Here is a 57,671-nt window from a genome sequence, read left to right on the forward strand (position 1 = left end):
GCATCTGGTCGCTGACATCCAAGGCCAGTTTCTTCAGGTTGCGAGCGTATTCCATGGCCGATTCAGGGTCGTGGATCGAGCACGGGCCGACAATCACCAACAAGCGTGAGTCTTCGCCATTGAGGATGGCGCGCACGGCTTGGCGATGGTTGTGGACTTGTTCGTTGAGGAACGGACTGAGGGGCAACTGATGCTTGAGCTCAAGGGAGCTGGGCAGGCGCAGGGTCAGGGCTTCATTGGCGCTGGAAAGATCGGTGACAGGCAAAGCGGCGGTGGCAGAGTTCATATTCAAGGCTTCCTGGGCAAGCGGCGGGTTATTCCCGCACGCTTGGCCCTACTGGGGTGTTCGACAATTGGCCGTATCGGCTACGTGTGTTGGCTTGCCACCAATAGGTGACCGATCGGAGGCGGCAGGCTGTCCCGAACGGAGCTTGCTAAATCGCCATGCAGTGGAAGTGTCGTAGCGGTAATAGGTGGCGTAGTTCATGTCGTGTGTCCTTTAAGTGTTCTTGCTGAATTTATAAGGGCCTGAAAAACAAAACCCCCGATCGGGGAGCCGACCGGGGGTTAGATTTCTCTGGTAGGCGACCCCTTGAGTAGTGGGCGCCGATTTCAGGTATCAGGCGCGCCAGTGGCTAAACCAATACCCAAAATAAAAGCTGACAGGTGCGCTCGAACCGTTCACGCGGGTAGCCGACACCAGGCGCGGGGCGCTGGCAGCAAGGCAAACCTGAGTGTGGGTGAGTTGCAACATGGTGTGTCTCCAAATGATGGGGGGAGCTTACTCGAGGCACGCAGGAGGATTCAATCAGTAATTTCTATGGCGCGGGGCTACCCACGGCTATTGGTCGAGATATGCTTGTCATACTTTGACAATGATTGCCGGGACGCGACCGTGACTGCCTTAACCCTTGCTGCTGCTCAATCCCTCTCTATCGCGGGCGACGTGCGGGCCAATCTGCAGCGGCACCTGACCTTTATGCGTGTGGCGGCGGAGCACGCCGTGCAGCTGTTGGTGTTTCCGGAGTTGTCGTTGACTGGCTATGAGCCGTGCTTGGCTGCCGAGCTGGCGATAACACCCGAGGACAAGTTGCTCGCACCGTTGCGTGAGATGGCGCGGGAGCTGCGATTGACCGCCGTGGTGGGGATGCCAATCCGCTTGGCACCTGAAGCGGGGGTGATGATCGGCGCATTGGTACTGGGGGCGGACGGCTCCCTGGCGGTGTACACCAAACAGCATCTGCACCCAGGCGAAGAAACCGCGTTTATTGCGGGGCAGGGCGGTGCGGTTTTGGAGTGGGCGGACGACGGGATTGCGTTGGCAGTTTGTGCAGACTTCTCCCACGCCAGTCATCCGCATGCTGCCGCTGAAGCGGGGGCGACGGTTTACGCCGCCGGTGTATTGATCAGCGAAGCAGGCTACGCAACGGACAGCACGTTGTTGCAAGGTTATGCCGCCAAACATGGCTTGCTGGTGTTGATGGCCAATCATGGCGGCCCGTCCGGTGGCTATGTGTGTGCCGGTCGCAGTGCGATCTGGGCCGCTGGTGGTCGTTTGCTTGCTGCTGCGCCGGGCGTCGGTGACGCGCTGGTGCTTGCCCGGCGTGAGGGCGGGGAATGGGCTGGCCAAGTGGTGGTCGTGTAAATGGCATTCCACCTGCGCGCAGCCACAGACCGCGACCTGCCGTTCGCACGAACGCTGACCCATGAGGCCATGGGCCGCTATTACACGCAGTACGGTTTGCTGTGGTCCAACGAGGGGTTTGATACGGCTTGGGCCGGCCGGGAAAACTGGCTGATCTGCCGTGACGACAGTGTCCTGGGTTTTATCAGCCTGAGCCGAGACAGCCGGGCACTGTATATCCGCGAACTGCATTTGCTCGAAGATTGTCGCCGGCAGGGTGCAGGGAGTTGGGTGCTGGAGCAGATGGCTCTCAAGGCATGCGGGCAGGGTTTGTTGCGTTTGACTGTGTTCAAGACCAACCCGGCAAGAGGGCTGTATCAGCGCATGGGGCTGAGTATCGTCGGTGAGGAAGACTGCTTTTGGCGCATGGAGCGCACCTGTCGATCAAGCTAACCCTGCACTGAATCCTAATAAGCGCATACTGGCTTCAGGAGACGATTTCCTGATCGTTGTTTTGGCCATCAGCCTCAGAAAGGATGATCCCTTCTTTCATGCCCAGAAGGACCGCTACCTTGTGGGCTTCTCCACGTCGTCCCTTTTTGCGCCCAGCGAGCACTTGATAGGTGGTTGCCGGATCAACGCCATGTTCTCGGGCGAACGCTTGCACTGACTTTCCTTGGTGTTCTAGCCAGGCCTTGGCTTGTGCAGCAGTACGGATTCCGGGCATAGTTCAAAACCGTTCAAGTTTGTTTAATAAAGAGATGATGTGTCACCTCTTGAGGTGTGCAAAATAGGATCATACATCCAAATGAGTGGAATCGGTTCGCGTTTGAGGCAAGAAAGAGAGCGACTTGGCCTGTCGCAAAAAGTTTTTGGTGAAATAGGAGGCGTTGAAGCCAACGCACAAGGCAAGTATGAAAGTGGCGGGCGGGCGCCCAAAGCCGACTACCTCTCCAGGGTTGCCGAGCGAGGTGTGGATATTCTGTTCGTGTTGACAGGCAGTCCCACGCCGATTCAATTGGACCAATTGAGTCAAGTTGAAGAGAAAGTGTTGGTCGATTACCGCTCAATGCTCAAGGAAGACCAGGATGCAATCCGCCGCCTGACGTCGACCCTGGCTGAGCATTCAGCCTCGCTGAATGGCAAGGCCAAGCCGCAGCACCGGGATTCCTGAGCCTTTCCCCCGCAAACCCGGGCGTTCGCTGTTTGGCGGACGACTGCCGTGTACCCAAACTCTATATATATGACGCGTGTAGCTAGGTCTGCGCCTTGGTTTTTTGCTAAGGTGTTCAGCAACCTATAAGACCATATCGCGAGGTGTCTGCTTGATTAGGGTGCTAGTAGTCGATGACCATGATCTCGTTCGTACAGGCATTACACGAATGCTGGCTGACATCGATGGCCTGCAAGTAGTCGGCCAGGCCGAGTCCGGGGAAGAGTCCCTGATCAAGGCTCGGGAGTTGAAACCCGATGTGGTGTTGATGGACGTCAAGATGCCTGGCATCGGCGGTCTTGGCGCCACGACCAAATTGTTGCGCAGCCATCCGGACATCAAGGTCGTGGTGGTGACGGTGTGTGAGGAAGATCCGTTTCCGACCCGTTTGCTACAGGCGGGGGCGGCGGGTTACCTGACCAAGGGCGCCGGCCTGGCCGAGATGGTGCAAGCCATTCGCCTGGTGTTTGCCGGCCAGCGTTACATCAGCCCGCAGATCGCCCAGCAGTTGGCGATCAAATCCTTCCAGCCGGTCAGCGATTCGCCGTTCGATGCGCTGTCTGAGCGGGAAATCCAGATCGCCTTGATGATCGTCGGTTGCCAGAAGGTGCAGACGATTTCCGACAAGCTGTGCCTGTCGCCCAAGACCGTCAACACCTACCGCTATCGCATTTTCGAGAAGCTCGCCATCAGCAGTGATGTTGAACTGACCCTGCTCGCAGTGCGCCACGGCATGGTGGACGCCAGCGCCTGACATGACCACGCCGTTCGATCCGAGTGCCTTTCTCTCAACCTGCAGTGGTCGCCCCGGCGTGTACCGCATGTTCGACAGCGAGGCGCGCCTGCTTTACGTCGGTAAAGCCAAGAACCTGAAAAACCGTCTGGCGAGCTACTTTCGCAAGAGCGGCCTTGCGCCCAAGACAGCAGCGTTGGTCGCCCGCATCGCCCAGGTCGAAACCACCATCACCGCCAATGAAACCGAAGCGCTGTTGCTTGAGCAGACGCTGATCAAGGAATGGCGGCCGCCCTACAACATCCTGCTGCGTGACGACAAATCCTACCCCTACGTATTTTTGTCCGACGGCAACTTCCCACGCCTGAGCATTCACCGCGGTGCGAAAAAGCAGAAGGGCAAGTATTTCGGGCCGTACCCCAGCGCCGGGGCGATTCGTGAAAGCCTGAGCTTGCTGCAAAAGACCTTTTTTGTGCGCCAGTGCGAAGACAGCTTCTACAAGAACCGCACCCGGCCGTGCCTGCAATACCAGATCAAGCGCTGCAAGGCGCCTTGCGTGGGGTTGGTGGAGCCGGCCGAGTACGCCGAAGATGTACGCCATTCGGTGATGTTCCTTGAAGGACGCAGCAATGCGCTCACCGACGAGCTGTCCGCCGCCATGGAGCAGGCCGCCAGCACCCTGGATTTTGAGCGCGCCGCCGAGTTGCGTGACCAGATCTCCCTGCTGCGTCGCGTGCAGGACCAGCAAAGCATGGAAGGCGGCACTGGTGACGTCGACGTGATCGCTGCCTTCGTCAACCCCGGTGGCGCCTGTGTGCACCTGATCAGCGTGCGCGGTGGGCGTGTGCTGGGCAGCAAGAATTTCTTCCCGCAGACCGGTATCGATGAGGAAGTGGCCGAAGTCATGGCCGCGTTCCTTGGCCAGTACTACGTCAGTAGCCCCGAACGCGACTTGCCGTCCGAGCTGATCGTCAACGTGGTGCACGAAGACTTCCCGACACTGATCGAGGCGATCCACGAACTGCGCGGCCGTGAGCTCGACATCAGCCACCGTGTACGCGGTACCCGCGCGCGCTGGCAGCAGTTGGCGGTGACCAATGCCGAACAGGCCCTGGGCGCGCGCCTGGCCAATCGACAGCACGTCGCCGCACGTTTCGATGCGCTGGCCGAAGTCCTCAACCTGGACGAGCCACCACAGCGCCTGGAGTGCTACGACATCAGCCACTCCAGCGGCGAGGCCACCGTGGCGTCCTGCGTGGTGTTCGGGCCGGAAGGGCCGATCAAGTCCGACTACCGGCGCTACAACATCGAAGGCGTCACCGCCGGTGATGACTACGCCGCCATGCACCAGGCCCTGACGCGGCGCTTCAGCAAATTGAAGGACGGCGAGGGCAAACTGCCGGACATCCTGCTGGTGGACGGTGGCAAGGGCCAGTTGTCCATGGCCCGTGACGTGCTCAACGAGTTGGCGGTGCCTGACCTGATCCTGCTCGGCGTGGCCAAGGGCGCCACACGCAAGGCCGGTTTCGAAACGTTGTACTTGAATGATGCCGCCCATGAGTTCACTTTGAAGGGCGACTCACCCGCGTTGCACCTGATCCAGCAAATCCGCGACGAAGCCCACCGTTTCGCCATTACCGGGCACCGTGCCCGCCGTGGTAAAACCCGGCGAACCTCAACCCTGGAAGGGGTTGCGGGGGTCGGCCCGACGCGACGTCGCGACTTGCTTAAACATTTTGGTGGCTTGCAGGAGCTATCCCGTGCCAGCATTGACGAAATAGCCAAAGCTCCCGGTATCAGTAAAAAGCTCGCTGAGTTGATTTATGCGAATCTGCATAGCGAATAGAATGCCTTTCCACCTCGTAGCCAGTTGTGCCGATGAATATCCCTAATCTGATCACCGTTCTACGCGTCCTGCTTATTCCGATTTTCATTCTGTTGTTCTATTTGCCGTACGAATGGAGCTATGCCGCATCCAGTTCGGTATTCGCCTTTGCGGCCGCCACCGACTGGCTCGACGGCTACCTGGCGCGCCGCCTGGAGCAAAGCACGCCATTCGGTGCCTTCCTCGATCCGGTGGCCGACAAACTGATGGTGGCGGTGGCGCTGGTCTTGCTGGTGCAGGAACATGGCAACCTGTGGCTGACCCTGCCGGCCGCCGTGATCATCGGCCGCGAGATCGTCGTCTCGGCCCTGCGCGAATGGATGGCCGAAATCGGCGCCCGCGCCCACGTCGCGGTGTCCAACATGGGCAAGTGGAAAACCGCCGCGCAGATGCTCGCGCTGGTCATCCTGCTGGCCAACCCATCGGACTTCTCCTTCTGGGTGCTGACTGGCTACGCCCTGCTGCTGATCGCGGCGGGCCTGACGTTGTGGTCCATGCTCCAGTATTTACGCGCCGCCTGGCCTCATCTGCGCACCACTGTTGAAAAGAAATAAAACTTTTTTGAATCAAGAGGTTGACGGGCTTCAAGAATTCTATAGAATGCGCATCACCAAGCGGGAATAGCTCAGTTGGTAGAGCACGACCTTGCCAAGGTCGGGGTCGCGAGTTCGAGTCTCGTTTCCCGCTCCAAGCATTATGAAGAAGCCACTCAAACGAGTGGCTTTTTTTTGCCTGCGATTTACCGAGTGGGCGGTTCGACCTCTTTTTTCTTCACTTCGAATTCCATCGAAGTCCACGGCATAGGGGCTGATTCAGATCCAGAATCCTGTCCGCCAATCGGCCAGCCTCGATTGCCGATGGTCTGCGGAACTCAGCGGTTCTGCGCGCAAGCAACCGTTGAAAGGTTTCGGCGGGGGCAGGCGAATGTGATGGGAAATATTGACCGGGAAATACCGTTCTGACTGGCGCCCATCACTTGGATGGCACGCACTGTGCTCTAGCGCTGTATTCTTCAAGGCTGACTGTGTTTTGCCTCGCGCAACTGCGCCGGCGACGCGCCGAACCAGCGTAGGCAGGCTTTATGAAAGCTGCTGAGCTCGCGAAAGCCGACGGTGAGGGCTATGTATTTGAGGCTGCGCGAAGAGTCGAGCAGTAACGTACGGGCTAATAGGCGGCGACACTCGTCCTGGAGATAAGTGAAGTTTGTGCCTTCCTTTTCCAGCGCGTTCTGAAGGCTTCTTGCACTTTTACCGAGATGAGCGGCCGCCATTTCCAAGGTACATGGCTCTCCACGGGGCATGGCGTCTGATAAGTATCGACGTATCTGCAACTCGGGTGAGCCATTGATCGCCCTCAACTGTGCATCGGCGTAATGGCAATGGATGAGTTCCAGTGCGGGGTCTGCGGTGATCAAGGGCAGATCGAAAATTTCACTGCTGAAGATGAGCATTATGTGAGGGGCGTTGAAGCTCAGATCGGAGCCGAACATCTGCTCGAGTCGTTGAGTGTCTGCAGGCTTTGGATACGGAAAGTGCGCTGCCAAGGGCAGTGGTTTTACGTGGGGCACCAACCAGTGCATCAAGCCTATAAACAGTGCTGCACCGGCATCCAGGAATGATCGAGGGGCCGGAAGATGAGGCATTCCCTCCTCGAAACCGCTCACGCGTATCACGCCCGTGTGTCGTTCTACGGTGATCCTGGAACCGTCGGTGGCAAGAGGGTGATAGCTGGCCACTCTTTCTATAGCTATTCCCAGAGTGGGGCTGGACATGATTGCGTACCCGGCAGCACCCAGGCTGCCGAGATGGCTATAACTATACGCGTCAAGTCCAATTTCCGGGTTTCCGGTGAGTTCGACAGCGAGATCAAGAATGTTATAAACAGCTGCCAACTCAATGCGATGCGCTGTTGAAACATCGAGTTCAACCAGATCATTGAGGCGGCGGAATATGAGGTCTTCCTGAATGCCGTTCTGAGCGAGTGCTTGTACGAAAGGTGCAAAAATAGCTGTTGAAATGCTGCGCATCTTTGACGTCCGCCACTCACGTGAGCCGATAATGAACACGTCAGAGTAAATACTCTATTTATGTCGGTGTGTGCGGACATGATAATGGTATCTGGGAACACTGTCCAAATTGAAACTTTGATGTGAGTATTCTGCTGGGTGATGGATGCACCTTACAGCCAAGCGGCTGTAATAATTGATGCAGGGGAGGTTGTTGCCAATATTTGGATCGGGCAGAGCGCTCAAGTTAGTGGGGTTTCATGAGCTCGGAATTGGACTTTTGTAGTCTGTCGCAAAATAAAGAGGCTGAATTCGTACGCTGGTTCTATAAGCAACTTTCGCGTAAACATTTCAGGCTTGCCTTTCAGCCTGTTATGGCTGTGGGCGCGGCCGGTATTTTGTACCATGAAGGTTTGCTGCGGCATGTCAGTGGTCGGATGAATATCAACCCTTTTCCTATACTTGAGGCGCAACGCTCCATTCGTTTGCTTGATTGTTATGTCGTGATGAGTCTCATAAAAACGCTGCGGGCCCATCCAGAAATCAGCTTGGGGTGCAATATTTCTGCGCAGAGTGCGACGCTGGACGCTCTATGGGAGCCCATTCTTGATGCCCTGCGAGGCGAGCCTGATATTGCACGGCGCTTGATTATCGAAATCACCGAAAGTTCGTCGATCTCTTCTTGCGACACATCGGTTGATTTCGTCCTGCGTATGCGTCGCTTGGGCGGTCGAATAGCAATCGACGATTTTGGCGCAGGTTTCAGTACGCTGTCGTTTGTGCGTGATGCTGAACCGGACATTATAAAAATTGACATGGGGTACTTGCACCGTGCACGGGAAAGTACGCGTGCCAGTGACACGTTTGAACACCTTGTAAAACTATGCAAGACATTGGCGCCTTGCGTGATTGTAGAGGGTGTCGAACGCTCAGCTGATCGCCAAAGACTTCTGGCGGCAAGTGCTGATTGGGCGCAGGGATTTTACTTGGGTAAACCAGCACTTTTTCCCGGAAGTATTAAGGCGCCTTGTTGGGTTGAAAATAAAATATAAGTGTTTTGTCGTGTGCGTAAGATTTTTGATTTTTGAATAGTTGGGGCTTTTGTTGAGGTGCCTGAGAAAGTTGAAAACCTCGGAAGAACAGGACGAGGTCATACGCTAGCCTGGTGCGGCAATGAACGTTTCCAGCAGTGTTGTTTGACCACTGTCTAACCGGCCGGCACGGTAGATGTACTTCTGACCCGTGCAAACCCAATTGTGCGCCTTGGATGAAAACAGTCAGTTTCGGACATATCCGAGTGCCTCGCATTGCTCTAGAGTTTTTTGCTCATTCAGACATCCGGGCGCATATGAATCTCTGGTTTCGGCTTTTATTCCTGCTTTTTCGTAGACCTTGGCGTAGACCTGTCGACGGGTTGGCAACCACCGTAACCCGCCTGCGGGTCTGGCCTCTGGATCTGGACTTCAATCGCCACGTTACCAACGGTCGATACTTCACGTTGGCCGATGTGGCCCGAATGGACTATGTGCTGCGCACCGGTGCATTTCGGGTCGCGTTGCGTGCCAAGGCGTTGCCTATCGTTGGAGACACCTGGGGTAAGTTTCGCCGTGAACTGAAGCTTTTCGAGTCTTTCGAAATCCATACGAGGATGCTTGGCTGGGACGCGAAGTGGAGCTACCTCGAGCATCGATTTATCAGTCGCAAACGCGTGGTTGCCGTTGTCGTGATGCGCGGTCTGTTTCGCGCGGCAGAAGGCACCATTTCACCTTCTGTCTTCTGCCGCGAATTGGGGTTGTCAGAGGATTCGCCAGGCATGCCGCAATGGCTTACGGATTGGTCGAAAGCCTGTGATGACATGAGCCAACAACTGCGAAACGAAGAGGCATTGTGACGTTTGTAAAACGCTTTTCGCCTTTCATGCGCCCGTGTCGGCAGTCACCGGGTGAAGGGCAGGTAACAACTCCATGACTTCACAGAACAGATTGCGCTGTTGCCAGTCGCTGCGGTCGCCAATCACATACAGGCGGCGCTTGGCTCGGGTCACGGCAACGTTGAGCAGGTTGGGTTGTGAGACGGCCCAATTGCGTGCGCCGCCGTTTTCACTGTTACCGCCCAGTACCAGGATGACCACCGCAGCTTCCTTGCCTTGCATGGTGTGAATGGTGCCGTGCACGCGCTTGCCGAGATCGCGGTCCTTGAGTTGATTACGGACATCCTGGAAAGGGGTGATGACTGCAATGCTGCCGGACGGCACGCCGTCGGCCTCGAGCACGCTGAGCAGGCGATCCAGGGCGTGGCCTTCGTTATCGACCCAGTTGCCTGAAGACGGGCCGCTGGCATGCACCCAGCCGGTGAGCAGGCGAGCGGGGGTTTCCTTGGCCGCAGACGGGGCAATGGTGCCGTAGACCATGGCGCCGTCGTAGGCAATACGGTTCGCCAGGTCGAACATCGGACGATCGCAACGACGGTGTACCACCAGTGGCAGGCCGACCCAGCATTTCTGGCCCTGAGGGCCGGCCATTCGGCCCCAGGGTGTGGCGTGGTCGGCCAGGGTCTGTGCGGACTGTCGGTTAGGCAGCCAATGCGCGTCGATGTGATAGCGGGTGCGCATATGTTCGAGCACCGCGTCGGAGACGGTGATGATAGGTTCCAATTGCAGCGGATCGCCGACCAGTACCGCCCGCCGTGCGCGCCACAGGGCGCCGACCGCGGCCTGCGGGGTTGCCTGGCCGGCCTCATCCACCAGCAGCCAGCCAATCTCACTGCAACCCAGGCTGCCGAACGAGCGCGCGAACGACGCGAAGGTACTGCTGAGGACCGGCACCACCATGAACAGCGAAGCCCAAGCCGAGCGTATCACGGCCTGGGATACACCACGGTAACGGCCGCCGGTCAGCAGGCTGGTGATGAAGCTCAGGTTATAGCCCAGGCGTGAGGCTTCAATCTGCAAGAATGTGCGGTGTAGCTTCAGCGCTTCGATGAAGACGTTTGCCCGTGCTTGACGCCATCCTTCGAGAATCCAGGGTTCGCGCAGCTCGATGTGTGTGCCCCTGCCCAGTTGGCCTTGCTCCAGCCAGGTCAGCAGATGCTCGGCTTGACCCGCCTGTGCAACGCTGCGGGCCTTGTCTATCTGCAAGGAGGCGTGGCGTATGGCTTCGCCAATAGCCTGTTCGTCGGCCGCCAACTGCTGATTGAGCTGGCCAAGTTGCAGGCGCAGTCGTTCCAGCTGGCGTTGCACGCTGTCGAAGGCATCCTTCGCCAGCATATGGGTGCCAACGAGCACGCGTTGGTGGGCGGTCCAGGTACGGTGTGCCCCCCACAGGCTGAGCAGGTTGGCGAGCAGCCCGGGTTTTTTTGCCAGGTGCGCTTCGAGCGCCAGGAGGGCACGTTGCAGGTGTTCGCGGGTGGGGGGGAGCTGCTGTGATTCCAGCGCGGCGTGTTCGCCATCGAGGCTACGCCGTTGAGCCAGTCGTGCCTGGCGCTCATGTTCCTGCTGTTTGACGCGCGCCTTGGCACTGATAACGCCTTGGATTCGCTCCAGAATGTCGTCTGCTTGAGCGCGCAATGAGCGCTCTGCGTCTTTGGCGTCCTGGTACTGTTTGACGGCCGCACGCCAGTGGCTGGCCTTGTCGGCGGGTGTGAGCAGCTTCATCTGCTGTGCCTGTTCACTCAACCACTCGCGCATGCCCTTGGGCGGTGGTACGTCCTCTGGGCTGGGGGTGTCGGGTGTGGACCCGCCGTTGCCATAGAAAAAACGGTCGACGAACTGGGAACGTTTGGATTTGCTGCCCAGCGCTGCCGAGATCAAGCCCCAGGCCGGCTTGCCGCTGATCAGCTCGCCCAGTTCGCTGAAGTACTCGGCGTCGGGCAGCCAGGAAGGGTCGACTTTGTCGCGCTGAGGCAGTTCGAGGGTGACGTTCTCGACAGCGCCATTGTTGGACGAGGCCACCACCATTTCGAAGCCGAACAAGCGCGGGTCCAGCACGTAAGCGAAGCGCTCCCGACCGCCATCATTGGCGGATTCCCGGCCATTCTTGACGAAGGCGTCCGATGCCTTGTCCAGCGAGGCCAGGACATCGGCGCGCTGGGTCACCACGGCGGCGATCAAGTCGCGCAACAAGGTGGTCTTTCCGGTGCCTGGCGGACCATTGACGCCCATCACGCCGCTGCCGCTGCTCAGGTTTTGCAGCAAGCTGTTGACCGCCAGTTGCTGGGAGTGCACCAGGCCCAGATGGCGCTCGGCCGGCCAGCAGCCGGCGGCATAACGTGACGGGGCCAAGCGGTCGATCAGCGCCAGGTCCGCGCCAGGCTGATCCAGATGCAGTCGTTGGCTGGCGTCATGCTGGTTCAGATAGCGGGCGAGTGGCTGGCTGTTTTCGCCGCGCGCCAGGGCGTCGGCGACGTCGGCCAGGTCGCTGAGCAGGAAACTGTTGAGCGGATCGTCTTCCTGCTCGGGTTTTTCCGGGTTGATTGGCGCCGAGCGAAAGCGGTGGGTACGTGGTTTATCCCCGAAAAATGCATCGAGGCCCAAGGCTTGGCGCACGCAGGTGGTCAGGCGCTCCAGGTCCGCGGCCAGGACCACGCCGCCGAGCAAACGGCTGGCCTGTTCGCGAAGGGATTGCTGGGCTTCGTCGAAACCGCGGGTCCAATCCTTGCGATGGATAGCGCAGCCGACGAACCAGGCCTCGCTCGATAGCACCAGGCTGTCGGCCAGCATCATGCCTCGGTCGTTGAACTTCAATGCGAACAGCGCCGAAGTGCGCCGTTGTGGCTCCTTGTAGCCCTGGTCAGCACCGAATAGCCGCTCCAGTTGGCGAGCCACATCCAGGTTGTCGTAAAGGTGGGCGTAGAGGGTGTGGCTCCAGGTGCGTTTGGGCGGCAGCCGTTGCCGGTTCAGCGCGTTGGCTGGCATCCACGGCAGGATCTGGGCGCTGGAGGGCACATCCTGGAAATACGGCTGGTAGTCGCTGTCGCGCTTTTTCAGCTTGGGTGCGGCCTGGGGTTGCAGCAACTCGACGGCGTGCCAATAGCGCACGGTGTTTTGCGCAGTCATTTACGTCCTTGAAAGCACTCTGGCTTGGAATCCTGATGCGTAGGATAACAGGCACGGTGCGCCGCGAGTGCTTTGCACTAAACCGGCTGCCCTTCCTCATCCGAAGCACTGCAGCAGCGGTCGCGGCCGTTCTGCTTGGCCGCGTAAAGCATCTTGTCCGCCGCCGTGATCAGGCTGGCCGGCGTGACGTGTTGCCCGGTGGGCTGAACGCTGGCGATCCCGGCGCTGGCCGTGACATGGCCGAGTGGATGGGCGCTGTGCTCGATGCCCATTGCGCGAATGGCCTCGAGGATGTCGCGGGCAACGGTCGCGGCGCCTGGGTTATCGGTGTTCGGCAGCAGCACGGCAAATTCTTCCCCGCCATACCTGACCGCCAGGTCCCCGGGTCGCTTGACCGCTTGCAAGATTGCGGTAGCCACCGCACTCAGGCAATCGTCGCCAGCCGCGTGGCCATAGGTATCGTTGTAGCGCTTGAAGTAATCGACATCGAGCATGATCAACGAGAGCGTCGAGCGCTGCCGGATGGCCTGGCGAATCTCGTCCAGCAGCGCGCTGTCCAGGCGTCGACGGTTGCCCAGCCCGGTCAGGCTGTCGGTCAAGGCCATGTCGCGCATGGACTGATGGGCCAGGCGCAGCTCGCCCTCCATCACCATGCGCCGGCGCAGTTGGTTCAACACCACCCGCCCGAACACGGTGAACGCGCCAATCAGGAAGAACAGCACAAAGCCGGTCTTGAACAGATCCCAACGCCACGGCGCGATGATGGACTCGCGGGAAAGCCCCGCTTCAACCACCAACGGATACGCGGCAAGGGCCCTGTAGCCATACAAGCGCTCAGTGTCGTCGACCACCGCCCTGGCCTCGGCGACACCCTCGTTGGACATCGGCAGGTAACGCTTGAAAATCTCGCTCGCGGTCAGGCTCTTGCCCACCACGGCGGCGATGAACGGGCGTCGCACCAGGATGGTCCCGTCACGCAAGGCCAGCACCAGCGCGCCCTTGTCATCGATTTTGAAATCGCCGTAGTAATCGACGAAATAACTGACCTTGATCGTCCCCAGCAATACCCCCGCGAATGAGCCGTCAGGGTTATTCAACCGACGCGAAACCGGGATGATCAAATCCCCCGTGGACTTGCTGTTTACCACCGCGCCGATGCGCACATTGGGATCGGTGTGGGTACGGTGATATTGGAAGTAATCACGGTCGGCATTGTTCGCAGGCTCGGGCAGGACCTCCTTGTCCGTCGCGATCCAGTCACCCTCCGGGCCGTAGATAAACAAGCCATGCAATTGCGGCATCAGCTTGGCCTGCTGCACCAGCAAGTTGTGGATGCGCGGCACATCGATATTGTGCAACCCGTCGCCTTCCACCCGTTCACTGAGCGCAGCGGTCAACACATCCACCTGGCGGATGGCATCCTCGGCATGCTGCGCAGTGGCCCGCGCGAGGTTGGTGACGGAGTCGCGTGCCGAGGCGAACGCTGCATGGTAGTCCCGCCAGGTGCGCCAGCCTTCCACGGCCAGGAACGCAAGGATCACCGCGAGCATGAAACTCACCGTGAGGTGGAATGCGGCCCCGGCGCTGATGGGCGTGGGGCTTGTGGGGCCAGCCAGCTTGGCATCTGGCTGTTTGCGTCCGAGCATGTGCGTGTCCTTGTGGTGCTGCTCTGCAATAACGCAAGACAACAGCTTCAATGGCTAAGCGGTTCAACAATGAGGTGGGGAATACGGGGGGTAACCGTTTGCGGCGTGGATGATGATACGTACGCGCATGGCTGGCAACGGTAGCTGCAATCGTGCAACGGGGTTCCGCAATGTGAGACTCGCGCCCTGAAAGGTGGCGCCGATTATCCTGGCGTTGCCCAACTCGTGATAGATCTGGATGAAACGGGCAGATGAGATGGTTATGACGCAATGGCGGTGGCATTAGGGGAGGTGTTGTGGTGCGGTTACATGTGGGAGGGAGGGAGTCCCTCGCCACAGTTCAGAGCAACGCCACAAAGTTGTACAGCTACCAGTGCGGCAATGGCGATGATCTATTGATGTAACTATTTCTCCGGCTTATGGACCGGAAGCGTCGGATGTTTTGGCTTGTTTTCGGGGTTTACGTGGCGCCTTCTGTCGTCTCCTCCGTCGTCGCGCTTAGGTTTAGGGCCTGGTTTGATGTGGTTTGACATGGTCTTCTCTATATTCAAATGGATGTATTTTTTTAGGTGGCTGGCGCTCGACGCGGCGATTTTTGTATCGGCAGGCTCTAACGCGCAGTTACAAAGTAGAACCAATTTGTACAACGTCAAGGGAGGCGGGAAAAAGTAGCGACATAAGATTTTCTGGCCGCTTTTTAAACAAAAAATCGGGTAGCCGGGTTGTCTGATGGGCGTTTTTTTAAGCACTTTTAGTATGCATTTGAGTGGGTGTCAGCAGCTGGCACGGGCTAGGCCTTGGGCTACAGAGTGGCGACCAAAGGCGTATTACTGTTACTGATGGAAAGGCTATCATCGTGCCATTAGCTCAAGCGGGGCCCCAATTGATCGGGTGTTCACCTGTACTCCATTGAGCATCACGACAAGGAAGGCTGCGCATGGACGATCTTATTCAACCCGTAACGTCCCCCGAAGAATCCCCGCCTAAAGAACTTAAAGTACTCGCGACTTTGGTTTCTAAACTAAATCTTGCGGATTACCAGAATGCAATTCCGGTTATACGTGAGCTTCGAGTATCAAACGAAACCAGTGATAGATTCGTCGATGTAACGTTAACGCTGACGTCCTCTCCCGAGGTATTCAAACCCAAAATTTGGCATATCGACGAGATCGCGGCAGATACGTTCAGAGTGATACCTGGTCTCGATCTGGTCTTGGATGGTCCCTTGCTGAACAGGTTGACTGAAGCCGAGTTGACCACGTTTATTTTCGTCCTTGAGGCTGATGACAAGGATGCTGGTGCTGCGCGTAAGGAAGTTGCTCGGCTGGAACAGGTTGTTGACCTACTGCCGCGTAACCAATGGGGTGGTCTTAGACACATTCCGGATATGACGGCGGCATTTGTTCAGCCAAACGACGCCGCTGTTGAGCGTCTATTGAAGCAAGCCGCTGAATTGCTTCGACTGAGCGAAAAATCATCCGCGCTTAATGGCTACGAGGGAGGTTCCAAGCGTGCGTGGCAACTTGCCTCAGCGGTCTGGGGTGCAGTCGCAAGGATGAAGCTTGATTACGCTTTGCCTCCAGCCAGCTTCGAGCAAACGGGGCAAAAGGTTCGCAGTCCTAGTCAAATCGCTGACTCTGGTTTAGCCACCTGCTTCGATCTGACACTCTTTTTCTGCGCAGCCCTGGAGCAAATTGGCCTCAACCCCGTCATCGTGTTTACTCGAGGGCATTCTTTTGCAGGGCTCTGGCTCAAGCCGGAAGAATTCACGACTACGGTCATTGACGATGTCAGTGCTGTGCGTAAGCGAGTAAAACTCAAGGAGTTGGTGCTGTTTGAAACCACGCTCATCACTCAGCAGCCGATACCTCCTTTTTCATATGCCGTTGAGCAAGGATTCAAGCAGATCAGTGAAGACGTTGAACACGACTTCGAAATGCTTCTGGATATACGTCGTGCTCGTATGCAACGTATCAAGCCTTTGGCTAGCTCGGAAGTTCAAGTCACACGAGCAGCGACCTCTGAGCCAAATGAAGCGCCTCCTCTGCTGATCGATGAAGGGGATGATATTCCGGACGACCTGCTTGAGGTTGAAGTCGAGGATTTGTCCAAGCTCAATCCTGCTGATCGACTCGGTCGCTGGCAGCGCAAGCTCTTGGACCTCTCACTCAAAAACAACTTGCTCAATTTCAAAATGGGGAAGCGAGCTCTCAAGCTCGAGGCTCCCAACCCAGGGGAACTTGAGGATGTCTTGTCCAGCGGTCAGATGCTCAAGTTGCTCACCAGGCCAGATCTTATGGATGGGGCCGACCCTCGTGAACGTGCGCTATATGAGCAACGTGAACGAGAGGACGTGCGTTTGCGCCATGCTGAAGATGCACTGAGACGTAAAGAAGTATTCGTGGCGTTATCTGCCAAAGAGATGGATACCCGCCTCACTGAACTTTATCGGAGCGCCAGAACTGCCTTACAGGAAGGTGGTTCCAACACGCTATTCTTGGCCATCGGTTTTCTGAGCTGGACTCGTGAGGACAGGGCGGGGCAAAAGTATCGTGCACCATTGGTATTGGTTCCCGTGACACTGGAACGCAAGAGTGCTCGCTCCGGTTTCTCTATGGTGCTGCATGACGACGAACCACGTTTCAATCCAACCCTGATTGAGATGTTGAGACAAGACTATGAACTCGGTCTTGGGTCCTTGGAGCAAGAGCTTCCCCGGGATGATTCAGGGCTGGATATAGCAAGTATTTGGAATAAGGTCGGACACGCCATCAAGGATATACCGGGGTGGGAGCTGAGCGAGGACGTTGTATTGTCGATGTTCTCCTTTGCCAAATATCTCATGTGGAAGGATCTCGCAGAGAACGCTGAACACTTACGGCAAAGCCCGGTTGTTCAGCATTTACTTGATACTCCTCGTGAATCTTTTGTATCAGCAACGCCATTTCCAGACGCTGCATCGCTTGATCGAGATTACAGTCCGACCGACGTATTCTGCCCCCTACCTTCTGATTCATCTCAACTTGCTGCGGTGATGGCGGCGGCTAAAGGGAAGGATTTCGTTCTCATCGGCCCTCCGGGGACGGGCAAGAGCCAGACGATTTCCAACATGATTGCTCAGTCGATTGCGCAGGGTCGACGCGTATTATTCGTTTCAGAAAAAATTGCAGCGTTGGATGTCGTGTATAGGCGACTGCGTGAGATTGGCCTCGGCGAGTTCTGCCTCGAGCTTCACTCCAGCAAGGCCCGGAAAGCGGATGTGCTTGCCCAGCTTCAATCGGCGTGGGAAGCAAAGGGGCAGGTTGACTCGGCTGCTTGGGAGCTGGAAGCACAGCGACTTGCGTCTCTTCGTGACAGTCTAAATATCTATGTTGAACGTTTGCACCGTCGGCATCGCAATGGATACTCCATCTATGATGCGATTGGCGTTGTCACATCCGGCGCGGATGATCCTCTCGCCTCTTTAGCCTGGGTATCACCGGACGTTCACGATCAGAAAGCGATTCTGGATCTTCGCCAACTCGGCGATCGCCTTGAAGTCAACGCGCAGGCGGTGGGGTACGAGAAGCTTTCGGGGCAGGCTTTATCTGCGGTCGGGCAAGCAGAGTGGTCTCCCCATTGGCAGGAGCAATTCATACAGGCGGCCCGTGACCTCCTCCCTGCCATTCTGGAAGCGGAGACAGCGGTTACTCGGTATTTGGAATTGGCCGGGTTACCGGTTACCGCATATACGCCTAGAGTTCTTGAGGGGCTTTCAATCCTATCTCAAGCACTCCCAACAGCCGCGGGACAGGACTGGCGGTTTGTTCTGCGTCCTGATGCGCGATCCATAAGCCAGCGTTTGAGTGAAGGCTGCGAATGGATCGAGCAGCACCGTAGCATCAACAGCGACTTATCACAGATATGGCCTGCTCGCGTTGTTAGCGAAGCCAAACGTGGATTGGAGTTACTTCAACAAAGACGAACTGCTTTGTCGGGTTTTGGTCCGGTATGGCCACGAACTGCTATCGAAGCGATTCAGCAAGCAATCGTTATGCTGGATCAAGTTGATGCGCTCACTCAGCAGTTGTCGGTGAGCTATGACGACCGTATCGAAGCACTTGATATAGAGCTACTGCACAATGAGTGGAAAGAAGCCGTTGGTTCGTTTTGGCCTAAATCCTGGATAGGGAAACGCCGTATTTCTGGGCTTCTCATATCGACGCAATCCGTGCAGGAGGAGGCTGATGTTGAGCGAGATCTATCCACGTGGGTTGAGATTCGCAATGCGCGTAAAGCTATTGATGAGCTAGAACCAGGCGAGGCTTGTTTCGGTATTTGGCTCGGCGCGAAATCCAATCGCTCACATCTTGTGGCAGCGCTCGGGTTGCAGGAGGCGATCAGGCTTCAGCAAGAAGACGCACATTGGAACGATGACGGCTTTGGTGTCGTCGAACAAGGCCACTTGGGTGAAGCGTTAAAGTCAGAGCTCGTGCGTTTGCGTACCATCACTCGGCTCGACAGTGAGCTTACTGAGTTGGCGGATTTTGGCGGGCAGACGGAACAGCTGTGGAACGGTTTACACACTGACTGTGAGCTATTGACGGCGGCTCTGAGGTTTCAATCAGAGCGACGGGATATTGAAGATCGTGGCCGTTTGTCTGATGACCATGCACTTGTGGAAGAAGGGCGGTGCGGCACGGCTTTAAAAGCTGACTTTGTGTTACTCAAGCGACGGGCTGGCATTGAGCGCGACTTGTCAGAGCTGAATGATTTTCGAGAAACCGTTCCGCTTTGGCAGGATCTGAAGACAAAAGTCGAGAACGCTCGTGCGGCCATTGAATTCCAAGGGAAGCTATCCGCTGCAATCGCCAGGCTCGCTATAAGCCCTGAGCAAATCGTTGAATACAAGGCTCCGCTTCATACCTTGTTGGGTGATGGTAATACCTTGCTAGAGCCTGACGGTGCGGTAGCGATCAGTGGCGTGATTCTGCGCGAGAAACTCGAACAACTACATTTGCGGTCTACCTCATTTACTTCTGTGGGGGCGTTCACCGAGCAGGGGATGGACGAGGTATCGGATCTGGCATTGGCTGATCTTAAGTTCAACTGTGATCAGGTTGTCTCATCGGCACCACGCTTGAAAGCATGGTGTTCATGGCGAAAGGTGCGAGACGAGGCTTATAGCGTTGGTCTTGCGAATATTGTCCAGGCGATGGAGAACGGCACGATTGCGTCGGGCAGAGTCCGCAAGGTTTTTGAGGTGAATTACGCGCGTTGGTGGCTGAACGCGACAGTGGACAATGAGGCCGTCATCCGAACATTTGTGAGTGTTGAACACGAGCAACGCATACGTGACTTCCGAGCCTTGGATGACAAGTTTACTGCCTTGACCCGTGACTGGCTGCGAGCTCGATTGTGTTCGGACCTTCCTAGCCAGGAAAGTGTAAGTCGCTCGTCGGAGTGGGGTTTGCTCCGACATGAGATGAGTAAAAAGACCAAGCACATTCCTCTGCGAGATTTGATGGGGCGTGCTCCTGAGGCGTTGACCAAACTTACGCCTTGCCTGTTGATGAGCCCACTTTCCATTGCTCAGTACCTGCCTGCTGCTTCTGCTCCTTTTGACTTGGTGATCTTCGATGAGGCTTCTCAAATCCCTGTCTGGGATGCGATTGGTGCAATGGCTCGCGGCCGACAAGTTGTGATGGTCGGTGATCCTAAGCAGCTTCCACCGACGTCGTTTTTTGATAGGGCCGGTTCGACCGACGAAGACGAAGATGTCGAGGCTGACCTGGAAAGTATTCTTGATGAGTGCATCAGCGCCAATTTGCCCATGCGCAACCTCAATTGGCACTACCGTAGTCGCCACGAGAGCTTGATTGCGTTTTCGAACCAGCGCTATTACCAGTCCAAGCTTGTCACGTTTCCGTCTCCATTCACTGCCGACAAGGCCGTGAAACTTATCCCTGTAGCGGGCGCTTACGATAAGGGGGCTTCAAGGACGAATGTGATCGAGGCTCGGGCGCTTGTTGCTGATCTGGTTGCTCGTCTTAAATCTCCAACGTTCCGTGAAAGCAAGCGGACTGTTGGTGTCGTGACGTTTAACGGTGAGCAGCAGAAGCTCATCATGGATTTGCTTGATGATGCGTGCCGTAAGGATCCTTCACTCGATTCTTATTTTTCAGAATCAGAACTTGAACCTGTATTCGTCAAGAACCTTGAGAGCGTACAAGGTGATGAGCGAGATATTATTTATTTCTCAATCACCTTCGGGAAGGACGCCAGCGGGGCGATTTCGATGAATTTTGGCCCGATGAACCGACCTGGTGGCGAGCGGCGTTTAAACGTGGCTGTAACCCGGGCGCGTCAAGAGTTGGTGGTCTTTTCGACGTTGCGTCCAGAGCACATAGATCTCGCACGCATTAAAGGTGAGGGCGTGCGGGACCTGAAGCACTTCCTGGAGTTTGCCGAGCGCGGTCCTCGTGCGCTTGTAGAGGCGGATTTTGGCAGCGTTGGTGGATTCGACAGTCCATTTGAGGAAGCTGTCGCCGCGGCCCTCGCGAAGAAAGGATGGCGAGTTCATACCCAAATTGGTGTGTCTTCCTTCCGGATTGATCTCGGGATTGTCCATCCGGATACCCCAGGTCGTTTTCTCGCAGGCATTGAGTGCGATGGCGCGACCTATCACCGTAGTGCTACTGCTCGAGATCGCGACAAACTTCGCGAGAGTGTACTTCGTGGCCTTGGCTGGGAGATTGTGCGGATCTGGTCGACTGACTGGTGGGTGGATGCAGTTGGCACCGCAGAGAAAGTTCATCAACGGCTGAATGAGCTCCTTGCGGACTCTCGCGCCAAGCAAGCGGTAATTGATGCCGAGGAAGAGGCTGAGCGAATCAAGGCAGATGCTGTTGTGGCCGAGGCTCTAGAAATTATAGATCAGGCTGGTACAGTCGTTGTCGCGGAGGGCGTTGCAGTCGTTGCTAACGATCCAAATGGTGCTTTGCCAGAGCTGAAATACGCTAAGGCAGCAGTAGTCCGGACTTCTGCAGCAGCAGTCTCTCCTTTGGTCACTACTGATCACTTACTGTACCGAGCAGCTGAGCCCGCCCGGGCAGTTGACGGTGTTGATGCTGATCAGTTCTTTGATACGAGCTATGCCCCAATCCTGATGCAAATGATCACCCATGTGATCAATGAAGAAGGACCTGTTCTGGATGTGGTCATTGCGCGGCGAATAGCACGTGCTCATGGATGGGTTCGGACAGGCTCGCGTATTCGCGACCGTGTCGACCAGCTCGTACGCGCACAGTTTAGATCACATGAAGAGGAGCAGGTCGGTACGTTCTACTGGCCGGCTCACGCTGACGAGCATTCAACGACTGTGTTTCGACGGCCAGCGGATGATGAGTCTATGAGGGGGCTTGCAGAGATCTGTCTTCCAGAGCTTTCGGCGCTAGTTGATGAGATGGTTGGTTGCGGCCATACCGCGGAGGCCTTGATTTACGCCGTCGCCAAGGAGGCGGGCGTCAGCAAGCTGGCACAAGCTGGGCGACTGAGGATCGAAAAGGCTATTCGATTCTCTGCAGAAGAACTCTAGATGGGAGTTTCACGACGCTAGCCTCGAGCAGTTCGTATGATTCACCGAGTTTTCCAGGGGGCTTGCTCTCACAGTTGCCCGACTGGGGGCCTTGTTACGCCGGCGCCTGCGTCTACTGCTCGGCCAACCGTCACACGCCGATGGCGTTGCGCTTGTTTGTGGCGGCGGTCCGGGAGTGGGCGAGTGTGCAGCAGGGTAAACACAGTTGAGCTGGTTTATTCCAAATTAGGTCAAGTCGGCAACCAGACACTCACACACAACCCCCGCTGTTGCACCTCATCGCTAAACGACAACGCCACCCGCGCGCCGGTACGGTCGGCGATGGCCTTGACGATCGACAAGCCGAGCCCGGAACCTGCTTCGTCGGTGCCCAGGCTGCGATAGAACGGGTCGAACACCCGCGTGCGTTCCTCTACGGCAATACCCGGCCCGGTGTCTTTGACTTGCAGCAGCACAGCGTCCGGCAACTGTTCTACCGACAGATCAATGCGCCCGCCCGGTGGGGTGTAGCGGATGGCGTTGTCCACCAGGTTTTTGACCAGGGTCAGCAGGTCCATCCCATTGAACTGCACCTGTACGTCCGTGGGGCTTTCAACGCCGATGTCGATCTGCTTGCGCTCGGCCAGGGGCAGCAGGTCTTCGAGGACCTGGCGATACAGTTCATGCACCGACAACGTGGTTTGCACCCGCGCCGAGGTGGATTGGGCCGCCGCCAGGCTCAGTAACTGGTCGATCAGTTTGCGACCGCGCTCGATGCCACGGGACAGCGGCACAAAACGCTCGCGGCTGGTTGGCGAGAGGTCGGTGGCCGCCAGGCGGTCGGCTTGCAGCGACAAGGCGGTCATCGGCGAGCGCAGTTCGTGGGCGGCGTCGGCGACAAAGCGTCGCTGGCTGTCCATGGACTGCGCGACCCGCGCCAGCAGGCGATTGATCGCGACCACAAACGGCCGCACTTCGGTGGGCAGGTGCTGCTCCTCGATGGGATGCAGTTCCTGTTCGGCGCGCTGGTCGATCTCGGCGGCGAGCACGCCAATCGGACGGAACAGCTTGCGCACCAGGTCGCCGACCACCAGCAGCAGCACCGGAAACAGGATCAGGAACGGCAGCAGGCTGCGCCAGGCGCTCTCGCGGGCGTCCTTGTCGCGGGCGTCGGATTCCTGAGCCACCGCAATCCGCTCGCCGCGTGCGGTGGTGTGCACCAGTACGCGAAAGGCTTCACCCGCGACATCCACGGTAGCCAGCCCATCAGCGAGGGTCGTGGGAAAGGGCAGGGGCAACGCCTCATCGGTGGTGCCCGTCGCATGCTGGCCGTCGCCCAGGTGTTGGATGATCACCCGCGACTCTTCGTCATCGCCCTCGATGCGCGTGGCTTGGGGGTATTGCAGGGTCATCTGCTGGCGGTCGAACAGCATGGCCACCTGGCGCAAGGTGTCGTCCTGCTGTTCGTGGGCTTCGTCAAACGCCGAGACAAACGCAAACACGCTGGCCAGCACCGCCACCAGCAAAATCGCCAGCGACAGCGTCACCGACAGGCGCAGTTGCACCGACTCACTCAAACGCTTTTTGAAACCATCCATCCCATGCCCCTGACGTTCTTGATCACATGACTGCCCAACTTGCGCCGCAAGGCGTGGATCAGGAACTCGATGGCGTTGCTCTCGACTTCGTTGCCCCAGCCATATAGGCGGTCTTCCAGTTCACTGCGGGACAGGATCGCCCCCGGGCGGATCAGCAGCGCTTGCAGCAACGCAAACTCACGGCTCGATAACGCCACGCCGGTGAGCTCGTCGGTGCTGGCTTGCTTGGACACCAGGTCCAGCGAGACCACACCATTGCCCAGCAACGACAACGCGCTGCCGCCCTTACGGCGCAGCACCGCGCGCATGCGCGCGAGCAGTTCGGGGATGTCGAATGGTTTGAGCAAATAGTCATCGGCGCCGCCATCCAGGCCGCGCAGGCGGTCGTCGAGGCTGTCACGGGCGGTGATGATCAGCAGGGGCACGGAGTTGTTGCGCGCGCGGATGCAGCCCAGCACCTCAAGGCCGTCCTTGCCCGGCAGGCCGAGGTCGAGCAGCACCATGTCGTAGGGATGGGTGTCGAGTGCGGCCAGGGCGGTCATGCCGTTCTTGACCCAGTCGGCGGCATAGCTTGCATCGCTGAGCGCACGCTGGATCGCATCGCCAATCATCGGGTCGTCTTCGACCAGCAGTATCCGCATGTCGCGCACATCCTCAGTAAAACCACACGCGGCGAAGTGATCGCCGCGTGTGTATTGAAGCACCCGTGCGGGCATTTGTCCGGTATCAGCCTTTCATCACGTCGAAGGCCTTGAGCAGGTCATCCATCGAGGCCTTGCAGTCCGCCTGGTTCGGGTTGCCGTCGCGCAACGCCGAGAGGGCGCGGTCGATGGCTTTGTCGAGCACATGCCAGTCGTTGGCGGCGCGCGGCTTGATGCCGGCTTCGGCGGAGTCCCAGGTGGTTTCCAGGTCCTTGATGCGAGCTTTGGCGCCCGCCAGGTCGTTCTTGGCGACGAGGGCCGAGACGTCCACCGCAATGTTGCGGAACTCCGATAGATCGCCCAGTTTCGAGGCCTGGCGTTGGCTGGTCGCCGAACCTGCGGCTTCGTTGGGTTTATCGGCCGGTTTGGAGCAGCCGGTAGCGATGCCCAGCATCAGAATGGCGGAGGCGATAGCGACGCGGCGAATCAGGTCTTGAACAGGGCGCATGAGGCTTTCCTTGGTGTGAGTATTCATGGGGTAATGGCTTTGCGGTTGCCGACGCTGAGTTGCGCAACGGCCACCAACAGCACGATGACGCAGAGGAACAGCGCGCTGGTCCAACTGGCGCCCATGCCCAGGCCGCCGTAGGTCTTGGCTTGGGTCAGCAGGTCGCCGAGGGAGGCGCCGAACGGGCGGGTGAGGATGTAGGCGACCCAGAACGTCAGCACTGAGTTGACGCCCAGCCGCCAGGCCACCAGTGCCGCCGCGATCAAGCCGGCGAAAATGAAGGCGCCAAGGGTGAAGCCCAGGCCCAGCGCTTCGGTGGCCAGGTCACCGGCGGCGGTGCCGAGTGCGAAGGTGCAGAGCACAGTGGTCCAGTAGAACCACTCGCGGCGCGGGGTCACGATGTCGCGGATCGACAGGCTGTGTTCGGTGCGATACCAGACCATAAAGTTGAGGCCGAGCAACACCGAGAAAATCGCCGTACTGGCGTACAGGCTGACGTCGAGCTTGTCGGTGAGGATGTCGGTGATCTGCGTGCCGACGATGCTCACCAGCACCACGGTCAACCAGTAGATCCACGGCGTGTAGGCCTTGGTGCGCATCTGCCAGAACAGCGCCACGGCCAGCAGCGCGGCCATACCGATGCTGGTCCAGCCGGCGCCGAAACCGGCATCGACGGCGAGGTAATCCGCGCCGGTTTCGCCCACGGTGGTGGACAAGATCTTGATCACCCAGAAGGACAGCGTCACCTCGGGTACTTTGTTCAGCCAACGGGCTGCTGTGGCATTCATCGGGCTTACCTCTCCTTGACTGCGCGGTGGTTGGCGCAGGGGAGAAGGTACGGCACGAAACTTAGCTGGGACTGAGGGCCGCGGTTTTTTTCAGGACATGGGCCAAGCCCACGGTGGTGAGGTGCACCACGCTGCCGTTGGGCGGTGCCTGCAGGCCGGAGCTGCGCACCAGGATTGACTGGCCGGGCGCGAACTCATTGGCGGGCAGCGTCACGGTCAGCGTGCAGGTATTGCCGCCGAATTCGCGTTCAGTCACCACGCCGCGGCAGCCGCTATCGTGACTGGCGCTCAGTTGCAGTTGTTCCGGGCGCAGCATGATCCGCGAGGTTTCGTGGTCGAGCTTGCTGTCGACTGGCACGCGGCCCAGGCCGCAGTGGGCCCAGCCGGCTTCGATCCTTGCGGGCATGACGACGGCTTCGCCGAGAAACAACGCGGTCTGCTCGTCGACGGGGTATTGGTACAGGTCCATCGGATGGCCCGATTGCACCAGGCGGCCCTGGCGCATCACTGCCAGTTGATCGGCGAACGATAGCGCCTCGCTTTGATCGTGGGTCACCAGGATCGTGGTGATACCCGCGTCGCTCAGCAGCCGCGCGACCATCTTGCGCATCGCCGAGCGCAGCCCGGTGTCCAGGGCCGAGAACGGTTCATCCAGCAACATCAGCCGGGGTTGTTGCGCCAGGGCGCGGGCCAGCGCCACGCGCTGTTGTTGGCCGCCGGACAGTTCGTGGGGCCAGCGCCGCGCCATGTTGGCGTCGAGGGCCACGCTGTCCATCAATTCGGCGATGCGTGTGTGGCGCGCTTGGCCCTGGGTGGCCAGGCCGAAGCCGATGTTGTCGGCTACCGTCATGTGCGGGAACAGCGCGCCGTCCTGCGGTACATAGCCGATCTGGCGCTGATGGGCCGGCACGGCGTGGGTGCCGTCGACCAGCGGTTGGCCGTCGAGGGTGAGGCTGCCGGAGTCGGGAAATTCAAAGCCGGCGATCATGCGCAACAAGGTGGTCTTGCCCGAGCCGGACGGCCCGACAATCACGGTGCGGCTGCCGGTGGGCACCGACAGGCTGACATCCGCCAGGGCACGCTGGGTGCCAAAGGATTTGCAGAGTGCGTTCAGTTCGAGAGCGTTCATCGGCCTGCCGTGCGTTTGGATTGGTGGTAGAGAAGGCCGGTCAACGGCAGTGACAACAGGATCATGATCAGCGCGTAAGGGGCTGCCGCTGCGTAGTCGATTTCACTGGTCATCGCCCAGAAACCGGTGGCCAGGGTGCGGGTGCCGTTGGGCGCCAGCAGCAGGGTGGCGGTCAGCTCGTTGGTGATCGCCAGGAACACCAGCGCCGCACCCGCCGCAGCGGACGGTGCGGCCAGGCGCATGGTGATCAGCCACAACGCGCGGCCCGGCGAACGGCCGAGGCTGCGCGCCATGTTTTCCAGCTCCACCGGCGCCTGGGCGATACCGGCACGCAGGCTCACCAGGGCCCGTGGCAGGAACATCAACAAGTAGGCGAGCAGCACCGTAATGGTGGTCTGGTAGATCGGCCGGGCGAAGTGGATGGTCACCGTGACCAGCGCCAGCGCAACGACGATGCCGGGCAGCGAACTGGTGATGTAGTTGCAGCCTTCCAGGAGGCGTTGCAAGCGCCCCGGTGCGCGAATCGACAGCCAGGCGATCGGCACCGCCGCGCAGGTGGTCAACAGTGCGCCAGCAACGCCCAGTTGCACGGTTTGCAGGAGCGCCGGCAGCAGCTCGTCGAACTGCCAGACCTGCGCGCCACCGGCGACCAGCCACTGGCCCAGGGTGATCAGCGGCACGCCAAGGGCCAACGCGCAGGTCATGCCTTGCAGGGTCAGGGCGAGCAGGGTGGTGCTCGTGCTCAGTTGCACGGTGCGTTGTTCGCGGGCGCTGCCGGAGCCGACCCGCGCATACCGTGCATGGCCGCGCGCGGCGGATTCGGCGGTGAGCATCGCCAGGCAACACAGGGCCAGCACCGCCGCGAGCATATTGGCGGCCGGGCCATTAAAGGTGGATTTGAATTGATCGAAAATCGCCGTGGTGAAGGTATCAAAGCGAATCATCGCGTACAGGCCGTATTCGGCCAGCAGGTGCAGGCCCACCAGCAGCGCACCGCCGCAGATCGCCAGGCGCAGCTGTGGCAAGACCACGCGCCAGAACACCGCCCAGGGCTTGAGGCCCAGGGATTCGGCCACGTCTTCGATGGCCGGGTCCAACCGGCGCAGGGTCGCCGCCACCGGCAGGTACAGAAATGGAAAATAGGCAATCACCGACACCAGCACACCGGCAGGCAAGCCGTGGATCGACGGCACCAGGCTGACCCACGCGTAACTGTGCACAAACGCCGGCACCGCCAGCGGCGCAACCGCCAGCAGCGACCAGACGCGGCGGCCGGGCAGGTTGGTGCGTTCGGTCAACCAGGCCAGGGCCACGCCGAGCGCAATGCACAGGGGCAGGGTGAACATCACCAGCAGCACGGTGTTGACCAGCAACTCGCCGACCCGTGGCCGCCACACCAACGCCTCGATCTGCGCCCAGCCGATCTGCCAGGACACCCCGATCACAAACGCAATCGGCAACAGCGCCAGCAGCGAAACCAGCACCGACAGGCCGGTGACCCACGTACCCCCACGGCCTCTGAACAGGCCGCGGGTGCGTTTGTGTGGCATCGCGTGGGCAATGCCGGGGAGGGACGTTTCAGGCAACAATCAGAGCAGTCCGGCTTGGGTCATCAGTTCAACCGCTTTTTTGCTGTTGAGCTTGGAGGCGTCGACCTTCGGCGCGTCCAGTTGCGCCAGCGGCACCAGCTTGGGGTTGGATTGCGCGTTCTGGCCAACGGCGTATTCGAACGAGTTGCCGTCTTTCAAGATCGCCTGGCCATCTTTGCCAGTGATCCACTTCACGAAGGCCTGGGCCTGTTCCTGGTGTTTGCTGGAGGCCAATACACCGGCGCCGGAAATGCTCACGAATGCGCCCGGGTCTTGGTGCTTGAAGTAGTGCAACTGGGTGTTCTTGCTGTTTTCGCCGGTCTTGGATTGGTCGACGAAGCTGTAGTAGTGATAAATCACGCCGCTGTCGACCTGGCCTGCGTTGACGGCCTTGAGCACCGCGCTGTTGCCACGGTAGATGGCCGCGTTGGCTTTCATCGCCTTGAGCCAATCGAGGGTCGCGGCTTCGCCCTTGAGTTCCAGCACAGCGGCGACGATGGCCTGGAAGTCGGCCCCGGCCGGGGACGCGGCCCAGCGGCCTTTCCAGCTTGGCGACGCGAGGTCCAGCAGGGACTTTGGCAAGTCGCCGGCGTTGAGCTTGCTTGGGTTGTACACAAACACCGTCGAACGCGCGGCAATGCCAATCCACTTGCCGTGGGCCGGACGGTAAGCGGCGTCTACCTGTTCCAGGGTGGTCGGTGCCACCGGCGCGAACAGCCCGGCGTTGTCTACCAGCACCATGGCTGGCGAGTTCTCGGTGAGAAACACATCGGCCGGAGAGGCGGCGCCTTCCTGCACGATCTGGTTGCCCATCTCGGTGTCATCGCCGTTGCGGATAGTCACCGGGATACCGGTCTCCTGGGTAAACCCTTCGACCCAAGCCTTGGTCAGGCTTTCGTGCTGGGCGTTGTACACCACGATGCCCACCGAATCAGCGGCATACACATGCCCCGCGCTGACCAATGCAGTGGCGAGCAGGGCTTTTTTGATAAAGGAAGGAAGACGGCTGGTCATGCGGTGAGCGCTCCGGTTTTTATAACTGCACGGGAAGTCCGCTAGTGGTCGATTGAGCCTAGACCAATAGGAATCATTTGCATGTTTGGGCGCGGCGAATGTAGAGCGGCAGATGAGAAAAAAACGTCAAAGAAACGGTTAACAATTGTGATGAGGACTATCAGACGGTGGAGATCCCCTGTTGGGGCTGGCTTGCCTGAGGACGCGGTGGTTCGGCTGGCATTTTTGGCGACAGGCATACCGCCTTCGCGGGCGAGCCCGCTCCCACAGGGGATACCTGGTGAGCCTGTTTTTTGAGCCAGGCGCAAATTTAAATGTGGGAGCTGGCTTGCCTGCGAAAGGGTGGGTCAGCTGGCATTTTTGGCGGCTGGCATACCGCCTTCGCGGGCAAGCCCGCTCCCACAGGGGATACCTGGTGAGCCTGTTTTTTGAGCCAGGCGCAAATTCAAATGTGGGAGCTGGCTTGCCTGCGAAAGGGTGGGTCAGCTGGCATTTTTGGCGACTGGCACGGCGCTATCGCAATCAAGCTAAGTCCCAGATTTTTTAGTTATATTTCAGGCAGTTAATAGAGCGATCCACCGTAGTCTTGGCAATTTCCAGCAAATGCCACACTGCCAGGATCTTTGCCCGCTCGGGGCTTGTCAGTTGCTCACCACAATCAAGTGCGGTGGCCGACGCGCTGTCGAGCAGGCTGGCGGTATAGAGCAGGGCGTCTTCGAAGCTCAGGTCTTCGTTGACCGAGTGGAAACCTCTGGTGGGCAGGTAGTGATCGATGACGCGGTTGAAGGCGGCGCGGTCTTTGGCGGGGTCGAAGGGGGGATCTGGCACAACCTTATTCATCGTGTATCTCCAACTGGTAGGTGAGGAGCCGATCCCTCGCGACTAAACGAGGGTGGCGGCTGTACGCAGGTTAGTCGACCGGCCAGTTGGATCCGGCGCACCCGAAGGTGCCCTGCGCACAGCCACCATGAACACGGTGACAGCTTGCGCACAACTGGAGGTCAGGCGACTAAACCCGGTCACTGATAAGCAGTGACGGACCGCAGACTAGCCACCGATTCCAGCAGGCACAAGGCGGCAGAGATTGTCTAGGAAACGTCCTGCAATTTAAAGCGACACGGCTTGCTGGCCCTTTACAAACCATGACAAAACGCCAGTAACCCAGCGAAGTCCCCTGATGCATGGAGATCAAAATGTGGGAGCTGGCTTGCCTGCGAAAGCGGCAGGTCAGCCAATGCAATTACTGGCTGACACGCCGTTATCGCAACGACGAAGCAAGCTGGAAAAAACCTGAAGCCTGTCGATGCCTCGCATTGGTATGCCCGTAGAACTTTTTTGTTCGTGTAGCTTATTAGCACTGACGAAGATACTTAATAGGTGATGTTTATCTATAAGTAGAAGGGGCGTTTCAGGGTGGGAAGTGCTTACAGTAAAAGCCTACAGTGTTGTATGTAGGATAGTAGTTGAGTGAAGAGTTTGTTGTTGGTGATTTGTTTTTTTGGTAAATGACTCAAACTCCCATGCTTAAAAACAATAAGGAAAAAGTACGCCAGTGAATACGGAATGGTTGATGAAGATGATCCAGTATTGGCTTTTTTTGCTATCCGATGTTTAGAGAGGTTGTGAGTTAGATGCAGGACTTCTTGGGCGCCATGCTGTTCTCGATACTGCTTTCGATAAGTTTCGGTCCGGTAGCCTTGACTATTCTGGGACAATCCATCACCCACGGCTTTCGTAGTGCGTTACCCGGAGCTCTCGGTGCGGCAGTTGCCGACGCGTTGTTTGCAGCTGTCGCTTTTATTGGTTTGAAGTCGATTGAAGCATTTTGGCTCGCCAATAGTCAGTGGTTGGCGTGGGCTGCGATTGTCTACCTCTTTTATCTAGGTGTGCTCACTTTCAAAAAAACTGCGCGTGCGGCGGTAACCAGGCGAGCCGCAGGGTTTGTCGCGGTTTTTTTATTGACGTTGACGAGTCCACTCACCATCGCGGCAATTTCCTCCTATGTCGTCGCCAGCGGCGGCCAGCTTGATGGGTCTGGTCTGTACTTGAATTTGCTGGGAGTTCTAACAGGGTCGCTTTTAGGGCAAATGCTTTATGTGGTTGCAGGGGCGATGATCAAGAGGACGCTCGCGGGGAGAGCCCATTTTGGCTGGCTGAACCGAGTTAGCGGGGTATGCCTGATTGGGTTTGCAGCTTGGCAGATGGGTCGTGCTTTAGTGCTTTGATGTTTGTCCTGATGCCAGCCAGTCAAGGGCGGTTCGGCTTGTTCTTCGCGCATTCACGCCGCAGCTTTTGTGGGCTTCAGGCACTCGATAGAGCGATCCACCGTAGTCTTGGCAATTTCCAGCAAATGCCACACTGCCAGGATCTTCGCCCGCTCGGGGCTTGCCAGTGGCTCGCCACAATCTAGCCCGGTTAAAGGCGGCGCGGTCTTTGGTGGGGTAGAAGGGAGGATCGGGGACGACCTTGTTTATCGTGTATCTCCAACTGGTAGATAAGGAGCCGACCCCTTCGCGACTAAACGGGGAGTGGCGGCTGTACGCGGGTTGGCCGACCGGCCAGTTGGTCTGGCACACCCGCAGGTGCCCAGCGCACAGTCACGCGGCAGACACTGCCAATCCCCTGTGGGAGCTGTCGAGCCCCAGCGAGGCTGCGAAGGGATCACCGCTATAGTTGCGGTGAACCGCAGCATCAGCATCGCTGAAGCCCGACCTCAGCGCATATGCAAAATAATCGGGCTGCTGCTCGCCGGATCGGTATGCCCGCGCAGCTTGCCCACCGCCTGCGCATCCACCGGGCCGCCGTGATTGCCCCAGGTGCTGCGCATGTAGCTGAGCACTTCGGCGATTTCCTGATCCGACAGTTGCTCGCGCAAGGCCGGCATGCGGTAGGCGTCCGGCACCCCGGCGGCGACGACGCGTTGCGAGCCGTTGAGGGTGATGTTGATCGCCGAGGCGCTTTCCTTGGCGAGTGCCGAGGTGGCGCCGGCCAGGGGCGGCATCCATTCGGGCTGGCCCTTGCCGTCCAGGCCGTGGCAGGACGCGCAGCGGGTCGCATAGGTGTGGGCGCCGGGCGCGTTGCTGGCGGCCGCCGCCTGGTATTGCCACGGCGTGCCGTCACGCTGCGGGTCGCCGGGCAGCGACTTGAGGTAACGGGCGATGGCGGCCAGGTCGGCGTCTTGCATGAACTGCGTGGAGTTGTTGAACGCCTCGGTCATCGAGCCGTAGACCACCGCATGGGCGTTGCGCCCGGTCTTGAGGAATTGCACGATCTGCGGCTCGCTCCAGCGTCCCAACCCGCTGTTGGGGTCCTGGCGCAGGCTGGGGGCGTACCAGCCGTCGAGCAGGGCGCCGGCGAGGAAGGGCGCGCCGGACTCGTCCAGGGCCTTCTCGTTGAACGCCAGCCCACGGGGGGTGTGGCAACTGCCGCAGTGGCCGGGGCCTTGCACGATATACGCGCCACGGTTCCACAGCTCATCCTGCGCCGATTTGGCCGCGTAGGGCGTGCTGGGGGCGAACACGCCGTTCCACAACGCAATGGGCCAGCGCAGGTTCAGCGGCCAGGGAATGTCGCTGGGGATGTTCGGCAGGTTGGCCGGTTGCACACCTGCCATGAAAAACGCGTACAGCGCCCGGATGTCGTCGTCGCTGAGCTTCACATAGGACGGGTAGGGCATCGCCGGGTAGAGCCGGCGCCCGTCCGGCGTCACGCCATGGCGCACCGCGCGGTCGAAGTCGGCCAGGGAGTAGTTGCCGATGCCGTTGTCGCGGTCCGGCGTGATGTTGGTGGCGTGGATCGTGCCCAGCGGCGTGGCCATCTCCAGGCCGCCGGCGAACGGCGCCTTGCCTGGCAGGCTGTGGCAGGCCACGCAGTCACTGAGGCGGGCGACGTACTCGCCGCGACTGACCAATGCGGCATCCACACTTTGTGTTTGCTCAAAGGGCGAAGCGGGCTGGCGGGTGACATACCAGGCCAGCACGGCGGCGGCGACCAGGCAGGGCAGCGCCAGCCAGCCTGCGGTTCTAGCCAATCGTCGGTTGTTCATGGGCGGTTCCTGGCGTTAGCTGAAGGTGTGGCGGCTCAGGGGCAGGCTGCGGATGCGCTGGCCGGTCAACTGCGCCACCGCATTGGCCACGGCCGGCGCGACGGCGGGCAGCGGCGGTTCGCCGATGCCGCCCATCTTTTCGCCACTCTCGACAATCCGCACATGCACCCGCGCCATCCGCGACGGTGGCAGGATCGGGTACAGGTCGTAATTGCGCGCCCGCGGCTTGCCGTCGACGAACACTGCTTCCTCCAGCAGCGTCTGGGACAAGCCCAACGCCACCGCGCCATTCACCTGGGCTTCGACAATCGCCGGGTTGACGATGCTGCCCGGGTCAATCGCTTCCCAGATGTCATGCACCTTGACCTGGCCGTGTTCAATCGACACCTCGGCGATCACCGCCGCATGGGAGCCGAACGGCGAGGCCATGGCCACGCCCCGCGCACGGCGGCTGCCGTCCTCGGCGGTGAACGGCCCGCGTTTCCAACCGCCGGACAACTCGCCCACCGCTTGCAGCAGGGTGGTCAGCCGTGGGTTGTCACGCAGCAGGTGCAGGCGCAACTCGTAAGGATCGTGGCCGCCCTTGTCCGCCAACTCGTCGAGGAACGCTTCGTAGAAAAAGTCATTCAGCGAATTGCCCACCGAACGCCAGTAACCCAGCATCGCCGGGCCTTTGACGTAGATCTGCGCGATGCGTTTATTGGGGATCGCATAGGATTTTCCCGACAATCCTTCCAGGGCCGTGGGGTCGAGTTTGGCCCCCTGTTTACCGGCGATCGCTTCCGTTGGGCCTTCGGTGGCGCTGACCGCCTCGATGGCCACGGGAAAGCCTTTGTCATCCAGCGCGGCACGGAACTTGACCACCGCCACCGGGCGCAGCACGTCGCGCAGGAACTCTTCCTCGCGGCTCCAGATCAGCTTGATCGGGCGGCCGACCGCCTTGGCCAGCGCGATGGCCTGGGGATACGGGCTGGCCGAGTCATACAAGAAATGCCGGCCAAAAAAACCGCCCAGCAACGGCGAGTGCAGGTTGACCTGCGCCGGGTCGAGACCCGCGCGCTTGGCGATGTCGGCGCGGAACATGTCCGGTGCCTGGTTGGGCAGCCAGATATCCAGGGTGCCGTCGGGGTTGAAGCGGGCGAGGGCAGAGGGCGGTTCCAGCTGGGCGTGGTTGACGTACTGGTTGTGGTAGGTGGCTTCGAGGCTGGTTTTGGCGCCTTTCAGGGCGGCGGCGACATCGCCTTCGTTTTCATCGTCACGCCCCGGGCCTTGCTGGGCCGCAAGCACATCGCGCCAGCCATCGCTGGAAAAGTCCGCGGGCATCACCCGAACGGTCGCGTCTGCACCAGCCTCTTGCCAGTCAACCTGGAGCGCCTCCACCGCACGCTTGGCATGCCACCAACGTTCGGCCACCACGGCGACGGCGCCGGGCAGTTGATGCACCGAGTGCACGCCTTTCATTCCTTCGACCTGCGCCTGATTGCGCAGGCTGCCCACCGTCATGCCCAGGCGCGGTGCGTGTTGCACCGCGGCGTGGAGCATGCCGTCGACCTTGAGGTCGATGCTGTATTGCGCCTTGCCGGTGGATTTTTCGTAGGCATCGACGCGACGTACCGGCTTGCCGATCCAACGGAACTGGCTCGGGTCGCGTAGCTTGATGCCTGCCGGGTCGGGCACCGGCATGTCCAGGGCGCGTCCGGCCAACTCGCCGTAGCCCAGGGAGCGCCCGGACGCCGCGTGTACCACGCGACCGGGTTGGGTGCTCAGTTCGGTCAGGGGCACGCCCAACTGCTCGGCGCCGGCCTGCAACAACATGGCCCGGGCCAGCGCGCCCAGGCGGCGCATGGTGGGGTAGCTCATACGCACCGACATGCTGCCGCCGGTGATACGCATGCCGTTTTCCATCACCACGTAGGCCTCGCCCGGCGGTGCGGCCTCGACGATGAAGGTCGCGGGGTCAGCGTCCAGTTCCTCGCCGACAATCTGCGCCATCGCCGTGTGCGTGCCTTGCCCGCCTTCCATGAAGGGGCTGAGCAATCGCACGCTACCGTCCGGGCGAATCTCCAGGAACGCCGGCACCTGGGTGCCGCGTTCCGCCGTGGCGGCCTGCACGCGGGCCGAACCCAGGGGCAAGCCGAAACCGATCACCAGCGCACCCACCGCCGTACTCGCCAGAAAGCGCCGGCGCGACAGGTTCACCGGGCCATCGAATAGTTCGTCGCGGGTATTCATCAGGCGTGCTCCTGCTTGGCCAGGTCGTCGACCGCCGCATGAATCGCGTTGTAGGTGCCGCACCGGCACAGGTTGACCATCGCCGCGTCGATCTGCGCAGTGCTCGGCTTGGGCGTGTGCTTGAGCAGCGCGGTGGCCGCCATCACCTGCCCGGACTGGCAATACCCGCACTGCGCCACCTGATGCTCGACCCAGGCCGCGACCACGCGCTTGCCCACGGCATCGGTTTCAATCGCCTCGATGGTAGTGATGTCACGCCCGACCACCCCGGCCACCGGGGTCACGCAACTGCGCACCACGTTGCCGTCCACCAGCACCGAACAGGCGCCGCACTGGGCCAGGCCGCAGCCGTACTTGGTGCCGGTCAGGCCGAGGTCATCGCGGATTACCCACAGCAACGGGGTATCGGCATCCGCATCGACCTGATAGGTCGTCTGGTTGATTCGTAATTCCATGGCTCACCTGCACGTCTACGGTAGGTGCGGCCTTTATAGGATCGGGAATGCACTGGCCGCTTAGTGTCGAACTCTAGACCACCACGCAAGGGCCATGTGCCCGGCCGTCGTCAAATCCAGAGGATCAGGCAAGCATTCGCGAGGATTGTGCCAGTTAGACGATGTCGTCGATCAGGATATGGTGCTGCCCCCGGCTACAGCGTTCGATGCGCGCCTGAACCTTGTACACCGTGCGTAGCATGGCTTCATTGATCACCTCATGACTCGGCCCGCTGGCCTGGGCCGTGCCGTCGGCGATCACCAGCACCTGGTCGGCGAAGCGCAGCGCCTGGTTGAGGTCGTGCAGGGCGATAAACACGATCACCTGGCGCTGGCGGGCGAGGGCGCGCATAAACCCCAGCACCTGCACTTGGCGGTGCATGTCGAGGGCGCTAGTGGGCTCGTCCATCAGCAGCACTTCGGGTTCGCGCACCAGGGTCTGGGCAATGGAGACCAGTTGCTGTTGGCCGCCGCTGAGTTCACCGAGGTTGCGAAAGGCCAGGTCGCGGATGCCCAGGGCGTCAAGCATCTCATCCACGAGCCGCAGTTCGTCATCGTGCACCGTCCAGCCCGGCGCGAGTTGCTTGCGCGCCAGCAGCACCGATTCGTACACCGTCAACCGGGCGCTGGCATTGAGGCCCTGGGGCATGTAGCTGATGCCCTGCACACCCTTTGTCGAACCTTGCAGGATCACCTCACCCGGCCCGTCGAGCAGCCCGGCGATGCGCTTGAACAGGGTGGATTTACCGGCAGCGTTGGGGCCGACCACGGCGACCACCTGGCCGCCGACAAAGCGTGCGGTACTGACGCCGCTGATGATGGTGCGTGGTCCGTAGCAAGCGCCCAAGTCGTCCAGCTGAATACTTACCATGAGTTTTTCTTCCCGCCGAGGATCAGGGAGATAAAGAACGGCACGCCGATCAACGAGGTGACCACGCCAATCGGGAAAATCGCGCCGGGGATCAGGGTCTTGCTCACCACCGAGCTGGCCGACAGGATCAGTGCGCCGGTCAGCAGCGAGGCGGGCAGGAAGAAGCGCTGGTCTTCGCCGATCAGCATGCGCGCGATGTGCGGACCGACCAGCCCGATAAAGCCGATGGTGCCGACAAACGCCACCGGGAACGCGGCGAGCAGGCTGACCATGATCAGCGTCTGCAAGCGCAGGCTGCGCACGTTGATGCCGAAGCTGGCGGCCTTGTCGTCGCCCAGGCGCAACGCGGTGAGGGCCCAGGCGCGCTTGGCGAAAATCGGCAGGGTGATCAGGATCACCAGGCAGATCACCCCCAACTTGGGCCAGGTGGCCTTGGTCAGGCTGCCCATGGTCCAGAACACCACGGCGGCCACCGCTTGTTCGGTGGCAAAAAACTGCACCAGCGCCAGCAGCGCATTGAACGTGAACACCAGCGCAATGCCCAGCAGCACGATGGTTTCGGCGCTCACGCCACGGCGCAGGCTGAGGAAGTGGATCAGCAGCGCGCAGAGCATGGCCATGATGAAGGCATTGAGCGGCACCATGTACTGCGCCGCGAGCGGGAACAGCGCCACACCAAACGCCAGGCCCATGGCGGCGCCGAAACTGGCGGCGGCGGACAGGCCCAGGGTGAACGGGCTGGCCAGCGGGTTGTTGAGGATGGTCTGCATCTGCGCGCCGGCCAGGGACAGCGCGGCGCCCACGGCCACCGCCATCAGCGCGACGGGCAGGCGGATGTCCCACATCACCACGCGCACTTGCGGCGCGGCGGTGTCCGGGGCAAACAGTGCGCCGAGTACTTCACTGAGGCTGTAGCGCGCCGGCCCCAGGGCCAGGTCGAGCAACACACTGCCCAACAACAGCACGGCCAGGGCGCAGAGGACCAGGCGTTTGCGCAGCACCAGCTGGCGGTAGGCGCTCATGGCTTGAGGCTCACGAAGTAGCCCGGCTCGTAGGGCACCGGCAGGAAGCGCTCGTGCAACTCGCGAAAGGCGGCCTCGGGATCGAGGTCGGCAAACAGCGTCGGGTGAAACCACTTGGCCAACTGCTGGATCGCCACGAACTGGTACGGGCTGTTGTAGAACTGGTGCCAGATCGCGTGGAACGCTTGCTGCTCCTGGGCCTTGATCCCGGCATAGGCCGGGCGGCCGGTGTACCACGCCAGTTTGCGCCGGGCCTCGGCCATGTCGGCTGCGGGGCCGACGCCGACCCAGTGCCCACCCGGCGCGAACGCCTCCCAGTTGGCGCTGGTGACGACCACCTGGGCCGGGTTGGCGACGATCACCTGCTCGGGGTTCAACTGGCCGAAGGTGCTGGGAATAATGCCTTTGGCGATGTTGTTGCCGCCGGCCAGCTCGACGAACAGGCCGAAGTTTTCATTGCCGAAACTCAGGCAGCAATCCTCGGTGTAGCCGCCGATACGCTCGATAAATACCGCAGGGCGCGTGGGCTGCTGCGCGGCTATCACGTCGGTGACACGGCGGATCTGCTTGTTGCGAAACGCGATAAACGCTTCGGCCTGCTGCTCTTTGCCGAACAACTGGCCAAACAGGCGCATGGTCGGCTCGGTGTTGGTCATGGGCTGGTTGCGAAAGTCCACGTACACCACCGGGATGCCCAGGGCGTCGAGTTTCTCGATGTAGCGCGCATCCTCGGTGGCGTGCTGCGCCTCGATGTTGAGGATGATCACGTCGGGGCGCTGGGAGATGGCTTGTTCGATGTCGAAAGTACCGTCTTCAAAGCCGCCGAAGGTGGGGATCTTGGCGATGGCGGGGAATTTGCGCAGGTAGGCGTTGTAGGTGTCCGGGTCGGACTGGATCAGGTCCTTGCGCCAGCCGACGATGCGTTCGATGGGGTTTTGCGTGTCCAGTGCGGCCACCAGGTACAGCTGGCGGCCTTCGCCGAGAATCACCCGCTGCACCGGCAGGTTGACCTTGACCTGGCGGCCGAGCAGATCGGTGACCGTGGTGGGGGTGGCAAACGCCGGCATGCCCAGCAACCCGGTGAACAACAGCGCCGCCAGGACGTGGCCGCATCGCACAATCGAAAGCATCATGTAAGCCCTTGCTGGTATCAGAAATCGACCGTGGCCGACAGGAGGAGGGTGCGTGGCGAGGCCTGGGAGAACGCGCCGTAGGAGGCCACGCCGGACCAGTACTGGCGGTCGAACAGGTTCTGCAGCGTGGCGCGGAATGTGGTCGGTCGCTCGGCGATGCGCGTGCTGTAGCGTGCGCCGACATCGATGCGGGTCCAGGGATCGAGGCGCTGGGTGTTGGCCTGATCGACGTACTGGCTGGCGGTGTAGATCGCGCCGCCGGTCAACGTCAGCCCCTCGACTGTCGGCGTGTCCCATTCGGCCCACAGGTTGGCCTGCACCTCGGGCACGCCGACCGGGGTATTGCCACGGTTGGCGGCGATGCCGCTGCGGGTCAATTGCGCGTCCATCAAGGTCACGCCACCGAGCAGGCGCGTGCCCTGGGCGACTTCGCCAAACACGCTCAATTCCAGGCCACGGTTGCGCTGTTCGCCCTGCACCGAAAAGCGCCCGTCGGCCAGTTCGCCGCTGGGTTTGTCGATCTGGAACAGCGCCAGGGTCGACATGAAGGTGCCGTAGTCGAGCTTGACCCCGACCTCATGCTGCGTGGACACGTAAGGCGCAAAGATCTCACCGGCGTTCGCCGCGTTGGACGGCGCCACATCGCCCTTGCTCAGGCCTTCGAGGTAGTTGTAGTAGAACGCCACGTACTCCCACGGCTTGAGCACTGCGCCGAACAGCGGCGTGGTCTTGCCATCGTCGTAGGCGCTGGTGACTGCGCCCGCGGTGTTGTAGTTGTTCGATTGGATGCGCTGTTGGCGCAGGCCGACGGTGACCTGCACGCGCTGGTCCAATACCGACAAGGTGTCGGCGATGGCCACGCCGGTCAGCTCGGTGGCCGAGACTTTCGGCGCGTCCGGCTTGGGGATCGACGGCTTGGGGCGGTCGGTGGGGTGATAGATATTCGACAGCACCGAGGCGCCGGAAATGATCCCGCGTGACAGCTCGTCGCGATAACGGCTGGCCTGCAGCACGCTGGTGTGGCTGACCGGCCCGGTGTCGAAGCGTACGCGGGCACCGGCGTCCACGGTGTAGCGCTGGACTTCGAAGCGGTAGTAACCGGGTGTGGAATCGGTGTCGCCGGCGGCGTTGATGATCTTCGGCGTCTGGTCGGACATACGCGCCACGGCGGATTTGCCGCCGCCGGCGTGGGCGAACAGAGTGAGGGCATCGCTGAGGTCATATTCGCCGCTGAGCAACGCGGATTTGTCGCGGGTGCGTGACCAGCCCCAGTCCTGGCTGACATTGGTGCGGCCGTTGGCCGCGTTGGGAATGTTCACGCCGGGGGTGATCAGGAACGGTCGGGAAGCGGCGTCGAACTCTTCTTCCTGGGAGATCAGGTCCAGGCTGCCGCGCAGGCGCTCGCCCTGGTAATCCAGGGATAGCGCACCGATGCCGACGTCGCGTGATTGCGCGTCGATCACTGTGTTGCCCTGCTGCAGGCCGCCGTTCAGGCGCAGGCCGAAGCGGCGCTCGTCACCGAAGCGGCAGCTGATGTCGATGCGGTTGCCGATGTGGGCATCCTGTGTGTAGCTGGCGGTGTAGCGGGTCAGGTCTTCGTCGAGGGAGCGCTTGGGCACCACATTGATCACGCCGCCCACCGCACTGTTGGGCGACATGCCGTAGAGCAGGGCGCCGGGGCCCTTGACCACTTCGATGCGCTCGGCGTACTCGGTAAACACGCGATAGTTGGAGGCCACGCCGTAGACGCCGTCGAAGGCCAGTTCGCCGAGGTTGCCTTCGCCCACCGGGAAGCCGCGGATGAAAAACGAATCGACAATGCCGCCGGTCTGCCCGGTGGAGCGCACCGAAGAGTCGCGTTCCAGCAGATCGCCGACGGTGGTGGCCTGCTGGTCCTTGATCAGCGACGCGGTGTAGGTGCTGACGCTGAAGGGCGCGTCCATCACGTCGCGGTTGCCGAGCATGCCCAGGCGCCCGCCGACCGCGACCTGGCCGCCGGAATAGGCTGGCGGCAGGCTGTCGCTGCGTTGTGCCGTGCCGCTGACGGTGGTTTCCGACAGGGTGACCCGGCGTAGTGCCAGGGTGTAGCTGCCGTCTGCGCGCAAGACCATTTCCAGGCCGCTGCCGGCGAGCAGGCGGGTAACGGCCTCCTCGGTCGAATAGGTGCCGGACAGGCCGGGGCTGGTCAGGCCGTCGGTGAGCGCCGGCAGGAACGACAGCGCGATGCCGGCGTCCACGGCGAAGTTCGACAGCGTGGCGCCGAGGGGGCCGGGGGTGATCTGGTAGGCACGCATTGTCACCCCATCCAACTGCGCGGCCATGGCGGCGCTGGTGAGGGCCAGGCTGAGCAGTGCGCTGCGGATCACGAGCATGGATGGGGGGCCTGTGGGTTGGAGTGGGGGTTGATGTGTTTGCCAGTTGAGATTGGGAAAAGTATCAGGGTGGCAGGGGTTTATTTTTGGTGTACGTATCCATTCGGGCGGGTTGAACGGGGTCAAAACTGTGGGAGCGGGCTTGCTCGCGAATGCGCTGGATCAGCCGATGAATGAGTTGGCTGACACGCCCTAAGCCGCCGACAACGTGAGCCAATACCCACTCAAATGCCCACTGACAACCACCGGATATGTCTGCACCAGCATGTTCAACGTGCGCTGTGTATCACTGATGGGAAACGCCCCAGAGATACGCAAATCAGCAATCGCGGGATCACAACGCACAAAACCACGCCGATAACGCGCCAGTTCGGCAACGAAATCCGCCAGGCGCATCCTGTCAGCCATCAACATGCCCTGGGTCCAGGCCCCCACGTTACGGTCGGTAGCCGCCACCCCACCAAAGGTCTGCGCAGAAAAGTTCATGCGCTGCCCGGCGTTGACGATCAGCGGTGTGCTCTGGTTGTTCTCGGCCAGCATCACCTTGACCGCGCCTTCGAGCACCGCCAGGTGGGTGAGCGGGCTCAGTTCGCGCACGGTGAAGCGCGTACCCAGGGCCTGCATGCGGCCCTGGCGGGTGCTGACCAGGAATGGGCGCGAGGTATCCGCGGCCGTCTGCACCAGCATCTCACCTTCGCGCAAGTGCACCAGACGCTGCTGGCTGTCAAAACGCACATCGATGGCCGTATCGGTGTTGAGCGTGATACGCGAGCCATCGGCCAGCACCAGTTCACGGCGTTCGCCGACGTGGGTGCGGTAGTCGGCGGTCCATTGCTGGGATTGCGCAAGTTTCCAACTGCCCCAGCCGACCGGCATCACCGCCAGCAGCAAGGCCAGCTTGCCCAGGACGGCGCGGCGTTCCGGGTGGCTTGGACGATCCAGCGCCGACATCGCCAGGGCCGGCGGCAGCCCGCCGAGCTTGCTTTGCAGCAACTGCGCCCGGGCCCAGGCGCGATCACGTTCGGGGCTGCTGGTTTTCCAGCGTTCCCACTCGGCGCGTTCGCTGGCGCTGAGGTCGTTTTCGCTCAGGCGCATCAGCCATTCGGCGGCCTCTTCGAGGACATCGGCGGCGAGCGGTGGCTGTTTGCGCAGGCTGAGCATGGGCTTATTCCACCAGCATCAGGCACTGCACAAACGCCTGTTTCATGTAGCGTTTGACGGTGATCAGCGACACGCCCAGTTGCTCGGCAATCGCGTCGTACTTGAGGCCGCTGAGCTGCGACAGCAGGAACGCGCGTTTGACCAGTGGCGGCAGCGCGTCGAGCATCGCGTCGATTTCGTGCAGGGTTTCCAGCACCATGAAGTGGGTTTCCGCCGACGGTGCTTGCTGTAGCGGCGCGCTGGCGAGGGCTTCCAGATAAGCCCGTTCCAACGCCTTGCGCTGATACCAATTGACCAGGATGCCCCTGGCCACGCAGGTCAGGTAGGCACGTGGCTGGTCGATCACCGTGACCTGGGAGGCGAGGATCCGGGTGAAGGTGTCCTGGGCCAGGTCGGCCGCATCCATGGCGTTGCCGAGTTTGCGTTTGAGCGTGGCGTACAGCCAGCCGTGATGCCCGCTGTACAGCGCCTCGATTGCGCGCAGGTGGTGGTTGTGATCGGCGTCGAGGATTTCGCTCATGGCGCACATCCGTGCAATTGAGAAGTATTCCCAATGCTAAGGGACAACCCGGCGTGAACGCAACGCGAGAATCGCAAGCAGTGCCAGCCCATACGCCGCGCAGACGAACAGGTAGGTATACGCCAGGCCATACACCTGGCTGAGCAGGCCACCGATGGCGATACCGGCAATCGAGGCGAATTGCGCAGTGCCCTGGGCGATCCCCAGCACGTGGCCCTGGCTTGAGCTGTCGGCGCTCTTTGAAATCAACGCCATCAGCACCGGCGTGGTCGCCCCGAGCAACACGCCCCACACCAGGTAACCGAGGGCGAACACCAGCGGGTTGCGGGTGATGCCGGCGATGCCGGTGAGCGCAATGCACGCGAGTACCACCCAGGCGATGCGCCGCAGGGAATCGCCTGGGTCACGCCCTTCGAAATGCCGCGCCCATGTCGTTGCGCACAGGATGAAACCCAATGCCAGCAGGCCGTAGCACAGGCCGACCCAGGCGTTGCTGACGTTGAATGTGCTGCTCACATACAGCGCGAACGAGGTCTGCGGCAGCATCCGCGCCAGCAGCAGAATGCCCATCACCACCAGCAGCGGCAGCAGCGCCGAACCGCGCCATACCACGGCGCTCGACGCGCTCACGGGTTTCTTCTGCGGCGGCACGTCCGGCAGGCTCAGCGCCGCAACCAGCGTGCACACCGCGCAGAGTGCCGAGGCGCTGAGGTTGATCCAGAAAAACGTCGCGTGATCGAGGATCAAGCCGCCGACCACCGCACCGAGCAGCGAGCCGACGTTGGTGGAAATCTGCAACAGCGCAAACAACCGCGCGCGCCGGGCCGGCGCCTCGATACTTACGCCATACGCCTGGGCCGGGGCGATATACCCGGCGCACGCGCCCTGCACAAAGCGCAACAGCAGGATCGCCCAGATGTCGCTGATCAAGGCCAGCGCCAGTTGGGTCAGGGTCAGGCCGATCAGGGCGCGGATCATCATCAGCTTGTGGCCATGACGATCACCGACGCGCCCCCAGAACGCGCTGGTCAGCAGGATGCCGAGCATCGGCCCGACGTACACGGCGATGCTGGCGAAGCTGAACAACGCATCGGAGTCGGTCAGCCCGCGCAAGTGCACCGGCCAGAACGGGCCGCTCATTTCCATCGCGCCCATCGACACGAGCTGGATGGCGAACAGCTGGGAAATCAGGATGCGGGTCGGTGGCATGGATCAATCTCGGTGTGCAAAAAAATGTGCGGGGTGCTGATACTTTTTCGTCGGTTGGCTGGCATCAGGAGTAATTCTCATCTTCTCTCGATGCAAGGACCCCACCGTCATGCCCGTTGCCAGCCGGTTAACATTCGCCATTCGTACCGCCCTGTTGTTGGCCGCCGCCAGCAGCAACGCCTGGGCCGCCACCGCCGAGCCGAGCGACGACAGCGCGCAGAGCCTGACCCTTGACGCGACGAACGTCAACGCCGTGTACAACGGCCCCAGCGCCTTGCCCGAGGTGCTCGCCGGCGGCCAGGTGGCGCGGGGCGCGCGCCTGGGCATGCTGGGTAACAAGGACGTGATGGACGCCCCGTTCAGCGTCACCAGCTACACCGCCAAGACCCTTGCCGACCTGCAAACCGTGACCGTTGCCGACGCACTGGAGCGCGACCCTTCGGTGCGTTCCACCGGGCAGAACGGCGGCATCGTCGACTCGTTTTTCATCCGTGGTTTCGCGATTGGCGAGGGCAACCTCGGCGAGCTGGCCTATGACGGCGTCTACGGCGTAGCGCCCAACTACCGCGCATTTACCGAGTACGCCGAGCGCATCGAAGTGCTCAAGGGGCCGGGGGCGCTGGTGTACGGCATCTCGCCCAACAGCGGCGTCGGCGGGGTGATCAATATCGTGCCCAAACGTCCGCTGGACGAGGACCTGACGCGCTTTACCGGCAGCTATGCGTCGGACAGCCAGGTTGGCGGCCACCTCGACCTGAGCCGCCGTTTCGGCGCTGAAAACCAGTTTGGCGTGCGCTTCAACGGCAGCCTGCAAGGCGGCGACACGGCCGTGGACAACCAGCATCGCGACGTTGGCATCGGCGCGATTGCCTTGGATTATCGCGGCGAGCGCCTGCGCCTGAACCTCGACTACCTGAGCCAGAAGGAAAGCTGGGAGGGCGCCTCGCGTCCGTTCACCATTCAACCGGGCGTGCAGGTGCCGTCCGCGCCGAATGGCCGCACCAGCCTGCCGCAGAAGTGGGGCTGGTCGGACACCAAGGAGCAATCGTTGCTGCTCGGCGGCGAATATGACCTGAACGACAACCTGACGGTGTTCGCCCACGCCGGTGGCGGGCGTTCGGATGTGAAGCGCCTGTCCGACCAGGTGCCGCGCATCCTCAATGACGCCGGTGACACCAAAAACACGCCGGGCTACTACAAATTCAACGTCGACCGTTCGACGGCCGACATCGGCCTGCGCAGCCTCTTTGCCACCGGCCCGGTGACGCATACCACCACACTGATGGCGAGCCGTTATAGGGATGAGCTGTCGCGGGGCATCATCAACGGCAAGGACATTTACTCCAACATCTATCACCCAGTGGACACGCCCCAGCAGTACATCAACACGCCGAAGGTGCTGCGCATTTCCGAAACCGAGCTGTCCGGCGTGGCGTTGACCGACACCCTGGGCCTGTTCGAAGACCGCCTCCAACTGACCCTGGGCATGCGGCACCAAGCCATCGAATCGCGCAACTACAACAGCACCGGCGGTGTCAGTGCGCGGTATGACGCCAGTGCCAATACGCCGCTGCTCGGCGTGGTGGTCAAGCCCTGGGATGACGTGTCGCTCTACTACAACTATGTCGAAGGCCTGAGCAAAGGCGATGCCGCACCCGGTACGGCGAGCAATGCCGGGGAGACCTTTGCGCCCTACGAGTCCAAGCAACACGAACTGGGCGTGAAGTATGAACACGGCAGCTTCATGACCAGCGTGGCGTTGTTCCAGATTGAAAAGCCCAGCGGCGAAGTCGGTGCCGGCAATGTGTTTTCGGTACAGGCCGAGCAGCGCAACCGTGGTGTCGAGCTGAGCCTGTATGGCGAAGTGGCGCCCGGCACGCGCCTGATGGGCGGTGTGACCTTCCTCGATGGCGAGCTGACCAAATCCGCCACCGCCGCCAACCGTGGCAACAAACCCGTGGGCGTGCCGGACATCCAGGCCAACCTCTGGGCCGAGTGGGACACGCCGGGGCTGGAAGGTTTCACCCTTACCGGCGGCGCGATCTACACCGACCGCCAGTACGTCGACCAGGCCAATACCCAGCAGTTGGATGCGTGGACGCGCATCGACATGGGCGCGCGCTACGCGACCAAGATCGAAGGGCGGCCTACCACCTTCCGCGCCACGGTGCAGAACGTGTTTGATCGGGAATACTGGTCGGGGGTGGCGTCGTACGGCGCGTTCTCGCCGGGTTATCCGCGCACGTTGCAGCTGTCGGCCAGCGTGGATTTTTGAGGCCAGCGTCAAGCACGAATGTCGATATCAGGCACATTCGTGCCGCCCTCAGGCTATTTTCGCGCAAGCCGGCCCGCGTAAGGTGACTCATCATTAAGAGATGATGATCGCCTGACTGATCAGTCAGTACGCCTCAACGTCGATCACCGAGAATAAAAACAACGATGAATAGCCTGAGTTCCAAGGATTTGAACGGTCAATTGGCGCAAGGCTTCAAGCCGCGCCATGTCACCATGTTGTCTATCGCAGGGATTATCGGCGCAGGGCTGTTTGTCGGCTCCGGGCACGCGATTGCAGCGGCGGGCCCGGCCGTGATGCTGGCCTATCTGTTTTCCGGGTTGCTGGTGGTGCTGGTCATGCGCATGCTTGGCGAGATGGCGGTGGCCAACCCGGACACCGGTTCGTTCTCGACCTATGCGGACCAGGCCATCGGGCGCTGGGCCGGTTTCACCATCGGCTGGCTGTACTGGTGGTTCTGGGTGCTGGTGATCCCCATCGAAGCCCTGGCCGCCGGGCATATCCTCAACCAATGGTTCCCGCAGATCGACGCTTGGCTCTTTGCCTTGCTGTCGATCTTTTTGTTGGTGGTCACCAATCTGTTCAGCGTCTCCAAGTACGGCGAATTCGAGTTCTGGTTCGCCATGGCCAAGGTGGTGGCGATCATCGGCTTTATTGGCCTGGGGTTTGCCGTGCTGATGGGCTGGATCCCCGAGCGCGAGGCCAGCGGGCTCGGCCGCTTGATGGAGGAACACGGTGGGTTCGCGCCGAATGGACTGTCGGCGGTGGTCGGCGCGTTCATTACCATCATGTTCAGCTTCATCGGCACCGAAGCGGTGACCATCGCGGCCGCGGAGTCCAGCAACCCGGCGCAGAACATCGCCCGCGCGACCCGTTCGGTGATGTGGCGTATCGGTGTGTTCTATGTGTTATCGATTTTTGTGGTGATCTCCGTGGTGCCCTGGGATGACCCGTTGCTGGCGTCGGTCGGCTCCTACCAGCGCGCGCTGGAACTGATGAACATTCCCCACGCCAAGCTGCTGGTGGATGTGGTGGTACTGATCGCCGTGGCCAGTTGCATGAACTCATCGATCTACATTGCGTCGCGCATGCTGTTTTCCCTGGGCAAGCGCGGCGATGCTCCCGCGCTGATGAAAAAGACCTCGGCGGCCAGCGTGCCTCGGGCCGCGGTGCTGGCCAGTACTGTGCTGGGCGCGGGGGTGACGCTGCTCAGTTATTTCATGCCGGCCGGGCTGTTCCAGTTTTTGCTGGCGAGTTCGGGCGCCATTGCCTTGCTGGTGTACTTGGTGATCGCGATTTCGCAACTGCGCATGCGCAAGATTCTGCAGCGGCGTAACGTGCCGCTGACGTTCAAGATGTGGCTGTTTCCCTGGCTGACATGGCTGGTGATTGCGTTCATTTGCGGCGCGTTGACGGTGATGCTGGTGACGCCGGAGCACCGCTTCGAGGTGTCGTCGACCCTCGGCCTGGCGTTGTTGATTTCATTCATCGGCCTGATCACCGCACGACATCCCGGACCCGCGCAATTGCCCGTAGCCGCAGCCACCCAACCATGACCAACCGGGCGGTCAACAGCATCGTGTTCTTGCTGCTGGACCAGTTCACGCTGATCTCGCTGGCGTCCGCCCTGGAACCGTTGCGCATGGCCAACCAATTGGCGGGCCAGGAGCTGTACCGCTGGCACACCGCGAGCCTCGACGGCCACCCGGTCTGGGCCAGCGACGGCGTGCCCGTCACCCCGGACGGCTCGATTGTCAGCGTGCCGTCCGCCGACAGCGTGATCGTGTGCGGCGGCATTGGTATCCAGGGCACCGTGACCGGCGAACTGCTCAAATGGCTGCGCGGCCAGGCACGCTATTCCAAGCGCCTGGGCGGCATTTGCACCGGCAGTTGGGTGCTGGCGCGGGCGGGCTTGCTCGATGGGCACGAATGCAGCGTGCACTGGGAATGGTTGGCGGCCATGCAGGAAGCGTTTCCACGGGTGAGCGTCAGTTCCAGCCTGTTCACCCTCGACCGTGAGCGTCTCACCAGCTCGGGGGGGACGGCCCCCCTGGACATGATGTTGCACCTGATCGGCCGCGATCACGGGCATGAGTTGTCGGCGGCGATTTCGGACATGTTCGTGTACGAACGCATCCGCAACGAGCAGGACCACCAGCGCGTGCCACTCAAGCACATGCTCGGCACCCAGCAACCGAAGTTGCAGGAAATTGTCGCGCTGATGGAAGCCAACCTCGAAGAGCCGATCAACCTCGATGAACTGGCCGCCTACGTCGCGCTGTCGCGTCGCCAGCTTGAGCGGATGTTCCAGAAGTACCTGCATTGTTCGCCGTCGCGCTATTACCTGCGGCTGCGGCTGATCCGTGCGCGGCAGTTGCTCAAGCAGACGCCCATTTCCATTGTCGAGTTGGCGGTGCTCTGTGGCTTTGTGTCCACCCCGCACTTCTCCAAATGCTACCGCGAGTACTTTGGCGTGCCGCCCAGTGATGAGCGCTCGGTCACCGACGGTGAGCGCTCGCAGGTGTTGAAACCGATGATTCAACTGCGCCCCGCACCGGCACCGATGAATGTGTTGGAGCAGGCGCGAGGGGAGTCGACGTTTGCCAGTGTCAAAAATCTGAAGTGACGCCGATGCTGGCGTAGCGGGCCTATGAAAAGTGCAACAGTCCCCGCGAAACGTCCATTTCGCCCCACGCCCGCGCTCGCAATACTGGCCACCAACTCCAATAAAAACAGGTGTCCCGATGCAACCCTCCAACTCCCTGCTGGAAGACCTCAAGGCGATCCTGCCGAGCATTGCCGCGAATGCCGCCCAGGCCGAAACCGAACGGAAAGTGCCAGCGGCCAATATCGCCTTGCTTAAAAGCCTTGGCCTGCACCGTGCGTTTCAACCCAAGGCCTACGGTGGCCTGGAAATGTCATTGCCGGCGTTCTGCGACTGCATTGCGCTGTTGGCCGGCGCGTGTGCGAGCACGGCGTGGGCGATGAGTCTGCTGTGCACCCATAGTCATCAACTGGCGATGTTTTCCAAGCAGTTGCAGGACGAACTGTGGCGGGAGAACCCCGATGCGACGGCCAGCAGCAGTATTGCACCGTTCGGCCAGGTCGAGGAGGTCGACGGTGGTGTGCTCTTCAGTGGGCAGATGGGCTGGAGCAGCGGCAGTGATCACGCCGAGTGGGCGATCCTGGGCTGTCGCCGACACAACCCTGAGGGTGGCCAGGATTATTGCTTTGCGGTGTTGCCGCGCAGTGATTACCGGATCCTCGACGACTGGTTTGCCGTGGGCATGCGCGGCAGCGGCACCAAGACCTTGAGTGTCGATAAGGTGTTTGTGCCCAACTACCGCATCCAGAAAGCCAAGGACATGATGGAAGGCAAATCCGCCGGGTTTGGCTTGTACCCCGACAGCGAGATTTACTTCACACCCTATCGGCCGTATTTCGCCAGTGGTTTCTCGACGGTGAGCCTTGGCGTTGCCGAGCGGATGCTCGAAGCCTTTCGCGACAAGACGCGCCACCGCGTGCGCGCCTACACCGGCGCCCAGGTCGGCGCGGCCACCCCGGCGCTGATGCGCCTGGCCGAGTCGACCCACCAGGTCGCCGCCGCCCGCGCATTCCTGGAAAAAACCTGGCAGGAACACGCCGAGCATGGCGCCCGCCATGTGTACCCGTCGAAACAAACCCTGGCGTTCTGGCGCACCAACCAGGCGTACGCCGTGAAGATGTGCATCCAGGCCGTGGACCGCTTGTTTGAAGCCGCCGGCGGCGGGGCGTGGATGGAGAGCAACGAGCTGCAACGGTTGTGGCGCGACGCCCATATGACCGGGGCGCATGCCTACACCGACTACGACGTGTGCGCGCAGATTCTCGGGCGCGAGCTGATGGGGCTTGAGCCCGATCCCACGATGGTCTGAGCCGGCTTTCAACCCTAATAATCAGCGCTGCAGCCCGGCTGCGGCGCGAGGAGTCTTGCATGTCTATTGAATTCGATTCACGCGCCTTTCGCCGTGCCCTGGGCAACTTTGCCACGGGTGTCACGGTGGTCACCGCCGCGACTGAGAACGGCCAGCAGGTCGGGGTCACGGCCAACAGTTTCAACTCGGTATCGCTGGACCCGCCGCTGGTGTTGTGGAGTATCGACAAACGTTCCAGCAGCCACGCGGTGTTCGAGCAGGCGAGCCATTTTGCGGTGAACATCCTGGCGGCCAACCAGATCGACCTGTCGAACAATTTTGCGCGGCCCCGGGAAGACCGGTTTGCCGGGGTTGACCATGAACGCGGTGAAGGAGGGGCGCCGGTGTTCGCCGACTGTGCCGCGCACTTTCATTGTGAGAAGTACCAGCAGGTGGACGGCGGGGACCACTGGATCATGATCGGCAAGGTCGTGCGCTTCGACGACTTTGGCCGGGCGCCGCTGCTGTATCACCAGGGCGTGTATTCGATGGTGTTGCCGCATCCGCAACTGGCGAAGGCGGCCTGTTAGTCGACACAAATGCTGACTGACCCACCGCTATCACAGGCAAGCCAGGTCCCACACTTGGATGTGCGCCCAACTCGGCAACCGAGGACGCCGCCAATCCCCTGTGGGAGCGGGCTTGCCCGCGAAGGCGGCGTGTCAGTCAATACAAATGTTGACTGACCCACCGCTATCGCAGGCAAGCCAGCTCCCACAGTTGGACGTGCGCCAAACTCGGCAAACCAGGACACCGCCAATCCCCTGTGGGAGCGGGCTTGCCCGCGAAGGCGGCGTGTCAGCCGACACAAATGCTGGCTGACCCACCACTATCGCAGGCAAGCCAGCTCCCACACTTGGATGTGCACCAACCCCCTGTGGGAGCGGGCTTGCCCGCGAAGGCGGCGTGTCAGTCAATACAAATGCTGATTGACCCACCGCTATCGCAGGCAAGCCAGCTCCCACAGTTGGACGTGCGCCAAACTCGGCAACCGAGGACACCACCAATCCCCTGTGGGAGCGGGCTTGCCCGCGAAGGCGGCGTGTCAGTCGACACAAATGCTGGCTGACCCACCGCTATCGCAGGCAAGCCAGCTCCCACACTTGGATGTGCACCCAACTCGGCAAACGAGGACACCACCGATCCCCTGTGGGAGCGGGCTTGCCCGCGAAGGCGGCGTGTCAGTCGACACAAATGCTGGCTGACCCACCACTATCGCAGGCAAGCCAGCTCCCACACTTGGACGTGCGCCCAACTCGGCAAACGAGGACACCACCAATCCCCTGTGGGAGCGGGCTTGCCCGCGAAGGCGGCCTGTTAGTCGACACAAATGCTGGCTGACCCACCGCTATCGCAGGCAAGCCAGCTCCCACACTTGGATGTGCGCCCAACTCGGCAACCGAGGACACCGCCGACCCCCTGTGGGAGCGGGCTTGCCCGCGAAGGCGGCGTGTCAATCAATACAAATGCTGGCTGACCCACCACTATCACAGGCAATCCAGCTCCCACACTTGGATGTGTGCCAGGCTCGGGAACCGAGGACACCGCCGATCCCTGTGTTCTGGGATCAATACACCCCACCTGCTGCGGGTCCAGGGGGTTCAATTTGCTTGAAGCGACCCGCTAGGGTTTGCAGCCCGCGCATCAATACGGTGGTATCCACGCCGACGGCGACAAAAGTAGCGCCCAATTCCAGGTAGCGGCGCGCCAGTTTTTCATCGGCACTCAGAATGCCAACCGCCTTGCCTGCTTTGCACACCCGCGCAATCGCTTCTTCGATCGCCGCTTGTACGTCCGGGTGGCCAGGGTTGCCCCGATGGCCCATGGCTGCCGACAAGTCCGCTGGGCCGATGAACACGCCGTCTACGCCGTCGACCGCGGCGATGGCATCGAGGTTGGCCAGGCCCTCGGTGTTTTCGATCTGCACCAGCAGGCACATTTCTGCGTCGGCCTTGTCCAGATAATCCGGCACGCTGTTCCAGCGCGACGCCCGCGCCAACGCGCTGCCGACGCCCCGAATACCGTGGGGCGGGTAGGTGATGGCGCGCACCAGCTCGCGCGCCTGGGCGGCGCTTTCGACCATTGGCACCAGCAGGGTCTGCACACCAATATCCAGCACTTGTTTGATCAACGCCGTGTCGCCCTGCACCGGGCGGATGATCGGCTGCGACGGGTAGGGCGCAATTGCCTGCAACTGGCCGAGCAGGCTGCGCAGGTCGTTGGGCGCGTGTTCGCCGTCGATCAGCAGCCAGTCGAACCCGGCGTTGGCGGCCAGTTCCGCGCAATACGCATCCGCCAGGCCCAGCCACAGGCCGATCTGCGGCTCACCCGCCTTGAGGCGGGCCTTGAACGTGTTTTTCAGCATCACTACACCCTCAGACAAAGCGGCAGGCAATGCTGCCCAGTTGGTCGTAGTCGACATGGAAGGTGTCGCCCGGACTGGCCGTCACCGGCCGCGTGAACGAGCCGCCGAGGATGATCTGCCCCGGTTCCAGGCTCACGTCGTAGGCCGCGAGCTTGTTGGCCAGCCATGCCACGCCCTTGGCCGGGTGATTGAGTACGGCGGCGCTGACCCCGGATTCCTCGATCACGCCGTTGCGGTACAGCACCGCCGGAATCCGCCGCAGGTCCACGTCGGTGGGGCGTACCGGGCGGCCGCCCATCACCACGCCGGCGTTGGCGGCGTTATCGGAAATGGTGTCGAACACCTTGCGGGTGGCGCCGGTCTGCGGATCGACCTGCTGGATGCGCGCGTCGATGATTTCCAGCGCCGGGATCACCCATTCGGTGGCGTCGAGTACTTCGAATACCGTGACGTTCGGGCCCTTGAGGGGTTTGCCGAGGATGAACGCCAGCTCGACTTCCACCCGCGGCACGATAAAGCGTTCGAAAGGGATGTCGGTGCCTTCGTCGAAGAGCATGTCGTCGAGCAGGGCGCCGAAGTCGGGTTCGGTGATGTTCGACGAGACCTGCATGGCGCGGGAGGTCAGGCCGATCTTGTGGCCGACCAGCTTGCGCCCGTCCCTGATCTTGCGTGCTACCCATGCGCGTTGGATGGCGTAGGCGTCGTCGAGGGTGATGTCGGGGTAGCTGAGGGAAAACTGCGCGACTTGCTGGCGCGTGCGTTCGGCCGTGTCGAGGCGCTCGGCCGCCAGTTGGATCAAGGTTGAATCGAGCATGACGGGTCTCTCTGCAAAAAAGGATTCAGCGGTTGAACAGCGGGTGCAGGCTGCTGTGTTTGCCGTCGTAGACCTGGCCCAGGCTTTCGTCGATCTGCAGGGTGATGCCGATCGGTCGCTGCAGCAGCAGGTGGCCCAGGTGTGCGTTCAACACCGCCAGCAATTGGTCACCGACCTGTTGGTGCACCGCTGCGCTGCGCCCGGCGCCCATGCGCAGGTTGGCGTAGAGAAAGCCGTAGTCGCCGTTGCCGTCGGCCACGGCGCTGTGGGCGGCGGGGTAGGCCAGCACGCGGGTGCCGCCCTTGGGGAAGACCGCTTTGCCGCTTGCGTCGTGTTGCTCGAGCATGGTGTCGGCAAGTGCCCGGCACAGGCCCGGGATGTCGGCGCAGGGCTCCAGGTCGGCGGTGTAGAGCAGGACTAAGTGGGGCATGTCAGGTCTCTCTGTCAGAGGCGGCTGGTGGAGGCCACGGCAGTGGGGTTGGACGCGCTGGCCGGCGGCGTGGCCGAGCCGTCCTGTGGCGTCACCGGGAAAATCGCGTTGATCTGGCCGGTACCGGAGGCGGCGAAGTAAGGCGTCAGTACTTCGACTTTGGCGTCGTAGTTCGACCAGCCCATGGCCCCCAACAGCATCGCGGTGTCATGCATGAAACCTTCGCCGTGCCCCTTGGCCGCGTACTCCGGGAGCATGCCGCAGAACTCCGGCCACTCGGCGTCCTGCCACATCTGCACCACACGCTGGTCGAGGGTTTCGAGGAACGGGCTCCAGATCCGGGTGGCGAATTCCGGGGCCTGGCCGTTCTGGGCAAAACGGTGTGACAGTGAACCGCTGGCAAGGAACGCCACGGTACCGTCGTAGTGCTCTTGCACCGCCTTGCGCATGGCCCAGCCGAGGCGGGCGCTGTCGTTGAGGTAGTGCGAGGTGCACAGCGCCGACACCGAGATCACCTTGAAATGCTGGTCTTCGTTCATGTAGCGCATCGGCACCAGCGTGCCGTATTCCGGTGCCAGGGTGGTGGCGTGGTGGGCCATGGTTTCCACGCCAAGGCGGTTGCATTCATCGGCGAGGATTTTGCCCAGCTCCGGGTTGCCGGGGAACTCGTACTCCATGTTGCTGATGAAGTGCGGCAGTTCGTTGCTGGTGTACAGGCCCTTGAAATGCGGCCCGCAATTGATGTGGTAGTTGGCGTTGACCAGCCAGTGGGTGTCGAACACCACCAGCGTATCGACTCCCAGTTCCCGGCAGCGTCGGCCGATTTCGCGATGCCCGTCGATGGCGGCCTGGCGAAAGCCCTGGCGTGGGCCGGGCAGTTCCGACAGGTACATCGACGGCACGTGAGTGATCTTGGCGGCTAGAGCAAGCTTGCCCATGACGGTTCTCCTGGCGGGGCCCTCGAGGGCCCGGATTCTTGTGATTGGTCTGCGCGAAGGTAGCCGGTGACCCTTGCCGTTTTATAAACCCGGCAGGCTCACGATAGCGAGTCGATCCTCACACCCCCCAGCGCGGAATGTGATGGCTGCCCATGGAGATGCAGATGTTCTTGGCTTCGGTAAACACCTCGAAGCTGTACTCGCCGCCTTCACGCCCGGTGCCCGAACCCTTGACGCCGCCGAACGGCTGGCGCAAATCGCGCACGTTCTGGCTGTTGATGAACACCATGCCGGCTTCGATGCCGTAGGCCAGGCGATGGGCCTTGCCGATGTCCTGGGTCCAGATGTAGGAGGCCAGGCCGTACTCGGTGTCGTTGGCCAGGCGCAGGGCTTCGGCCTCGTCCTTGAACTTGATCAGGCACACCACCGGGCCGAAGATTTCTTCCTGGGCGATGCGCATGCGGTTGTCCACGTCGGCAAACACGGTGGGCTGGATGAACTGGCCCTTGGACAAGTGCGCCGGCAGATTGGCCGGGCGTTCCAGGCCGCCGGCCAGCAGGTTGGCGCCTTCTTCGATGCCGATCTTGATATAGCCGGTGACCTTGTCGTAATGGGCCTGGGTGATCATCGAGCCGACCTGGGTCTTCGGGTCTTGCGGGTCGCCGACGATCAAGCGCTTGGCGCGTGCGGCGAACTCGGCGACGAAGCTGTCGTAGACGGTTTCCTGGATAAAGATGCGGCTGCCGGCGGTGCAGCGTTCACCGTTCAGCGAGAAGATAGTGAACAGCGCTGCGTCCAAGGCGCGATCAAGGTCGGCATCGTCAAAAACCAGCACCGGGCTCTTGCCGCCCAGTTCCATCGAGTACTTTTTCAAGCCTGCGGTCTGCATGATCCGCCGCCCGGTGGCAGTGCCGCCGGTGAAGGAAATCGCGCGCACATCGGGGTGGCGTACCAACGCATCGCCGGCCGTTGCGCCGTAACCCTGAACGACGTTGAGCACGCCGGGCGGGATGCCGGCTTCCAGTGCCAGGCGCCCGAGTTCATTGGCGGTCAGCGGCGACAGTTCGCTCATCTTCAGCACCGCCGTGTTACCCAGGGCCAGCGCGGGCGCGGTCTTCCAGGTGGCGGTCATGAACGGTACGTTCCACGGCGACACCAGCGCGCAGACTCCCACCGGCTGGCGCAGGGTGTAGTTGAGCATCTGATCGTCGACCGGGTAGCTGTGGCCGTCCATGCGCGTGCAGACTTCGGCGAAGAAATCGAAGTTATGCGAGGCACGCGGGATCAGCACGTTCCTGGTCTGGTGGATCGGCAGGCCGGTGTCGAGGGTTTCCAGTTCGGCCAGGTTCGGCACGTTCTGCTCGATCAACTCGCCGAGCTTGCGCATCAGCCGCGCGCGCTCCTTGGCCGGGGTGTTGGCCCACTTGGGGAAGGCCTGCCTGGCCGCCGCGACGGCCAGGTTGACCTCCTCGGCACCGCCGCTGGCGACTTCACCCAGGGCTTCGCCGGTGGCCGGGTTGTAGTTGGTGAAGGTGTCGCGGCTCTCGACTTCGCGGCCGTTGATCCAGTGCTTGATCATGCTGTGCTCTCTGTTGTTGTGTTCAGCCGCGCGCGGCAAAGAATTCGGATTCGCTGACGATGCGGTTGACCAGGCGGCCAACGCCTTCGACTTCCACCACCACTTCATCCCCCGGCACCACATCGGCCAGGCCTTCGGGCGTGCCGGTGGCGATCATGTCGCCGGGTTGCAGGGTCATGAAGCTGGAGAAGTATTCGATCAGGTAGGGGATGTCGAAGATCATGTCGGCAGTGCTGCCTTGCTGCTTCAACTCGCCATTGATCCAGGTGCGCAGGGTCAGTCGCGACGGATCGGGCACGTCGGCGGCGTCGACGATCCACGGGCCGACCGGGGTGGTGCAGTCGCGGTTCTTCACGCGCAGGTTGGGGCGGTAGTAGTTTTCCAGGTAGTCGCGGATCGCATAGTCGTTGCACACCGTGTAGCCGGCCAAATAGTCCAGCGCGTCCGCCCGCTTGACGTTGCGTGCCGGCTTGCCGATCACCGCCACCAACTCGCACTCGTAGTGCATGTACTTGACGTTGTCGGGGCGCCAGGTCACTTGGTTGTGGCCGGTGTAAGTGCCCGGCGACTTGATGAATGCCAGCGGTTCGGTGGGCGCGTTGAAGGCCAGTTCGGCGGCATGGTCGGCGTAGTTCAGGCCCAGGGCGAACATGCTGCCTTCGGCCGGCGGCAGCCATTGCACCTGATGTTCGGCGAGCAGGCGGCCATCGGCGAGGCGCACGGCGTTGTCGGCTTCTACGGTGACGGTGTGGATCTGGTTCTGATAACGGATGCGTGCGTGTTTCATCGGTGATTCCTCACTCGGCCACGATTGAGTTGCGCAGGCGACCGAGGCCGCTGATTTCCACCACGACGTCATCGCCGGGCACCACATCGACGCGGCCTTCCGGGGTGCCGGTGATCAGCACATCACCTTCGTGCAGGGTCATGAATTCGCTGAGTTCGGCAATCAGCCGGGGAATGCTGCGCACGAAATTGGCGGTGGTGTTTTCCTGGCGCACTTCGCCGTTGACCAGCAGCTTGAGTATCAGGTTGTGGGCGTGCGGAACATCGCGGGTGGGGATCACCTCGCTGCTGAGTGCACAGAAGCCATCGCGGCACTTGGCTTTGACGGCGGGGCGGTAGTAGCTGTCTTCGGGCAGGCTGAATTCGTTGACGATCAGGTAGCCAGCGACGTGGGCCAGGGCGTCCTGTTCGGCGACGCGGCTGGCGGTCTTGCCGATCACCACGCCCAGCGCCGGGCCGGGTTGCAGGCGCTC

44 protein-coding genes, 1 tRNA gene and 2 pseudogenes (2 of these 47 running past the window's edge) are annotated in these 57,671 nt (G+C 61.1%); 16 read left to right on the plus strand and 31 right to left on the minus strand.

Annotated elements, in window-relative coordinates; all coding sequences use genetic code 11:
* Nucleotides 1–286: the 5' end (the start) of a 3-deoxy-7-phosphoheptulonate synthase gene (locus IB241_RS22405; protein ID WP_192300382.1), read on the minus strand. 794 nt of this gene lie to the left of the window's left edge; only the first 286 of its 1,080 coding nucleotides appear in the window; the start codon lies at nt 284–286; its stop codon lies off the left edge, out of view.
* Nucleotides 287–895: 609 nt separating this feature from the next.
* Between IB241_RS22405 and IB241_RS22410 the strand changes: the two genes are divergently transcribed.
* The gene (locus tag IB241_RS22410; RefSeq protein ID WP_192300383.1) at nt 896–1,645 is read left to right on the plus strand and encodes a carbon-nitrogen hydrolase family protein; all 750 of its coding nucleotides are present in this window, start codon (nt 896–898) and stop codon (nt 1,643–1,645) included.
* Nucleotides 1,646–2,077, plus strand: a complete 432-nt coding sequence (locus IB241_RS22415; RefSeq protein ID WP_192300384.1) for a GNAT family N-acetyltransferase — start codon at nt 1,646–1,648, stop codon at nt 2,075–2,077.
* A 34-nt stretch (nt 2,078–2,111) separates the two neighbouring features.
* Here IB241_RS22415 and IB241_RS22420 read toward each other — a convergent pair whose 3' ends face one another.
* On the minus strand, nt 2,112–2,351 hold the full coding sequence (locus IB241_RS22420; RefSeq protein ID WP_192300385.1) for a DNA-binding protein: 240 nt from the start codon (nt 2,349–2,351) through the stop codon (nt 2,112–2,114).
* Between the two features lie 81 nt (nt 2,352–2,432).
* Between IB241_RS22420 and IB241_RS22425 the strand changes: the two genes are divergently transcribed.
* From IB241_RS22425 to IB241_RS22445, 5 genes are all read left to right on the plus strand, one after another.
* Entirely contained in the window at nt 2,433–2,798 is a 366-nt protein-coding gene (locus IB241_RS22425) for a helix-turn-helix domain-containing protein (RefSeq protein WP_192300386.1), read from the plus strand.
* Nucleotides 2,799–2,949: 151 nt separating this feature from the next.
* Nucleotides 2,950–3,591 (plus strand): UvrY/SirA/GacA family response regulator transcription factor, encoded by a 642-nt coding sequence (gene uvrY, locus IB241_RS22430; RefSeq protein ID WP_032886613.1) that lies wholly within the window; start codon nt 2,950–2,952, stop codon nt 3,589–3,591.
* 1 nt (nt 3,592) lies between these two features.
* Entirely contained in the window at nt 3,593–5,416 is a 1,824-nt protein-coding gene (gene uvrC / locus IB241_RS22435) for an excinuclease ABC subunit UvrC (RefSeq protein ID WP_192300387.1), read from the plus strand.
* A 32-nt stretch (nt 5,417–5,448) separates the two neighbouring features.
* Complete coding sequence (gene pgsA, locus IB241_RS22440; RefSeq protein ID WP_003232771.1) at nt 5,449–6,009, plus strand: CDP-diacylglycerol--glycerol-3-phosphate 3-phosphatidyltransferase; 561 nt, start codon at nt 5,449–5,451, stop codon at nt 6,007–6,009.
* Between the two features lie 60 nt (nt 6,010–6,069).
* Nucleotides 6,070–6,145, plus strand: a tRNA-Gly gene (locus tag IB241_RS22445).
* 322 nt (nt 6,146–6,467) lie between these two features.
* Here the strand turns inward: IB241_RS22445 and IB241_RS22450 are convergent.
* A complete protein-coding gene (locus tag IB241_RS22450) occupies nt 6,468–7,481 on the minus strand; it encodes an AraC family transcriptional regulator (RefSeq protein ID WP_192300388.1) in 1,014 nt (337 codons plus the stop codon).
* Between the two features lie 239 nt (nt 7,482–7,720).
* On the opposite strand from IB241_RS22450, the gene IB241_RS22455 reads away from it, so the two are divergent.
* Complete coding sequence (locus IB241_RS22455; RefSeq protein WP_192300389.1) at nt 7,721–8,512, plus strand: EAL domain-containing protein; 792 nt, start codon at nt 7,721–7,723, stop codon at nt 8,510–8,512.
* A 296-nt stretch (nt 8,513–8,808) separates the two neighbouring features.
* Entirely contained in the window at nt 8,809–9,351 is a 543-nt protein-coding gene (locus IB241_RS22460; RefSeq protein ID WP_192300427.1) for a thioesterase family protein, read from the plus strand.
* Between the two features lie 24 nt (nt 9,352–9,375).
* Here the strand turns inward: IB241_RS22460 and IB241_RS22465 are convergent, their stop codons facing one another.
* Complete coding sequence (locus IB241_RS22465; RefSeq protein ID WP_192300390.1) at nt 9,376–12,513, minus strand: DEAD/DEAH box helicase; 3,138 nt, start codon at nt 12,511–12,513, stop codon at nt 9,376–9,378.
* 77 nt (nt 12,514–12,590) lie between these two features.
* Nucleotides 12,591–14,159, minus strand: a complete 1,569-nt coding sequence (locus IB241_RS22470) for a sensor domain-containing diguanylate cyclase (protein WP_192300391.1) — start codon at nt 14,157–14,159, stop codon at nt 12,591–12,593.
* 937 nt (nt 14,160–15,096) lie between these two features.
* On the opposite strand from IB241_RS22470, the gene IB241_RS22475 reads away from it, so the two are divergent.
* Nucleotides 15,097–21,735 carry a DUF3320 domain-containing protein gene (locus IB241_RS22475; protein ID WP_192300392.1) on the plus strand — a complete coding sequence of 2,213 codons (6,639 nt, stop codon included), beginning with the start codon at nt 15,097–15,099 and terminating at the stop codon, nt 21,733–21,735.
* A gap of 230 nt (nt 21,736–21,965) precedes the next feature.
* On the opposite strand, the gene IB241_RS22480 is transcribed toward IB241_RS22475, so the two are convergent.
* From IB241_RS22480 to IB241_RS22515, 8 genes are all read right to left on the minus strand, one after another.
* Entirely contained in the window at nt 21,966–23,312 is a 1,347-nt protein-coding gene (locus tag IB241_RS22480) for an ATP-binding protein (RefSeq protein ID WP_192300393.1), read from the minus strand.
* Nucleotides 23,288–23,953 carry a response regulator transcription factor gene (locus IB241_RS22485; RefSeq protein WP_192300394.1) on the minus strand — a complete coding sequence of 222 codons (666 nt, stop codon included), beginning with the start codon at nt 23,951–23,953 and terminating at the stop codon, nt 23,288–23,290. Before IB241_RS22485 ends, IB241_RS22480 begins: the two co-directional genes overlap by 25 nt.
* Before the next feature lie 85 nt (nt 23,954–24,038).
* Entirely contained in the window at nt 24,039–24,461 is a 423-nt protein-coding gene (locus tag IB241_RS22490) for a hypothetical protein (protein WP_192300395.1), read from the minus strand.
* A 23-nt stretch (nt 24,462–24,484) separates the two neighbouring features.
* Complete coding sequence (locus IB241_RS22495; protein WP_192300396.1) at nt 24,485–25,249, minus strand: hypothetical protein; 765 nt, start codon at nt 25,247–25,249, stop codon at nt 24,485–24,487.
* Nucleotides 25,250–25,310: 61 nt separating this feature from the next.
* On the minus strand, nt 25,311–26,378 hold the full coding sequence (locus tag IB241_RS22500; RefSeq protein WP_192300397.1) for an ABC transporter ATP-binding protein: 1,068 nt from the start codon (nt 26,376–26,378) through the stop codon (nt 25,311–25,313).
* Entirely contained in the window at nt 26,375–27,928 is a 1,554-nt protein-coding gene (locus tag IB241_RS22505) for an ABC transporter permease (protein ID WP_192300428.1), read from the minus strand. The genes IB241_RS22500 and IB241_RS22505 overlap by 4 nt, the downstream gene beginning before the upstream one ends.
* 39 nt (nt 27,929–27,967) lie before the next feature.
* Entirely contained in the window at nt 27,968–28,981 is a 1,014-nt protein-coding gene (locus IB241_RS22510; protein WP_192300398.1) for an iron ABC transporter substrate-binding protein, read from the minus strand.
* Nucleotides 28,982–29,524: 543 nt separating this feature from the next.
* Nucleotides 29,525–29,821, minus strand: coding sequence for a DUF6124 family protein (locus tag IB241_RS22515; protein ID WP_192300399.1), 297 nt, complete (start codon nt 29,819–29,821; stop codon nt 29,525–29,527).
* A gap of 791 nt (nt 29,822–30,612) precedes the next feature.
* On the opposite strand from IB241_RS22515, the gene IB241_RS22520 reads away from it, so the two are divergent.
* Entirely contained in the window at nt 30,613–31,206 is a 594-nt protein-coding gene (locus IB241_RS22520) for a LysE family translocator (RefSeq protein ID WP_192300400.1), read from the plus strand.
* 53 nt (nt 31,207–31,259) lie between these two features.
* Here IB241_RS22520 and IB241_RS27590 read toward each other — a convergent pair.
* The 11 genes and pseudogenes from IB241_RS27590 to IB241_RS22570 form a co-directional block, all read right to left on the minus strand.
* Nucleotides 31,260–31,455: pseudogene (locus IB241_RS27590) on the minus strand (hypothetical protein).
* Nucleotides 31,456–31,694: 239 nt separating this feature from the next.
* Nucleotides 31,695–33,026: a c-type cytochrome gene (locus tag IB241_RS22525; RefSeq protein WP_192300401.1), complete on the minus strand. Its 1,332-nt coding sequence runs from the start codon at nt 33,024–33,026 to the stop codon at nt 31,695–31,697.
* A gap of 15 nt (nt 33,027–33,041) precedes the next feature.
* Nucleotides 33,042–35,258 carry a xanthine dehydrogenase family protein molybdopterin-binding subunit gene (locus tag IB241_RS22530; RefSeq protein WP_192300402.1) on the minus strand — a complete coding sequence of 739 codons (2,217 nt, stop codon included), beginning with the start codon at nt 35,256–35,258 and terminating at the stop codon, nt 33,042–33,044.
* Nucleotides 35,258–35,713 carry a (2Fe-2S)-binding protein gene (locus tag IB241_RS22535; RefSeq protein ID WP_192300403.1) on the minus strand — a complete coding sequence of 152 codons (456 nt, stop codon included), beginning with the start codon at nt 35,711–35,713 and terminating at the stop codon, nt 35,258–35,260. The genes IB241_RS22530 and IB241_RS22535 overlap by 1 nt, the downstream gene beginning before the upstream one ends.
* Nucleotides 35,714–35,867: 154 nt before the next feature.
* Nucleotides 35,868–36,623, minus strand: coding sequence for an ABC transporter ATP-binding protein (locus tag IB241_RS22540; RefSeq protein WP_192300404.1), 756 nt, complete (start codon nt 36,621–36,623; stop codon nt 35,868–35,870).
* A complete protein-coding gene (locus IB241_RS22545) occupies nt 36,617–37,645 on the minus strand; it encodes a FecCD family ABC transporter permease (protein ID WP_192300405.1) in 1,029 nt (342 codons plus the stop codon). The genes IB241_RS22540 and IB241_RS22545 overlap by 7 nt, the downstream gene beginning before the upstream one ends.
* On the minus strand, nt 37,642–38,775 hold the full coding sequence (locus tag IB241_RS22550) for an ABC transporter substrate-binding protein (RefSeq protein WP_192300429.1): 1,134 nt from the start codon (nt 38,773–38,775) through the stop codon (nt 37,642–37,644). The genes IB241_RS22545 and IB241_RS22550 overlap by 4 nt, the downstream gene beginning before the upstream one ends.
* A 20-nt stretch (nt 38,776–38,795) precedes the next feature.
* Entirely contained in the window at nt 38,796–41,150 is a 2,355-nt protein-coding gene (locus tag IB241_RS22555) for a TonB-dependent receptor (protein ID WP_192300406.1), read from the minus strand.
* 192 nt (nt 41,151–41,342) lie between these two features.
* On the minus strand, nt 41,343–42,311 hold the full coding sequence (locus IB241_RS22560) for a FecR domain-containing protein (RefSeq protein ID WP_192300407.1): 969 nt from the start codon (nt 42,309–42,311) through the stop codon (nt 41,343–41,345).
* A 4-nt stretch (nt 42,312–42,315) separates the two neighbouring features.
* A complete protein-coding gene (locus IB241_RS22565; protein WP_192300408.1) occupies nt 42,316–42,831 on the minus strand; it encodes a sigma-70 family RNA polymerase sigma factor in 516 nt (171 codons plus the stop codon).
* Between the two features lie 36 nt (nt 42,832–42,867).
* Nucleotides 42,868–44,040: an MFS transporter gene (locus tag IB241_RS22570; protein ID WP_192300409.1), complete on the minus strand. Its 1,173-nt coding sequence runs from the start codon at nt 44,038–44,040 to the stop codon at nt 42,868–42,870.
* Between the two features lie 109 nt (nt 44,041–44,149).
* Between IB241_RS22570 and IB241_RS22575 the strand changes: the two genes are divergently transcribed.
* The 5 genes and pseudogenes from IB241_RS22575 to IB241_RS22595 form a co-directional block, all read left to right on the plus strand.
* Complete coding sequence (locus tag IB241_RS22575) at nt 44,150–46,315, plus strand: TonB-dependent receptor (protein ID WP_192300410.1); 2,166 nt, start codon at nt 44,150–44,152, stop codon at nt 46,313–46,315.
* A 164-nt stretch (nt 46,316–46,479) separates the two neighbouring features.
* A complete protein-coding gene (gabP, locus tag IB241_RS22580; protein ID WP_192300411.1) occupies nt 46,480–47,889 on the plus strand; it encodes a GABA permease in 1,410 nt (469 codons plus the stop codon).
* Entirely contained in the window at nt 47,886–48,959 is a 1,074-nt protein-coding gene (locus tag IB241_RS22585) for a GlxA family transcriptional regulator (RefSeq protein ID WP_192300412.1), read from the plus strand. Before gabP ends, IB241_RS22585 begins: the two co-directional genes overlap by 4 nt.
* A gap of 118 nt (nt 48,960–49,077) precedes the next feature.
* On the plus strand, nt 49,078–50,247 hold the full coding sequence (locus IB241_RS22590) for a p-hydroxyphenylacetate 3-hydroxylase oxygenase component (protein WP_192300413.1): 1,170 nt from the start codon (nt 49,078–49,080) through the stop codon (nt 50,245–50,247).
* Between the two features lie 59 nt (nt 50,248–50,306).
* A pseudogene (locus tag IB241_RS22595) lies at nt 50,307–50,804 on the plus strand (flavin reductase family protein); the annotation flags it as partial.
* A gap of 1,049 nt (nt 50,805–51,853) precedes the next feature.
* Here IB241_RS22595 and hpaI read toward each other — a convergent pair.
* The 7 genes from hpaI to IB241_RS22630 form a co-directional block, all read right to left on the minus strand.
* Nucleotides 51,854–52,651, minus strand: coding sequence for a 4-hydroxy-2-oxoheptanedioate aldolase (hpaI, locus tag IB241_RS22600; RefSeq protein WP_192300415.1), 798 nt, complete (start codon nt 52,649–52,651; stop codon nt 51,854–51,856).
* Nucleotides 52,652–52,661: 10 nt separating this feature from the next.
* Nucleotides 52,662–53,465 (minus strand): 2-oxo-hept-4-ene-1,7-dioate hydratase, encoded by an 804-nt coding sequence (hpaH, locus tag IB241_RS22605; RefSeq protein ID WP_192300416.1) that lies wholly within the window; start codon nt 53,463–53,465, stop codon nt 52,662–52,664.
* A gap of 25 nt (nt 53,466–53,490) precedes the next feature.
* On the minus strand, nt 53,491–53,895 hold the full coding sequence (locus tag IB241_RS22610; RefSeq protein ID WP_192300417.1) for a 5-carboxymethyl-2-hydroxymuconate isomerase: 405 nt from the start codon (nt 53,893–53,895) through the stop codon (nt 53,491–53,493).
* Nucleotides 53,896–53,909: 14 nt separating this feature from the next.
* Nucleotides 53,910–54,833, minus strand: a complete 924-nt coding sequence (gene hpaD, locus IB241_RS22615) for a 3,4-dihydroxyphenylacetate 2,3-dioxygenase (protein ID WP_192300418.1) — start codon at nt 54,831–54,833, stop codon at nt 53,910–53,912.
* 118 nt (nt 54,834–54,951) lie between these two features.
* On the minus strand, nt 54,952–56,412 hold the full coding sequence (gene hpaE / locus IB241_RS22620) for a 5-carboxymethyl-2-hydroxymuconate semialdehyde dehydrogenase (protein WP_192300419.1): 1,461 nt from the start codon (nt 56,410–56,412) through the stop codon (nt 54,952–54,954).
* A gap of 22 nt (nt 56,413–56,434) precedes the next feature.
* Nucleotides 56,435–57,199 carry a fumarylacetoacetate hydrolase family protein gene (locus IB241_RS22625; protein WP_192300420.1) on the minus strand — a complete coding sequence of 255 codons (765 nt, stop codon included), beginning with the start codon at nt 57,197–57,199 and terminating at the stop codon, nt 56,435–56,437.
* Nucleotides 57,200–57,209: 10 nt separating this feature from the next.
* Nucleotides 57,210–57,671, minus strand: partial view of a fumarylacetoacetate hydrolase family protein gene (locus IB241_RS22630; protein ID WP_192300421.1) — the 3' portion only. The gene runs 195 nt beyond the window's last position; only the last 462 of its 657 coding nucleotides appear in the window; the start codon falls outside the window, past its right edge; it ends in the stop codon at nt 57,210–57,212.

Source organism: Pseudomonas sp. PDM05, from assembly GCF_014851685.1.
Taxonomy (GTDB): Bacteria; Pseudomonadota; Gammaproteobacteria; order Pseudomonadales; family Pseudomonadaceae; genus Aquipseudomonas.

Bases quoted from the DNA above. Each gene is read 5' to 3' on its own strand.
- hpaD (WP_192300418.1), bottom strand. From the start codon at position 54,833: ATGGGCAAGCTTGCTCTAGCCGCCAAGATCACTCACGTGCCGTCGATG.
- IB241_RS22520 (WP_192300400.1), top strand. From the start codon at position 30,613: ATGCAGGACTTCTTGGGCGCCATGCTGTTCTCGATACTGCTTTCGATA.
- IB241_RS22550 (WP_192300429.1), bottom strand. From the start codon at position 38,775: ATGCTTTCGATTGTGCGATGCGGCCACGTCCTGGCGGCGCTGTTGTTC.
- IB241_RS22460 (WP_192300427.1), top strand. From the start codon at position 8,809: ATGAATCTCTGGTTTCGGCTTTTATTCCTGCTTTTTCGTAGACCTTGG.
- IB241_RS22530 (WP_192300402.1), bottom strand. From the start codon at position 35,258: ATGAATACCCGCGACGAACTATTCGATGGCCCGGTGAACCTGTCGCGC.
- IB241_RS22415 (WP_192300384.1), top strand. From the start codon at position 1,646: ATGGCATTCCACCTGCGCGCAGCCACAGACCGCGACCTGCCGTTCGCA.
- IB241_RS22480 (WP_192300393.1), bottom strand. From the start codon at position 23,312: ATGGATGGTTTCAAAAAGCGTTTGAGTGAGTCGGTGCAACTGCGCCTG.
- IB241_RS22570 (WP_192300409.1), bottom strand. From the start codon at position 44,040: ATGCCACCGACCCGCATCCTGATTTCCCAGCTGTTCGCCATCCAGCTC.
- IB241_RS22505 (WP_192300428.1), bottom strand. From the start codon at position 27,928: ATGCCACACAAACGCACCCGCGGCCTGTTCAGAGGCCGTGGGGGTACG.
- gabP (WP_192300411.1), top strand. From the start codon at position 46,480: ATGAATAGCCTGAGTTCCAAGGATTTGAACGGTCAATTGGCGCAAGGC.
- IB241_RS22450 (WP_192300388.1), bottom strand. From the start codon at position 7,481: ATGCGCAGCATTTCAACAGCTATTTTTGCACCTTTCGTACAAGCACTC.
- hpaI (WP_192300415.1), bottom strand. From the start codon at position 52,651: ATGCTGAAAAACACGTTCAAGGCCCGCCTCAAGGCGGGTGAGCCGCAG.
- IB241_RS22455 (WP_192300389.1), top strand. From the start codon at position 7,721: ATGAGCTCGGAATTGGACTTTTGTAGTCTGTCGCAAAATAAAGAGGCT.
- IB241_RS22540 (WP_192300404.1), bottom strand. From the start codon at position 36,623: ATGGTAAGTATTCAGCTGGACGACTTGGGCGCTTGCTACGGACCACGC.
- IB241_RS22490 (WP_192300395.1), bottom strand. From the start codon at position 24,461: ATGCGCCCTGTTCAAGACCTGATTCGCCGCGTCGCTATCGCCTCCGCC.
- pgsA (WP_003232771.1), top strand. From the start codon at position 5,449: ATGAATATCCCTAATCTGATCACCGTTCTACGCGTCCTGCTTATTCCG.
- IB241_RS22535 (WP_192300403.1), bottom strand. From the start codon at position 35,713: ATGGAATTACGAATCAACCAGACGACCTATCAGGTCGATGCGGATGCC.
- IB241_RS22555 (WP_192300406.1), bottom strand. From the start codon at position 41,150: ATGCTCGTGATCCGCAGCGCACTGCTCAGCCTGGCCCTCACCAGCGCC.
- hpaE (WP_192300419.1), bottom strand. From the start codon at position 56,412: ATGATCAAGCACTGGATCAACGGCCGCGAAGTCGAGAGCCGCGACACC.
- IB241_RS22470 (WP_192300391.1), bottom strand. From the start codon at position 14,159: ATGCTCGGACGCAAACAGCCAGATGCCAAGCTGGCTGGCCCCACAAGC.
- IB241_RS22625 (WP_192300420.1), bottom strand. From the start codon at position 57,199: ATGAAACACGCACGCATCCGTTATCAGAACCAGATCCACACCGTCACC.
- IB241_RS22565 (WP_192300408.1), bottom strand. From the start codon at position 42,831: ATGAGCGAAATCCTCGACGCCGATCACAACCACCACCTGCGCGCAATC.
- IB241_RS22485 (WP_192300394.1), bottom strand. From the start codon at position 23,953: ATGCGGATACTGCTGGTCGAAGACGACCCGATGATTGGCGATGCGATC.
- hpaH (WP_192300416.1), bottom strand. From the start codon at position 53,465: ATGCTCGATTCAACCTTGATCCAACTGGCGGCCGAGCGCCTCGACACG.
- IB241_RS22590 (WP_192300413.1), top strand. From the start codon at position 49,078: ATGCAACCCTCCAACTCCCTGCTGGAAGACCTCAAGGCGATCCTGCCG.
- IB241_RS22525 (WP_192300401.1), bottom strand. From the start codon at position 33,026: ATGAACAACCGACGATTGGCTAGAACCGCAGGCTGGCTGGCGCTGCCC.
- IB241_RS22585 (WP_192300412.1), top strand. From the start codon at position 47,886: ATGACCAACCGGGCGGTCAACAGCATCGTGTTCTTGCTGCTGGACCAG.
- IB241_RS22545 (WP_192300405.1), bottom strand. From the start codon at position 37,645: ATGAGCGCCTACCGCCAGCTGGTGCTGCGCAAACGCCTGGTCCTCTGC.
- IB241_RS22560 (WP_192300407.1), bottom strand. From the start codon at position 42,311: ATGCTCAGCCTGCGCAAACAGCCACCGCTCGCCGCCGATGTCCTCGAA.
- IB241_RS22475 (WP_192300392.1), top strand. From the start codon at position 15,097: ATGGACGATCTTATTCAACCCGTAACGTCCCCCGAAGAATCCCCGCCT.
- IB241_RS22465 (WP_192300390.1), bottom strand. From the start codon at position 12,513: ATGACTGCGCAAAACACCGTGCGCTATTGGCACGCCGTCGAGTTGCTG.
- IB241_RS22420 (WP_192300385.1), bottom strand. From the start codon at position 2,351: ATGCCCGGAATCCGTACTGCTGCACAAGCCAAGGCCTGGCTAGAACAC.
- IB241_RS22510 (WP_192300398.1), bottom strand. From the start codon at position 28,981: ATGACCAGCCGTCTTCCTTCCTTTATCAAAAAAGCCCTGCTCGCCACT.
- IB241_RS22575 (WP_192300410.1), top strand. From the start codon at position 44,150: ATGCCCGTTGCCAGCCGGTTAACATTCGCCATTCGTACCGCCCTGTTG.
- IB241_RS22495 (WP_192300396.1), bottom strand. From the start codon at position 25,249: ATGAATGCCACAGCAGCCCGTTGGCTGAACAAAGTACCCGAGGTGACG.
- IB241_RS22500 (WP_192300397.1), bottom strand. From the start codon at position 26,378: ATGAACGCTCTCGAACTGAACGCACTCTGCAAATCCTTTGGCACCCAG.
- IB241_RS22425 (WP_192300386.1), top strand. From the start codon at position 2,433: ATGAGTGGAATCGGTTCGCGTTTGAGGCAAGAAAGAGAGCGACTTGGC.
- IB241_RS22610 (WP_192300417.1), bottom strand. From the start codon at position 53,895: ATGCCCCACTTAGTCCTGCTCTACACCGCCGACCTGGAGCCCTGCGCC.
- uvrC (WP_192300387.1), top strand. From the start codon at position 3,593: ATGACCACGCCGTTCGATCCGAGTGCCTTTCTCTCAACCTGCAGTGGT.
- IB241_RS22515 (WP_192300399.1), bottom strand. From the start codon at position 29,821: ATGAATAAGGTTGTGCCAGATCCCCCCTTCGACCCCGCCAAAGACCGC.